The organism is Sphingobium sp. SA916 (assembly GCF_002894065.1).
Classification (GTDB): Bacteria; Pseudomonadota; Alphaproteobacteria; order Sphingomonadales; family Sphingomonadaceae; genus Sphingobium; species Sphingobium fuliginis.
On record NZ_LXYF01000059.1, the window covers coordinates 1 to 40,724 of the forward strand.

The 40,724-nt window shown below is 65.5% G+C and carries 36 protein-coding genes, 1 tRNA gene and 2 pseudogenes; 18 read left to right on the forward strand and 21 right to left on the reverse strand.

Features of this window, described 5'->3' with window-relative positions; genetic code table 11:
- Positions 1–105 (forward strand): annotated as a pseudogene (locus A8G00_RS17975) (IS5/IS1182 family transposase); the annotation flags it as partial.
- 206 nt (positions 106–311) lie between these two features.
- Here the strand turns inward: A8G00_RS17975 and A8G00_RS17980 are convergent.
- Positions 312–539 (reverse strand): hypothetical protein, encoded by a 228-nt coding sequence (locus tag A8G00_RS17980; protein WP_025548654.1) that lies wholly within the window; start codon positions 537–539, stop codon positions 312–314.
- A 214-nt stretch (positions 540–753) separates the two neighbouring features.
- Here A8G00_RS17980 and A8G00_RS17985 point away from each other — a divergent pair, with 214 nt between their 5' ends.
- From A8G00_RS17985 to metH, 4 genes are all read left to right on the forward strand, one after another.
- Entirely contained in the window at positions 754–1,725 is a 972-nt protein-coding gene (locus A8G00_RS17985) for a metalloregulator ArsR/SmtB family transcription factor (protein WP_103001323.1), read from the forward strand.
- Positions 1,722–2,657 (forward strand): methylenetetrahydrofolate reductase, encoded by a 936-nt coding sequence (metF, locus tag A8G00_RS17990; protein ID WP_061939785.1) that lies wholly within the window; start codon positions 1,722–1,724, stop codon positions 2,655–2,657. Before A8G00_RS17985 ends, metF begins: the two co-directional genes overlap by 4 nt.
- A complete protein-coding gene (locus A8G00_RS17995) occupies positions 2,654–3,700 on the forward strand; it encodes a homocysteine S-methyltransferase family protein (RefSeq protein WP_103001324.1) in 1,047 nt (348 codons plus the stop codon). Before metF ends, A8G00_RS17995 begins: the two co-directional genes overlap by 4 nt.
- Positions 3,701–3,818: 118 nt before the next feature.
- A complete protein-coding gene (metH, locus tag A8G00_RS18000) occupies positions 3,819–6,416 on the forward strand; it encodes a methionine synthase (RefSeq protein WP_103001325.1) in 2,598 nt (865 codons plus the stop codon).
- 113 nt (positions 6,417–6,529) lie between these two features.
- Here metH and A8G00_RS18005 read toward each other — a convergent pair whose 3' ends face one another.
- Positions 6,530–7,687, reverse strand: a complete 1,158-nt coding sequence (locus A8G00_RS18005; RefSeq protein WP_048577205.1) for a serine hydrolase — start codon at positions 7,685–7,687, stop codon at positions 6,530–6,532.
- Positions 7,688–7,853: 166 nt separating this feature from the next.
- Between A8G00_RS18005 and A8G00_RS18010 the strand changes: the two genes are divergently transcribed.
- On the forward strand, positions 7,854–8,690 hold the full coding sequence (locus A8G00_RS18010; protein WP_103001334.1) for an alpha/beta fold hydrolase: 837 nt from the start codon (positions 7,854–7,856) through the stop codon (positions 8,688–8,690).
- A 119-nt stretch (positions 8,691–8,809) separates the two neighbouring features.
- Here A8G00_RS18010 and nadB read toward each other — a convergent pair whose 3' ends face one another.
- The 5 genes from nadB to purM all read right to left on the reverse strand — a co-directional run bounded on the left by nadB (position 8,810) and on the right by purM (position 13,968).
- Complete coding sequence (gene nadB, locus A8G00_RS18015; protein ID WP_025548663.1) at positions 8,810–10,414, reverse strand: L-aspartate oxidase; 1,605 nt, start codon at positions 10,412–10,414, stop codon at positions 8,810–8,812.
- 9 nt (positions 10,415–10,423) lie between these two features.
- Positions 10,424–10,867, reverse strand: coding sequence for an endonuclease domain-containing protein (locus A8G00_RS18020; RefSeq protein ID WP_253258030.1), 444 nt, complete (start codon positions 10,865–10,867; stop codon positions 10,424–10,426).
- Positions 10,864–11,793, reverse strand: a complete 930-nt coding sequence (locus A8G00_RS18025) for an ABC transporter ATP-binding protein (RefSeq protein ID WP_061940625.1) — start codon at positions 11,791–11,793, stop codon at positions 10,864–10,866. Before A8G00_RS18025 ends, A8G00_RS18020 begins: the two co-directional genes overlap by 4 nt.
- Before the next feature lie 45 nt (positions 11,794–11,838).
- Entirely contained in the window at positions 11,839–12,786 is a 948-nt protein-coding gene (gene purN / locus A8G00_RS18030; RefSeq protein ID WP_103001326.1) for a phosphoribosylglycinamide formyltransferase, read from the reverse strand.
- Positions 12,787–12,873: 87 nt separating this feature from the next.
- The gene (gene purM, locus A8G00_RS18035; RefSeq protein ID WP_103001327.1) at positions 12,874–13,968 is read right to left on the reverse strand and encodes a phosphoribosylformylglycinamidine cyclo-ligase; all 1,095 of its coding nucleotides are present in this window, start codon (positions 13,966–13,968) and stop codon (positions 12,874–12,876) included.
- Between the two features lie 152 nt (positions 13,969–14,120).
- Here purM and A8G00_RS18040 point away from each other — a divergent pair, with 152 nt between their 5' ends.
- From A8G00_RS18040 to A8G00_RS18055, 4 genes are read left to right on the forward strand one after another with little or no spacing between them, the layout of a single operon-like run.
- Positions 14,121–15,404 (forward strand): hypothetical protein, encoded by a 1,284-nt coding sequence (locus tag A8G00_RS18040; RefSeq protein WP_025548668.1) that lies wholly within the window; start codon positions 14,121–14,123, stop codon positions 15,402–15,404.
- An 8-nt stretch (positions 15,405–15,412) separates the two neighbouring features.
- The gene (locus tag A8G00_RS18045) at positions 15,413–16,027 is read left to right on the forward strand and encodes a chromosomal replication initiator DnaA (RefSeq protein WP_103001328.1); all 615 of its coding nucleotides are present in this window, start codon (positions 15,413–15,415) and stop codon (positions 16,025–16,027) included.
- Positions 16,028–16,055: 28 nt separating this feature from the next.
- Positions 16,056–18,194 (forward strand): RNA degradosome polyphosphate kinase, encoded by a 2,139-nt coding sequence (locus A8G00_RS18050; RefSeq protein ID WP_025548671.1) that lies wholly within the window; start codon positions 16,056–16,058, stop codon positions 18,192–18,194.
- Positions 18,195–18,199: 5 nt separating this feature from the next.
- Positions 18,200–19,714 (forward strand): Ppx/GppA family phosphatase, encoded by a 1,515-nt coding sequence (locus A8G00_RS18055; protein WP_048577209.1) that lies wholly within the window; start codon positions 18,200–18,202, stop codon positions 19,712–19,714.
- Positions 19,715–19,910: 196 nt separating this feature from the next.
- Here A8G00_RS18055 and A8G00_RS18060 read toward each other — a convergent pair whose 3' ends face one another.
- The 4 genes from A8G00_RS18060 to coaBC are packed head-to-tail and all read right to left on the reverse strand — an operon-like array spanning position 19,911 to position 22,732.
- Entirely contained in the window at positions 19,911–20,276 is a 366-nt protein-coding gene (locus tag A8G00_RS18060; RefSeq protein ID WP_044660207.1) for a DsrE family protein, read from the reverse strand.
- Entirely contained in the window at positions 20,264–21,040 is a 777-nt protein-coding gene (locus A8G00_RS18065; RefSeq protein WP_082166207.1) for a HesA/MoeB/ThiF family protein, read from the reverse strand. The genes A8G00_RS18060 and A8G00_RS18065 overlap by 13 nt, the downstream gene beginning before the upstream one ends.
- The gene (gene dut / locus A8G00_RS18070) at positions 21,037–21,501 is read right to left on the reverse strand and encodes a dUTP diphosphatase (RefSeq protein ID WP_025548678.1); all 465 of its coding nucleotides are present in this window, start codon (positions 21,499–21,501) and stop codon (positions 21,037–21,039) included. The genes A8G00_RS18065 and dut overlap by 4 nt, the downstream gene beginning before the upstream one ends.
- On the reverse strand, positions 21,476–22,732 hold the full coding sequence (gene coaBC, locus A8G00_RS18075) for a bifunctional phosphopantothenoylcysteine decarboxylase/phosphopantothenate--cysteine ligase CoaBC (RefSeq protein ID WP_025548679.1): 1,257 nt from the start codon (positions 22,730–22,732) through the stop codon (positions 21,476–21,478). Before coaBC ends, dut begins: the two co-directional genes overlap by 26 nt.
- Positions 22,733–22,893: 161 nt before the next feature.
- On the opposite strand from coaBC, the gene egtB reads away from it, so the two are divergent.
- Together egtB and egtD are read left to right on the forward strand one after the other, a co-directional pair.
- The gene (gene egtB / locus A8G00_RS18080) at positions 22,894–24,162 is read left to right on the forward strand and encodes an ergothioneine biosynthesis protein EgtB (RefSeq protein WP_044660209.1); all 1,269 of its coding nucleotides are present in this window, start codon (positions 22,894–22,896) and stop codon (positions 24,160–24,162) included.
- 4 nt (positions 24,163–24,166) lie between these two features.
- Complete coding sequence (egtD, locus tag A8G00_RS18085; protein ID WP_103001329.1) at positions 24,167–25,123, forward strand: L-histidine N(alpha)-methyltransferase; 957 nt, start codon at positions 24,167–24,169, stop codon at positions 25,121–25,123.
- A gap of 70 nt (positions 25,124–25,193) precedes the next feature.
- On the opposite strand, the gene A8G00_RS18090 is transcribed toward egtD, so the two are convergent.
- The 5 genes from A8G00_RS18090 to A8G00_RS18110 form a co-directional block, all read right to left on the reverse strand.
- Complete coding sequence (locus A8G00_RS18090) at positions 25,194–26,249, reverse strand: DUF1176 domain-containing protein (protein WP_103001330.1); 1,056 nt, start codon at positions 26,247–26,249, stop codon at positions 25,194–25,196.
- Between the two features lie 61 nt (positions 26,250–26,310).
- Positions 26,311–27,633, reverse strand: coding sequence for a NupC/NupG family nucleoside CNT transporter (locus A8G00_RS18095; protein WP_103001331.1), 1,323 nt, complete (start codon positions 27,631–27,633; stop codon positions 26,311–26,313).
- 351 nt (positions 27,634–27,984) lie between these two features.
- A complete protein-coding gene (typA, locus tag A8G00_RS18100) occupies positions 27,985–29,805 on the reverse strand; it encodes a translational GTPase TypA (RefSeq protein WP_025551654.1) in 1,821 nt (606 codons plus the stop codon).
- A 121-nt stretch (positions 29,806–29,926) separates the two neighbouring features.
- Positions 29,927–31,633 carry a cation acetate symporter gene (locus tag A8G00_RS18105; RefSeq protein ID WP_103001332.1) on the reverse strand — a complete coding sequence of 569 codons (1,707 nt, stop codon included), beginning with the start codon at positions 31,631–31,633 and terminating at the stop codon, positions 29,927–29,929.
- Positions 31,630–31,965 carry a DUF485 domain-containing protein gene (locus tag A8G00_RS18110; RefSeq protein WP_025551652.1) on the reverse strand — a complete coding sequence of 112 codons (336 nt, stop codon included), beginning with the start codon at positions 31,963–31,965 and terminating at the stop codon, positions 31,630–31,632. The genes A8G00_RS18105 and A8G00_RS18110 overlap by 4 nt, the downstream gene beginning before the upstream one ends.
- 153 nt (positions 31,966–32,118) lie before the next feature.
- Here A8G00_RS18110 and A8G00_RS18115 point away from each other — a divergent pair, with 153 nt between their 5' ends.
- Genes A8G00_RS18115 through A8G00_RS25280 form a run of 3 tightly spaced genes read left to right on the forward strand, consistent with a single transcriptional unit; the run spans position 32,119 to position 34,231 of the window.
- Positions 32,119–33,342, forward strand: a complete 1,224-nt coding sequence (locus A8G00_RS18115; protein WP_025551650.1) for a toxic anion resistance protein — start codon at positions 32,119–32,121, stop codon at positions 33,340–33,342.
- A 4-nt stretch (positions 33,343–33,346) separates the two neighbouring features.
- Complete coding sequence (locus A8G00_RS18120; protein ID WP_025551648.1) at positions 33,347–34,060, forward strand: hypothetical protein; 714 nt, start codon at positions 33,347–33,349, stop codon at positions 34,058–34,060.
- 15 nt (positions 34,061–34,075) lie between these two features.
- The gene (locus tag A8G00_RS25280) at positions 34,076–34,231 is read left to right on the forward strand and encodes a hypothetical protein (protein ID WP_165363307.1); all 156 of its coding nucleotides are present in this window, start codon (positions 34,076–34,078) and stop codon (positions 34,229–34,231) included.
- A 12-nt stretch (positions 34,232–34,243) separates the two neighbouring features.
- On the opposite strand, the gene A8G00_RS18125 is transcribed toward A8G00_RS25280, so the two are convergent.
- From A8G00_RS18125 to A8G00_RS18140, 4 genes are all read right to left on the reverse strand, one after another.
- A complete protein-coding gene (locus tag A8G00_RS18125; protein WP_025551646.1) occupies positions 34,244–34,543 on the reverse strand; it encodes a PilZ domain-containing protein in 300 nt (99 codons plus the stop codon).
- A gap of 113 nt (positions 34,544–34,656) precedes the next feature.
- Entirely contained in the window at positions 34,657–35,391 is a 735-nt protein-coding gene (locus A8G00_RS18130) for a class I SAM-dependent methyltransferase (protein WP_025551644.1), read from the reverse strand.
- Positions 35,391–36,518: a peptide chain release factor 2 gene (gene prfB / locus A8G00_RS18135; protein ID WP_103001333.1), complete on the reverse strand. Its 1,128-nt coding sequence runs from the start codon at positions 36,516–36,518 to the stop codon at positions 35,391–35,393. The genes A8G00_RS18130 and prfB overlap by 1 nt, the downstream gene beginning before the upstream one ends.
- Before the next feature lie 182 nt (positions 36,519–36,700).
- The gene (locus A8G00_RS18140; protein ID WP_044660217.1) at positions 36,701–37,594 is read right to left on the reverse strand and encodes an N-formylglutamate amidohydrolase; all 894 of its coding nucleotides are present in this window, start codon (positions 37,592–37,594) and stop codon (positions 36,701–36,703) included.
- A 149-nt stretch (positions 37,595–37,743) separates the two neighbouring features.
- On the opposite strand from A8G00_RS18140, the gene cpdR reads away from it, so the two are divergent.
- On the forward strand, positions 37,744–38,121 hold the full coding sequence (gene cpdR, locus A8G00_RS18145) for a cell cycle two-component system response regulator CpdR (RefSeq protein WP_025551641.1): 378 nt from the start codon (positions 37,744–37,746) through the stop codon (positions 38,119–38,121).
- On the opposite strand, the gene A8G00_RS18150 is transcribed toward cpdR, so the two are convergent.
- A complete protein-coding gene (locus A8G00_RS18150; RefSeq protein ID WP_044660218.1) occupies positions 38,118–39,452 on the reverse strand; it encodes a dicarboxylate/amino acid:cation symporter in 1,335 nt (444 codons plus the stop codon). The two genes, cpdR and A8G00_RS18150, sit on opposite strands and share 4 nt — an antisense overlap.
- Positions 39,453–39,580: 128 nt before the next feature.
- Here A8G00_RS18150 and A8G00_RS18155 point away from each other — a divergent pair.
- A tRNA-Val gene (locus A8G00_RS18155) sits at positions 39,581–39,655 on the forward strand.
- Positions 39,656–40,164: 509 nt separating this feature from the next.
- Positions 40,165–40,724, forward strand: a pseudogene (locus A8G00_RS18160) (site-specific integrase); the annotation flags it as partial.

Sequence of the window (40,724 nt, forward strand, 5' to 3'; positions counted from 1 at the left end):
CGGATCAAGCAGTTCCGGGGCATAGCCACTCGATATGATAAGGATGCTGCCAACTATCTGGCGGCGATCAAGCTCATCTGCACACGCCTCTGGTGCAATGCATAATGAGTCTGCGCCCTAATCCACCGTTGAAGGATGAACGAAAAGAGGGCCGCTCCATCGGGGCGGCCCTTTTTTTGCCTTCTGACGCATCCTGTCGCTGCAACGCCAGGGCAAGCTCAGCCTGATGGAACCGACCGACCGGCGCGAGCCAAAGAAAAAGGCCGCCCCGTTTCCGGCGCGGCCCATTCCAGACAATTCCCTTTTGGGAATTACATCGCGTTCGCGGCAGCGTTGCCAGCCGTGTTCGCAGCGTTCGAAGCGGCGTTCGAAGCATTGTCGGCAGCGTTCAGCGCGGCGTTCATGGCGTTGTCGGCAGCGTTCGAAGCGTTCTCCGCGGCATTGGCCGAAGCGTTGGCGGCATTTTCCGCACCGCCCGAGCAGGCGGCCAGGCCGAGCGACGCGGCGAGAACGAGCGAAAGAGCAATCGACTTGGTCATGGGTTAACCCCTCTCTGAGAATAATAACGGTGCAGACCACTCTCGGAGAAAAGTTCACCCCCCATTGCGTCTGCGCCGCGATTCGTAATGAATCCGGCGACTCATGGCAATCCCAATCATGCGTCAAGCCCGTGATTCGGGGCTGTCAGGGGTTGAACGGCGCGGTTCCGAACGACCATTGACGCATATAAAGATTTCTTTATATGATCCATGCATGAGCGCAGCAATCGACATTTTCCGGGCATTGGGCGACCCGACGCGGCTGCGCATCATCTATCTTCTGCGCGCCATGGAACTGGCCGTGGGCGAAATCGCGCAGGTCGTGGGGCAAAGCCAGCCGCGCGTGTCCCGCCATGTCCGCATCCTGGCCGAAGCCGGTCTGGTGGAGCGGCGCAAGGAAGGCAATTGGGTTTTCCTGCGGCTGGGCAAAGAGGCGGAAATCGGACCCTTTCTGACGCTTTTCGACCAACTCGTGCCGTCGGAGGGCGAGCTGTTGTGGCAGAAGGCCGACCTCGCCCGGCTGGCGGCGGTACGGGCGGATCGCGCCCAGGCGGCGGAAAGCTATTTTGCCGAACATGCCGAGGAATGGGACGCGATCCGGTCCCTGCATGTGCCGGAGGGCGATGTGGAGGCGGCGATGACCGCCCTGCTGGGGGCGGAACCGATCGGCCATCTGCTCGACATCGGCACCGGGACCGGGCGAATGATCGAATTGTTCGGTCCGTCGGCGGAACAGGTGACGGCGCTGGACCGCAGCCCGGACATGCTGCGGCTGGCCCGCGCCAAGCTGCCCGAGGATGCGGGCGACAAATATGCGCTGGTGCTGGGCGATTTCAGCGCCCTGCCGCTGGAGCCGGGCAGCGCCGATACGGTGGTGCTGCATCAGGTGCTGCACTATGCCCAGGCGCCCGAGGCGGTGATCGAGGAAGCGGCCCGGGTGACGGCGGCGGGCGGCCGCGTCCTGATCGCCGATTTCGCGGCGCATGAACGGGAAGAACTCAGACTGCGCGACCAGCATGCGCGGCTGGGCTTTTCCGACGGGCAGATCGAAAGCTGGTTCGCGGATGCGGGCCTGGAACTGGAGCGGGTGGAGGTGCTGCCCGGCCAGGAACTGACGGTGCAATTATGGCTGGGCCGCCGCCGTGGCGCGCGCCTCCTGCCTATCGAAGGACGACTTTCCGCATGACCTTGAGCTTTCCCTCCGTCGAAGAGGCCCGGCGGGCGCTGGATGCGCCGCTTTACGCCGATCTGGCGGGCGACCTGAATGTGAGCTTCGAATTCTTCCCGCCCAAGACGGAGAAGATGGAGGAGCAGCTCTGGTCCGCGATCCAGACCCTGACGCCGCTGGCGCCGAAATTCGTGTCGGTGACTTACGGCGCGGGCGGGTCGACGCGGGAGCGGACGCATAACACCGTCGCGCGGATCGCGAAGGAAACGCCCTTGTCGGCGGCGGCGCACCTCACCTGCGTGGCGGCGAGCAAGGCGGAGATCGACGGGGTGGCCGATGCCTATTGGGAAGCGGGCGTGCGGCATATCGTGGCGCTACGCGGCGATCCGCCGGAAGCGGGCGCGAAGTTCGAGGCGCATCCGGACGGGTACAAGGGCGCGGCGGAACTGGTCGAAGGGCTGGTGAAGCGCCATCCCTTCGAGATTTCGGTGGCCGCCTATCCGGAGACGCATCCCGACGCCTTGAGCGCGCGGGGCGACATCGACAATCTGAAGCGCAAGCTGGATGCGGGCGCGACGCGGGCGATCACGCAATTCTTCTTCGAGCCGGATACCTTCTTCCGTTTCCGCGATACGGTGGCGGCGGCGGGGATCGACGCGGACATCATTCCGGGCATCATGCCGGTCAGCAATTTCGCGGCGGTCCAGCGCATGTCGGCCATGTGCAACACCGATGTGCCGGGCTGGATGGGCAAGCTGTTCGAGGGGCTGGACGACCTGCCCGCCGCACGGCAGCTGGTGTCTGCGACGCTGGCGGCGGAACTGTGCCGCAAGCTTTATGCGGGCGGGGTGCGCGACTTTCATTTCTATACGCTCAACCGGGCGGAACTGAGCTATGCGATCTGCCATCTGCTCGGGCTGCGGCCGGCGACATTGGAGAAGACGGCATGACCGCCGAGGAACGCTTCCGCGCCGTGGCAGCGGAGAAGATCATGATATTCGACGGCGGCTACGGCACGTCGATCCAGAAACATGGGCTGACGGAGGCGGATTATCGCGGGTCGCTCGATCTGGCGAAGGACCAGAAGGGCAATAACGACCTGCTCTGCCTGACCCGGCCGGACATCGTGGAGGGCATCCACACCGCCTATCTCGACGCCGGTGCGGACATGATCGAAACCAACACCTTCTCCTCTACCAAGATCGCCATGGCCGATTATGGCTGCGAACATCTGGTGCGGGAGATCAACATCGCCGCCGCCCGGATCGCCCGCAAGGCCTGCGAGGCGGCGAGCGCGAAGGATGGGCGGCCACGCTTTGTAGCGGGGTCGATCGGGCCGACGAACAAGACGCTGTCGATCTCTCCGGACGTCAACGATCCGGCCTATCGCGAGGTCGATTACGATACGCTGAAGGCCGATTATCGCGAGCAGTGCGAGGCGCTGATCGAGGGCGGCGTGGACTTCCTGCTGGTCGAGACCTGCTTCGACACGCTGAACGCCAAGGCGGCGGGCATGGCGGCGCGGGAGGCCGAGGCGGCGGCGGGGCGGCCGGTGCCGCTGATGCTGAGCTTCACCATCACGGACATGTCGGGGCGCAACCTGTCCGGGCATACGATCAACGCCTTCTGGTATTCGCTGCGGCATTTGAAGCCGCTGACCATCGGGGTGAACTGCGCCTTCGGGGCGGATCTGCTGCGGCCTTATCTGAGTGAGCTGGCCAAGAATGCGGATACCTTGATCCTGGCCTATCCCAATGCCGGGCTGCCCAATGAACTGGGGCAATATGATGAGCTGCCGGAGACTACGGCGAACCTGATCCGCCAGTGGGTGGATGAGGGGCTGGTCAATATGGTCGGCGGTTGCTGCGGCACCACGCCGGCGCATATCGGCGCCGTGGCGAAGGCGCTGGCGGGGCACAAGCCGCGTCAGGTGCCGGAGCTGCCGGTGGTGACGCGGCTTGCGGGCCTCGAACCGATGCATATTGCCGCGTAAGATATAAATCCGTCATTCCCGCGAAGGCGGGAATCCATCTCCTGCCTTCTCCCCTGGTGCTATGTTGGGAGATGGATCCCCGCCTTCGCGGGGATGACGAAGAGAAGAGAAGCAGGGAATGACCCAATCGACCGCCACTTTCGTCAATATCGGTGAGCGCACCAACGTCACCGGATCGGCCAAGTTCAAGAAGCTGATCATGGCAGGCGACTATGCCGCGGCCATCGACATCGCCCGCGATCAGGTGGAGAACGGCGCGCAGATCGTCGACGTCAACATGGACGAGGGCCTGCTCGACGCCGTAGAGGCGATGACGACCTTCCTGAAGCTGATGACGTCCGAACCGGACATTGCCCGCGTTCCGGTCATGATCGACAGTTCCAAATGGGAAGTGATCGAAGCCGGCCTGAAATGCGTGTCGGGCAAGCCCATCGTCAATTCGATCAGCATGAAGGAGGGTGAGGCAGCCTTCCTCCATCACGCCCGCCTCTGCATGGCCTATGGCGCGGCGGTGGTCGTCATGGCCTTTGACGAGACCGGTCAGGCGGACACGAAGGAGCGCAAGGTCGAGATCTGCGAGCGCGCCTACAAGCTGCTGATGACCATCGGCTTCCCGCCCGAAGACATCATCTTCGACCCCAATATCTTCGCCGTGGCGACCGGGATCGAGGAGCACAATAATTACGGCGTCGACTTCATCGAGGCCTGCCGGGAAATCAAGAAGCGCTGCCCCCATGTCCATATTTCGGGCGGCCTGTCGAACTTCTCCTTCTCCTTCCGCGGCAATGAGCCGGTGCGGCGGGCGATGCATTCGGTCTTCCTCTACCACGCCATCCCGGCGGGGCTGGACATGGCGATCGTCAATGCGGGCCAGCTCGACGTTTACGACGCCATCGACCCGGCGCTGCGCAAGGCGTGCGAGGATGTGCTGCTGAACAGCGATCCGGAGGCGGGCGAACGCCTGGTCGCGCTGGCGGAGAGTTTCAAGGGCAAGGATGCCGCATCGGAAAAGGCAGCGCAGGAATGGCGCGGCTGGCCGGTCGCCAAGCGGCTGGAACATGCGCTGGTCAAGGGCATCGACATGTATGTGGTCGAGGATACGGAGGAAGCCCGCCTCGCTGCCGCAAAGCCCATCGAGGTGATCGAAGGCCCGCTGATGGACGGCATGAATGTCGTCGGCGACCTGTTCGGCGCGGGCAAGATGTTCCTGCCGCAGGTCGTGAAATCCGCCCGCGTCATGAAGAAGGCGGTCGCCCACCTCCTCCCCTTCATCGAGGCGGCGAAGGAGCCCGGCGCCAAGGGCAAGGGCAAGGTCGTGATGGCGACGGTCAAGGGCGACGTCCACGACATCGGCAAGAACATCGTCGGCGTCGTGCTTCAGTGCAACGGCTTCGAGGTGATCGATCTGGGCGTCATGGTGCCGTGGCAGGACATCATCAAGGCGGCGAACGAAAATGACGCCGACATGATCGGTCTCAGCGGCCTCATCACCCCCTCGCTGGACGAGATGGTGACGGTCGCGGCGGAAATGCAGCGCGCGGATATGACCATGCCGCTGCTGATCGGCGGCGCGACCACCTCCAAAGTGCATACCGCGCTGCGCATCGATCCGGCCTTCACCGGGCCGGTGGTGCATGTGCTGGACGCCAGCCGGGCGGTCGGCGTCGCGACGGCGCTCGTCTCCGAAACCCAGAAGACCGATTTCGTCCAGAAGACCAAGGATGATTATGCCCATGTCCGCGCCGCCCGAGAGGGCAAGGGGCAGAGCAAGCTGCTCAGCATCGAGGAAGCGCGGGCCAATGCCTTCGAGATCGACGAGAGCCTGAAGCCCGGCAAGCCGCGCCTGCCCGGCGTCCACCGCTTCCCGGACTGGGATCTGAAGGACCTGCGCAACTATATCGACTGGACGCCCTTCTTCCGCGCATGGGAACTGGCGGGCAATTATCCGGCGATCCTGGAGGACAGGGTGGTGGGCGAAAGCGCGACCAGCCTGTTCACCGATGCGCAGAAGATGCTCGACCGCATCGTGGACGAGAAATGGCTGACGGCGCGCGGCGTGGCCGGCCTGTGGCCCTGCCGCCGCGAAGGCGACGACATCATCGTCCATGTCGAGGATGAAAAGCATGTCCGCCTGCCGATGCTGCGCCAGCAGATCGCCAAGCGGGAGGGCCGGGCCAATATGTGCCTTGCCGACTTCATCAGCCATGATGGCGACTGGATGGGCGGTTTCGCCGTGTCGATCCACGGGATCGAGCCGCATCTGGCGCGGTTCAAGAACGCTATCGACGATTATTCGGACATATTGCTCAAGGCGCTGGCGGATCGTCTGGCGGAGGCCTTTGCCGAGCGGCTGCACCATTATGTGCGCACCGCGCTATGGGGCTATGCCGAGGGCGAGCAGCTTACCAACGAGGCGCTGATCAAGGAGCAATATCGCGGCATCCGGCCCGCGCCCGGCTATCCCGCCTGTCCGGAGCATAGTCTGAAGCCGCTGCTGTTCGACATGCTGGACGCGCATCACGCGACGGGCATTTCGCTGACGGAAAGCTTCGCGATGCTGCCGACGGCGGCGGTCAGCGGCTTTTACTTCGGGCATCCGCAGGCGGAATATTTCGGCGTGGCGCGGGTGGGGCGCGACCAGCTGGAGGATTATGCCGGGCGGCGCGGGGTGGATCTGGAGACGGCCGAGCGCTGGCTGCGGCCCAATCTGGATTAGGACTTATTCCATAGTTCCCGCGCAGGTGGGCACTCATCTCCCATAAGAAGGTGCTTGATGCACGGTCAGGAGATGGATTGCCGCCTTCGCGGGAATGACGGGAAGCGAAAAACTTACCGCGCCTCGTGGTTGGCCGCCACCGCCTTCGCCACCGCCTGCATCAACTGCCAGCGCGTCGGGATCGGTTCCGTCGTGCTGCCGATCATCACCGCGACCGCATAGCTGGTGCCGTCGGGCGCGGTCATGATGCCGATGTCGTTGAACCCGGTCGAACGCGCGCCCAGTTCCTGACCCGTGCCGGTCTTGTGCAGATAATGCCATCCCGCCGGCACGCCGCCCTTGATCCGCTGCGGCCCCGTCTTCGCCTCGCCCATGATCGAAAGCAGCAGTTGCGACGATGCCGGGGAAAGCATGTCGTTCTGCTTGAGCTTCGCCAGCGCCTGCACGATGGAGGATGGCGCGGCGCCGTCCGGCGGGCTGGCCAGATAATTGTCCAGCGCCTTCTGCCGCACCGATAGGGGCAGCTTGGCGCGGGCGGCATAGAAGTTGCGGCCGATCGAATAATCCTGCCGCCATTCCAGGCCCGCCGTGGTGGATTGCAGCAGCCGCTCGCCGGGCCCGAAGCGGATATCCTTGATATAGCGCCGGGCGAGATAGCCGCGCACCGCTTCCGGCCCGCCGACGGCACGCAGCAGCGTGTCGTTGGCGGTATTGTCGCTCTGCGTCATGGCGCGGCGCATCAGGTCGGAATAGGTGGTGGTCCAGCCGGCATTGCCGACCAGGGCGGCGGTCGGCTGGTGGAAGAGGGTCAGGTCCTTCTTCGTGATGGTGGTGCTGTCGCTGAGGCGGATCTTGCCCCGGTCGACCGCGTCGAGGAAGGTCATGGACACCCAGAGCTTCGAAACGCTCTGCTGCGGGAAGAGCAGATTGCCGTTCCATGCAACGGTCCAGTCGCTGCCGATGCGGCGCACGGCGATGCCGACCTTGCCGTTGAAGCTCTGGCCCAGGTTGCGGATCACGCTGACCAAAGCGGGCGGCGGCGTTTCCCTTTGGTCGACCTTCAGCGCTTCGAAGGGCTTGGGCGGATTGGCGACCGGCTTGATCGGGAAGGTCGCGGTGGAAGGCTGCGGCCTCTGTTGGACCGCCGCATAGGGTTGCTGCGGCGCGCTGACGCAGGCCGAAAGCGCCGCCATCAACAGGACGAGCCGGGCCGAGCCGCTATTGCCGCCGCCATTTGGGCGCTTGCCGCGCCCTCCCTTGAAATTGGTCATCGAAATCCCCGCACTCTCCTTTCGCATTAGGGTTCAGACCCGCGCCGGGTGACAAGAATCATGCGATGAACGATTCCACAAATGCGATGTAAGGAGGCTGAACGAGGCGCGCCTTAACTCAGTTGAGGTTCATGCGAAGGCCTGCAAGGAAGCGCCGATGAACCACATGATGAACAGACGGACGATGATGCGGGGGGCGACTGCGCTGCTGGCGGGCGGCATGTTGCCGGCACGGGCGTGGGCGGCGCCCTTCGCTTCGCGCCGCATTGCCGTGACGACTCGCGGCGCCGGTCGAGATGTCGTGCTGATCGCGGGGCTGGCGAGCGGGCCGGGGCTGTGGAACGGGGTGGTCGGCGCGCTTTCCGGTTATCGCTGGCATCTGGTCCACGTGCGGGGTTTTGCCGGCCTGGCGGCGGACGCCAATGCCAGCGGGCCGCTGGTCCAGCCTTTGGCGGACGAGATCGCCCGCTATATCGCGGCGGCGGGGCTGGAGCGGCCCGCCATCGTCGGCCACAGCATGGGCGGCACGCTGGCGATGATGCTGGGTTTGAAGGGGCTGGCGGGGCGGCTGATGGTGGTCGACATGCTGCCCGAGGGGGCGGCGATGGTCGGCGGCACGGCACAGGGCATGGGCTTCCTGGCCGATCAACTGGGGCAATATTTCACCGGAACCAGGGCGGGCCGCGCCTATCTGGCGCGGATGCTGGCGGAAATGCCGGGCGCCCGGGGAAGCGATCCGGATGTCATCGCCAATGCGCTGCGCGATCTCGCCAATGTCGACCTGGGGCCGCAACTGGAGCGGCTGACCGCGCCGATGGAGGTGGTCTATGCCGTCGGCAGCGATGCGGCGCAGGCGGGCGAGATCGGCCGAACCTTCCGCGCCGCCTATGCCGCCAAGCGCGGCGTGCGGCTGGTGCCCATCGGCCCCAGCGGCCATGTCGTCATGGCGGATCAGCCGGCCCGCTTCAACGCGGTCCTCGGCAATTTTCTGAAGACGGTTTGACGCCGATCAAAGGCGCGGCGGGACAGCAGGGGTAAAAGCAATCCGACGCCTTCCTCCGCGTCACTCCTCGACTCATGGCGCAGCGCGATGGACGCTGCGCCACCTTTTTTCAGCTTCTTTCAGGGCGCCAGCACCGTATCGACCGCCTGCGGCAGCATCGCCGGATAATCGAGCGTATAGTGCAGCCCCCTGCTCTCCTTGCGATGCAGGGCGGAGCGGACGACCAGACGCGCGACCTCCAGCAGGTTGCGCAGTTCGATGAGATCCGGCGTCACGCGGAAATGGCCGTAATATTCGTCCACTTCCTTCGCCAGCAGATCGATGCGGTGCTTGGCGCGCTCCAGCCGCTTGGTGGTGCGGACGATGCCGACATAGTCCCACATGAAGCGGCGGATTTCCTTCCAATTATGCTGGACGATGACCTCTTCGTCCGAATTGGTGACGCGGCTTTCGTCCCAGGGGCGGATCGGCGGCGGCGCGGGCAGTTCATCCCAATGGGCGCGGATGTGCCGGGCGGCGGCTTCCCCGAAGACGAAGCATTCCAGCAGCGAATTGGAGGCGAGGCGGTTGGCGCCGTGCAGGCCGCTTTCGGTGACTTCGCCCGCCGCATAGAGCCCCGGCAGGTCGGTGCGGCCGTCAAGGTCGATGACCACGCCGCCGCAGGTATAATGCTGCGCCGGGACGACCGGGATCGGTTCCTTCGTGATGTCGATGTCAAGATCCAGCAGGCGCGCATAGATGGTCGGGAAATGGGTGCGCACGAATTCCGGCGGCTTGTGGCTGATGTCGAGATGGACATAGTCGAGGCCGAGCCGCTTGATCTCATGGTCGATGGCGCGGGCCACCACGTCGCGGGGGGCGAGTTCGCCGCGCGGGTCGAACCGGGGCATGAAGCGTTCCCCGCCCCCGGGGACGCCCGGGGGCAGCTTCAAATGACCGCCCTCCCCCCGAACCGCCTCCGTGATGAGGAAATTCTTGACCTCCAGATTGTAGAGGCAGGTAGGGTGGAACTGGTTCATCTCCATGTTGGAGACGCGGCAGCCCGCGCGCCAGGCCATGGCGATGCCGTCCCCGGTCGCGCCCCGGGGAGCCGTGGAGAAGAGATAGGTGCGGCCCGCGCCGCCGGTGCAGAGGATCGTCGCCTTGCCCAGGATCGCGTCGACATGGTCCGTCAGCCTGTTGAAGGCATAGACGCCCCATACATGCCCGTCGCCCGAATAGCGCTCGCCATGGCGGCTGGTGATGAGGTCGATGGCGACCCTGTCCTCCAGCAGCGTGATGTTGGGATTGGCGCGGGCGGCCTTCAGCAGCGCGACCTGCACGGCATGGCCGGTGGCGTCGTCGACATGGACGATGCGGCGGTGGCTGTGACCGCCTTCGCGGGTCAGGTGCCAGCGTTCGCCGAATTCCTCCCCTCCATTGAAGGGAACGCCAAGCTCCGCGAGCCGCTCTATCGCCGCAGGAGCCTCGGAGACGACGAATTCGACCGTGCTGCGGTCGTTCAGGCCCGCGCCTGCGACCATCGTGTCTTCGATATGCGCCTCGAAACTGTCACCTGCGTCCAGTACGGCGGCGATGCCGCCCTGCGCCCAGTTGGTGGACCCGCCGTCCAGCGCTCCCTTGGCCAGCACCACGACCTTGCGGTCCTGCGCCAGGTTGATGGCGGCGGTCAGCCCCGCCGCGCCGGAGCCGATGATGACGACGTCATAGGTGGTGGTGGGCATATAGTCTTCTTACTCCCCTCCCGCAGGCGGGAGGGGTTGGGGGTGGGCTTGCGCGAGGGCTGCCATGATATGCGACAGCACGCCTTCGATATTCCCTATCACGTCGGCATTCTGAAAGCGCAAGACGGTAAAGCCCAGTTCGCGACAGTAGGCGTCGCGGCGGGCGTCATATTCCGCACTGTCGTCGTGGGTGGAGCCATCCAGTTCGATGATGAGCTTCGCCTCGCGACAGAGGAAGTCCGCGAAATAAGGGCCGATAGGGATTTGGCGGCTGAACTTGCGGCCGTCGAGTTGGCGGTTACGCAGGCGCTGCCAAAGGAACCGCTCAGGCGGAGATGCCTCGTTTCTTAGCGACTTTGCGCGGGACGTATTCCTGCTTCTGAAAGGTCGCGCCAGCCCACCCCCCGGCCCCCTCCCGCCTGCGGGAGGGGGAGAAGTGTCCGCTTCCCTCACGCCGCCGCGGTCAGGTTCAGGAACACATCCTCCAGATCAGGGTCGCGCGTCACCACGTCGACGATCGAAAGCCCGCTGGCCTGCACGGCGCTCAGCACCTGGCCCGCATTGGCGCGGTTCTTCATATAGGTGATCGTCAGCGTGCGTTCGTCCGACAGTTCGATCTTCTCGAAGCTGGGGTCGGCGGGGGGCGTCACCACATCGCGGTCGACCGTCACCTGCACCACCTTCTCCTGCGCCATGGCGATCAGTTCGCGGGTCGGCTTGTCGGTGATGACCTTGCCATGGTTGATGATGCCGATCCGGTCGCACAATTCCTCGGCCTCTTCCAGATAGTGCGTGGTGAGAACGATGGTCACGCCCTGGCGGTTCAACTCCCGCACATAGGCCCAGAGTTGCTGGCGAAGCTGCACGTCGACGCCGGCGGTCGGTTCGTCCAGCACCAGGATCGGCGGGCTGTGCACCATCGCCTTGGCCACCAGCAGGCGGCGTTTCATGCCGCCCGACAGGGTCCGGGCATAGGCGTCGGCCTTGTCCTCCAGATGCACGGCGCGCAGCAATTCCATCGAGCGGCGGCGGTCCCGGGGCACGCCATAATAGCCCGCCTGGTTCTCCAGCGTCTCGAACGGGGTGAAGAAGGGATCGAAGACGATCTCCTGCGGGACGATGCCGATGCTGTTCTTGGCGTTGCGGGGGTTCTGGTCGATGTCGAAGCCCCAGATTTTCGCCGTGCCGCTGGTTTTGTTCACCAGCCCGGCGAGGATGTTGATGGTGGTCGACTTGCCCGCGCCATTCGGTCCCAGCAGGCCGTAAATCTGCCCGCGCGGGATGGAGAGGTTGATATTGTCGAGCGCCTGCTTGCCGCCCTTGTAAACCTTGGTGAGGTTGGCGATCTCTATGGCGGGAGTGGGGGAGGTGTCGGTCATGGCTGCCTATAGTGGGGTTGGGCCATTGGAAAGGAAAGAGCGGGGTTAAAATTCGTCGGCGGCGTCCATCAGGGCGGTGAGTTTGCGGGGCGCGACCTCCCGCCAGCTCCGCTCCAGCCGTTCGTTGATCTGGCCCCAGTCCGTGTCCCCCAGATCGAGCCGGATGCCGACCCAGCCATCCCCGAAATAGGCGGGGCGGTAATAGCGGGCGGGGTCGCTTTCGATCAGCATCGCCTGTTCTTCCGGCGCGGTCGTCTTGACGAGGATGGCGATAACGCCGTCGCCATGACGATCCTGCGTGAAATAGGCGAATTTCTTGCCCTTTTCGATGCCGAAGCAGGGCATGCCGTGGGACGTGACCTCATCCGCCTGCGGCAGGGCCAGGGCGCGCTCACGGACTTTGTTCAGCAGCCATTCGGGCTGGCGCTCGCGGGTGACGAAATCCGCCAGCGTGCGCGGATAGAGCTGATGTTCCGCCATCAATATGCGCGCGGCAAGGCTGTCGGCGGTGTCGCCGGGCAGGATCGCGACTTCGATCTGGCCAAGGACCGGCCCGTCGTCCAGTTCCGCCGTGACGATGTGGACCGAGCAGCCGGCATGGGTATCGCCTGCGTCCAAAGCCTTCCGATGGGTGTCGAGACCCTTATATTTGGGCAGCAGGCTGGGGTGGATGTTCAGCATCCGGCCTTCCCAGCCGGCGACGAATTCGGGCGAGAGGAGGCGCATATAGCCGGCCAGCGCAACATATTCCGCGCCCGCCCCGCGCAACGCCTTGTCGATAATGGCGTCGAATTCGGCGCGCTTCAGGCCCTTGTGGCTCTGCGCGAAGGTGGCGATGCCCTCGGCGGCGGCGAGGGTCAGGCCGGGGGCTTCGGGATCGTTGGCGGCGACCAGCACCAGCTCATAGGGGCAGGACGGATGCCTGGCGGCATAGAGCAACGCCGCCATGTTCGAGCCACGTCCGGAAATCAGAACGCCGACCTTTGCCTTCACTTGCAGTCCCCGTCCGGTTCGCGCGAAGTCGAGAACCCTTGTGACTTCGTTTCTCGACTTCGCTCGAAACGAACGGGTTTCAGTGACTTACCCCAGATGCGTGGCGGTCCAGTCGGCCCTGGCGCTCCATGTTTCCTGTGAGCCCTTGACCGTGCAGCCCTTTTCGCCCGCCTCCACGATGCCGACGCGGACCACGGTTTCGCCCGCTGCTTCCAGATCCGCCGTCACGGCGTCCACCGCATCCGCATCCACCGCCAGCACCATGCCGACGCCGCAGTTGAAGGTGCGGGCCATTTCCTCCGGCTCGATATTGCCCTGCGCCTGGAGGAAAGCCATCAGTCGCGGCTGTTCCCAACCGTCGGCGTCGACAACCGCATGACAGCCTTCGGGCAGCACGCGCGGGATATTCTCCAGCAGGCCGCCGCCGGTGATGTGGGCCAGCGCATTGATCCGGCCTGCCCGGACCAGCGGCAGCAGCGACTTCACATAGATGCGCGTCGGCGCCATCAGCGCGTCGATCAACAGCACCTCATTATCGAAGATCGCCGGACGGTCGAGCTTCCAGCCCTTGTCGGCGGCAAGACGGCGCACCAGCGAGAAGCCGTTGCTGTGCACGCCCGAGGAAGTGAGGCCCAGCAGCACGTCGCCCGCCTTGACCCGGTTGCCGGTCAGCGCTCTGGACCGCTCCACCGCGCCGACGCAGAAACCGGCAAGGTCATAGTCGCCCGGCCCGTACATGCCGGGCATTTCCGCCGTCTCTCCGCCGATAAGGGCGCAGCCGGCCTGTTTGCAGCCCTCCGCAATGCCCGCGATCACGCGCTCGGCGACGCCGCTCTCCAGCTTGCCGGTGGCATAATAGTCCAGGAAGAAGAGCGGTTCGGCGCCCTGCACGATCAGGTCGTTGGCGCACATGGCGACCAGGTCGATGCCGACGCCGTCATGGGCATTATGGTCGATGGCGAGCTTCAGCTTGGTGCCGACGCCGTCATTGGCCGCGACCAGCAGCGGATCGTCGTAACCGGCCGCCTTCAGGTCGAAGAAACCGCCGAAGCCGCCCAGTTCCGCGTCGGCGCCGGGGCGACGGGTGGCCTTGGCAAGCGGGGCGATGGCGCGAACCAGCGCATTGCCCGCGGCGATGTCGACGCCAGCCTTGGCGTAGCTGTAGGATTCGGTGTCGCTCATGGCTGTGGCCCCTAAGCATTTTCAAGTCAGATGGAAACATCTGACGGCTTAAGAAAATGCGGCAAGCCAAATAACGCACATTGTGCGCGAAAACGGAACGGGAAATGGGTTGCCGCTTGGCAGCGCAGGCAAATCTCGCCAAAAGGACGCGCGTGAACGTGCCTTCTGTCCTTCGTGGCCTGTCCCTCCGGCCTTTGAACCTGTTCCGCGCAGCGTCGCGCCCGATCCAGATACTGGGCGCGATCATGCTTGGCCTCGCCGCTGCGGCGCTGGTCGCGCAGATGGAGGGGGAGCGCGGCGTGCCCCCCATCGCCAGCGGCGGCGATTTCCAGGTGAGCCATGTGAAGGTCGACGTCTTCGCCAAGGATGCCGACAGCGCGCGCAAGGCCGGCTGGCGGCTGGCGCAGCGGCGGGCATGGCAGATGCTGTGGACCCGGACCCATGGCGGCAGCGGCGCGCCGGCCCTGTCCGATTCGCAGCTTGAAGGCATGATTTCGGGCATCGAGATCGAATATGAGCAGGCGGGCCCCACCCGCTATGTCGCCACGCTGGGCGTCATGTTCGACCGGGCGCGGACGGGCCAGTTGCTGGGCGTGACCGGCAATGTCATGCGGTCCCCGCCCTTGCTGGTGATCCCGGTGCTGTGGGACGGCGGGTCGGCCGTGTCCTATGAGCGGATCAACGAATGGCAGCGGGCCTGGGCGCGTTTCCGCACCGGCGACAGCGCGATCGACTATGTCCGCGTGGCCGGGTCGATCGCTGATCCGATCCTGCTGAATGCGGGGCAGACCGGGCGGCGCGGGCGGCTGTGGTGGCGCGTGCTGCTCGACCAATATGGCGCGGCGGACGTGGTGATCCCGATCGCTCGGCTCGACCGTCAATATCCGGGCGGTCCGGTGACCGGCACCTTCACGGCGCGCTACGGCCCCGACAATTTCCTGATCGGCAGCTTTTCCCTGCGCGCCTCCAACGACAGCGCGATCCCGCAGATGCTGGACCAGGCGACGCAGCGGATCGACCAGCTTTATACCCAGGCGCTGAATGACGGCCGCCTGCGTCCCGATCCGTCGCTGATCATCGAGGAGCCGGTCGATCCCAATGCGCTGGAGATCGAAAATGCCGCCGATCTGCCGGTGGAAACGCTCGACATGCCGACGCCCGCCGCCACCACGGGCAGCTACGCGATCCAGTTCGACACCCCGGACGTCGGATCGGTGGCGCAGGGCGAGGCCGCCGTGCGTTCCATCGCGGGCGTGCGTTCGGCGGCGACCAGCAGCCTGGCGCTGGGCGGCACGTCGGTCATGCAGGTGAGCTTCGACGGCACGGTCGACATGTTGCGTGCAGCGCTGGCGGCGAAGGGCTATAACGTCGCCGTGTCCGGCAATACGCTGCGCATCCGCAGGGGTGGGACACCGGGAGCCGGCTCTGCGCAATGAAAGGCGCCATGAGACAGATCAGCCTGCCGTTCGACCGGCCTGATCGGGCAAGCGGCGAGGATTTCCTGGTCAGCGACGCCAACCGCATCGCCGTCCGCCATCTGGAGAACTGGCGGGGATGGCCGCTGGCGATCAGCGTGCTGAGCGGGCCGCCCCTGTCGGGCCGCTCGACGCTGGGCCGCCATTTCGTCGCGCAGAGCGGCGGGACCATGATCGACGATGCGCAACGGCAGGACGAGCAGGCGCTGTTCAACGCCTGGAACGATGCGCAGACGGCGCAGCGCCCGCTGCTGCTGATCGCGGACGCGCCGCCCGCGCTATGGCAGGTGGCCCTTCCCGACCTGCGGTCCCGGCTGGCGGCGGCGCCCCATGTCGCGCTGGAGCAGCCGGACGAGGCGCTGGCCCGCGCCCTGATCGAGCGGTTCCTGGCATCGGCCGGCGCAAGCTATGCGGCGGATCTGCCCGAATGGCTGCTGCGGCGGATCGAGCGCAGCTATGCCGCCATCGCCGCCGTGACGCGCATGCTGGACGAGGCGGCTTTGTCATCGGGACGTAAGATTTCTACCGCTATGGCGAAAGATGTCCTGCAAGACGCGGGATTTTTGCCTATAGTCCCGGACTGATCCTCCGGTTCCGAACGATGAGAGAGATGTGGCCGAAGCCGACCCCTCCGCCAGCCTGACCCTGCCCAGCGACCGCTATTTCAACCGGGAACTGTCCTGGCTGGCCTTTAACCAGCGCGTGCTGGAGGAGGCGATGAACCGGGCGCATCCCCTGCTGGAGCGGTTGCGTTTCCTGTCGATTTCCGGCGCCAATCTGGACGAGTTCTTCTCCGTGCGCGTGGCGGGCCTGAAGGGGCAGCAGCTGCAGGATGTCGACATGCGCTCCGCCGACGGGCTGACCCCGGCGCAGCAACTGGCCGCCATCAGCGAGGAAACCGCCCGGCTGATGGGCGCGCAGCAGAAGGTGTGGGGGGCGCTGCACGGCGAACTGGCGCAGGTGGGGATAGAGGTGATCGGCCCGTCCACCGCGCTCGACCCCTCCTGCGAGAACTGGCTGCGCGATCATTTCCTGACGCAGGTCTTCCCGATCCTGACGCCGCAGGCGCTGGACCCGGCGCACCCCTTCCCCTTCATCCCCAATCAGGGGCTGTCGATCGTCTTCGACCTGGAGCGGCTGTCGGACAAGGAACCGATTCGCGAGCTGGTGATGATACCGTCCTCGCTCGCCCGCTTCGTGCGGATGCCGGGCGAAACGGCGCGCTATATGGCGCTGGAGGCGGTGATCCGGCGCTTTTCCGCCGACCTCTTTCCCGGATACCGGGTGCGCAACAGCGGCGTTTTCCGCATCATCCGCGACAGCGACATAGAGATAGAGGAAGAGGCGGAGGATCTGGTCCGCTATTTCCGCAGCGCCATCAAGCGCCGCCGCCGGGGCCGCGTGATCCGCATGGAGATAGAGGAACGCATTCCCGAGCCGGTCGAGGAGATGTTGCAGGACATGCTCCAGGGCCATGAGGCGATCATCGCGGAGGTGGAAGGGTTCGTCGGCATCGGCGACCTGTCCGGCGTCGTCGAGGAGGATCGGCCGGACCTGAAGTTCGAGCCCTATGCCCCCCGCTTCCCGGAACGCATCCGCGAATATGGCGGGGATTGCTTTGCCGCGATCCGGGCGAAGGACATCGTCGTCCACCATCCCTATGAAGCCTTCGACGTGGTGGTGTCCTTCCTGAAGCAGGCAGCGTCCGACCCCGATGTCGTGGCGATCAAGCAGACGCTGTACCGCGCGGGCAAGCAGTCCGCGATCATCCGCGCGCTGATCGACGCGGCGGAGGCGGGCAAGTCCGTGACCGCGGTGGTGGAGCTGAAAGCCCGTTTCGACGAGGAGCAGAACCTGATGTGGGCCGATGCGCTGGAGCGCGCGGGCGTGCAGGTGGTCTATGGCTTCATCGACTGGAAGACCCATGCGAAAGTGTCGATGGTCGTCCGGCGGGAGGGGGAGGCGTTCCGCACCTACTGCCATTTCGGCACCGGCAACTATCATCCGGTGACGGCGCGCATCTACACCGACCTCAGCTTCTTCACCGCCGATCCGGCCTATGGGCGCGATGCGGCGGCGCTGTTCAATTACATCACCGGCTATGTCGAGCCGCAGCGGCTGGAAAAGCTGGTGATGTCGCCCCGCGACCTGCGCAACCGCCTGTGCGACCTGATCGATGCGGAGATAGAGCATGTCCGCGCCGGGCGGCCGGGAACCATCTGGGCGAAGATGAATTCGCTGGTGGACCCGGCGATCATGGAAAAGCTCTATGCGGCGAGCAATGCAGGCGTGCAGATCGAACTCATCGTGCGGGGCATCTGCTGCCTCCGGCCGGGCGTGCCGGGCATGTCGGAAAATATCCGGGTGAAGTCGGTGGTCGGCCGCTTTCTTGAACATAGCCGGATCACCGTCTTCGGCAATGGCAAGGCGCTGCCCAATAATGGCGCGAAGGTGTTCATCAGTTCGGCCGACTGGATGCCGCGCAATTTCGACCGGCGCGTGGAGTTCCTGGCGCCGGTCGAAAATCCGACCGTGCACGACCAGATTCTGGACCAGGTGATGGTCGCCAACCTGATCGACACCGAACAGAGCTGGGTGCTGGACAGCGACGGCCATTACAGCCGCGTCGAGGCGGGCGACCGGCCGTTCAACCTGCACCGCTATTTCATGACCAACCCGTCCCTTTCGGGCCGTGGCGCCGCGCTGGATAGCGAAGCGGTGCCGACCCTGCGCCTGCGCGGGCGGGCCTGAACGGCATGAATTCCATGTTGAGCCAGGTCCGGGCGCTCGCCCCCGGCATGGCGACGTCCCCGCATCAGGCGAAGGCGCGCACGGCGATCATCGACATCGGTTCCAACAGCGTGCGGCTGGTCGTCTATGACGGGCCCCGCCGCATCCCCTTCATCCTCTTCAACGAAAAGGTGATGGCGGGATTGGGCGCGTCCCTGGGGAAGACGGGCCGGATCGAGGCGGAAGCCATGGACAGGGGGCTGCGCGCGATCGGCCGCTTCGCCCATCTCTGCCGCGAGATGGAGGTGCAGGAGGTGCGCTGCGTCGCCACCGCCGCGGTGCGGGACGCGGAAAATGGCGACGAGTTCATCCGGCGCGCCCGCGACATGGGGCTGGAGGTCGAGCTGCTGTCCGGCGGGCAGGAGGCGGTCGCCGCGGCCTATGGCGTGTTGTCGGGCATTCCGGGCGCGGACGGCATCGTCGGCGACCTGGGCGGCGGCAGCCTTGAGCTGGCCCGAATCCGCGACGGCGCCGTGCATGAAACGGTGTCCTTGCCGCTGGGCGTGCTGCGCCTGCCGCAAATCCGCGCCAAGGGGCCGGCCGTGCTGGAACGGATGGTCAGGAAGATGCTGGCCAAGGCGGGCTGGGACGCGCCTGCCGGCCTGCCCTTCTATCTGGTCGGCGGGTCGTGGCGCGCGCTGGCCCGGTTCGACATGGAATTGACCCAGTTCCCGCTTCCCGTCGTGCACCAATATGAAATGCCTGCCGCGCGGGCCGAACAATTGACGCGCATCGTGTCCCATGTCGGCAAGGCGCGGTTCAAGGATATTCCCCAGATCACCGGATCGCGCGTGCCGACCCTGCCGGATGCGGCGGCGCTGCTGTCGGTGATCGTGCGCCAGTTGAGGTCGAGCAGGCTGGTCGTGTCGGCCTATGGCCTGCGCGAGGGGCTGCTGTTCAGCGATCTGCCCCCGGATATTCAGGCACATGATCCGCTGCTGATCGCGGCGGAGGCCGAAGGCGAAGCGCAGGCGCGCTTTACCGGCCATGGCGACATGATCGAGCGCTGGATCGCGCCGCTGTTCCTGGAGGACGGCAGCGCGTGGCGGCGGATTCGCCGGGCGGCCTGCCTGTTGGCCGATGTCGGGTGGCGCGCCAATCCCGATTTCCGGTCGGACCGGGGCGTCGAGATCGCGCTGCACAGCAATTGGGTCGGCATCAACGCGGCCGAGCGAGCCATGCTGGCCCAGGCGCTGCACAGCAATTTTGGCGGCGGCCTGTCGACGCCGCCCGGCATCGAGCGGCTGGCCCCGCCCGAAGCGCTTCAGCGAGCGACCTTATGGGGTCTGGCGATCAGATTGGGGCAGCGGTTGTCCGGCGGCGTGGAGGGGCCTTTGCTCGCCTCCCGCCTGGAGATGGAGGGCAATGTGCTCGAACTGCGGCTGCGCAGCGTGGACACCGATCTGTTCGGAGAAGCGGTCGAGCGGCGGCAGCGGCAACTGGCTCAGGCCATGGGCGTGAAGTACCGGCTGGCCTGGTAGGGGCTGACTGAATGCGGTCAGGGAGCGGAGCTTCTGCTTTCCCTGAAGGAAGCCTGCTCCTGCGCAGGCAGGCCTGGTCCTCCCTTCCGTGCATCATCGCCGCCCGATCCGGGCGCCTGCTTTCGCATGAGCATGCTGTGCCTTCAGGAAAGCGTCGCAATCGTCCGCTTCCGACCAGCCGAGCCAGCCGACCGGCTCAGGCAAAGATCAGCCGGGCCTCTTCGCCGGTCTGCTGCAAGAACCCCATCGGGCCGCCGACCTCAACGCCCTGCGGCAAATCATCGGCAGTCATTCCGCACAGCGCAAGTCCGCTCTGACAGGCAAGCAGGATCACGCCCAAGCCCAATGCCTCTTCGATCACCATCGCCAGCGAAGGCAGCCCCGATGCCCGATGCGCTTCGTCGCAGGGCGCTTCCGGAGGCGCTCGCAGCAAGCTCACCGCGTCCAGTTGCAGGAACAGCGCCGCGCCGCCGCCCAGCGCCGCCTGAGCCGCCGCGATCACCAAGGCTCCGCGCAGCCGTTCCGCATCCGCCGTCGCGACGATGATCCTCAGCTCGCGCATAGTTCCACGGCGCAACCCTGGCAGGCGGGATCCTTCGGCACCGCCACGGTCCGAAACCGCATCGACAACAGATCGGCCAGCAGCAAGCGCCCCGCCATGTCATCGCCGAAGGGCACAAGCGCGCGGATCACCTCCAGCGCCGCCAGACTGCCGATCACCCCTGTCAGCGCCCCGATCACGCCGGTTTCGGAACAGTTCCGCTCCGGCGCGTCCTGCGGCGACCCGACCAGACAGCGATAGCAGGGCTTGCCCGCCTCCCAACCGCGATATGTGGCCAATTGCCCCTCGAACGGCCCGACCGCCGCCGACACCAGCGGAATCCGCAGCTTCTGCGTGCAGTCCGCCACCGCCAGCCGCGTCGCGAAACTGTCGCAGCCATCCAGCACCACATCGGCATCCCGCAGCATCAGCGCGGCATTGCCCGCGTCGATGCGGGCGTTGATGGGGATCAGCTTCACGTCCGGATTGAGCCGCGCGACCGCCGCCATCGCGCTTTCGGCCTTGGGCGCTCCGATCTCGTCAGTGCCGAACAGCACCTGCCGCTGCAGATTGGAGAGGGCGACCGCATCGTCATCGATCACCCGAATCGTGCCCACGCCCGCCGCGGCGAGATAGAGGATGGCCGGGCTGCCGATCCCGCCCGCCCCCACGACGGCCACATCCGCCGACAACAGCCGCGCCTGCCCCGCGCCGCCGATCTCCTTCAGCACGATATGGCGGGCATAGCGCTCAAGCTGATCGTCCGTGAGGGCCAAGGGCGTCATTGGGATCGAACCCCCGTCGATCCGAATCCCCCTGCGCCCCTGATCGTCTCGTCCAGTTCCTCGACTTCGGCAAAGCGCGCCATCTGCACCGGCGCGGCGACCAGTTGCGCGATCCGGTCGCCCCGCGCGATCACAAAGGGTTCTTCGCCCAGATTGATCAATATGACCTTCAGCTCGCCGCGATAATCGGCGTCAATCGTCCCCGGCGTATTGGGCAGGCTGATCCCATGTTTCAGCGCCAGGCCGGAACGCGGCCGCACCTGCACTTCATAGCCTTCGGGAATCGCCATGGCAAAGCCGGTCGCCACCGCATGCCGGCCGCCGGGCACAAGGATGATGTCCTCCGCCGACACGACGTCCATCCCCGCCGCATGCGCCGTGGCATAGGCCGGCGCCGGCAGGCCGGCGCCATGGGGCAGGCGCTTCAGGCGAATTTCAATGGGCGGGAGAGGAGAGGACATGGGCGACCTTTTCTATCAGGCGGGTGGCGACGGCGTCCTTGGGCAGATGGTCCCAGCTCTCGACGCCATCCTTCGAAACGATGTGCACGCTGTTGGAATCGCCGCCCATCACGCTTGAGCCGGGCGGCCCCGACACGTCATTCGCGACGATCCAGTCGGCGCCCTTGCGCGCCAGCTTCGCCTGCGCATGTTCAGCGATCTTCTGCGTCTCGGCGGCAAAGCCGACCAGCAGGGCGGGACGCTGCGCATGTTTGCCCAGCGTGGCGAGAATGTCCGGATTCTCGACCAGGGCCAAGGGCGCCGGCTTGCCCGATCCATCCTTCTTGAGCTTCTGATCGGCAGCGTCCGCCGTGCGCCAGTCGGCCACCGCCGCGACCATGATCGCCGCGTCGGCGGGCAGGGCCGCCTCCACCGCGGCCAGCATCTCCCGCGCGGTTTCCACATCGACGCGGGTCACGCCGGCCGGCGTCGGCAGGTATACCGGCCCCGCCACCAATGTCACCCGCGCGCCGGCCCGCGCCGCCGCCGCCGCTATGGCGAAGCCCTGCTTGCCGGAGGACCGGTTGGCGATGTAACGGACCGGGTCGATCGGCTCATGCGTCGGGCCGGCCGTCACCAGCACATGCCGTCCGGCGAGCGGCGCGTCGGCCGTTTCGAAGTCCGGCTGCCCGGCCAGCGGATCGGCGGCTAGCGGCCGGGCGAGCAGCCGCGCCACCTCCGCCGCGATCGCTTCCGGATCGGGCAGGCGGCCCTTGCCGAATTCCCCGCAGGCCATTTCACCACTGTCCGGCTCCATCACATGCACGCCATCGGCCTTGAGCTGTGCGACATTCCGCCGGGTCGCGGCATGGTGCCACATCCGAACGTTCATGGCGGGAACGGCGAGCACCGGCTTGTCGGTCGCCAACAGCAGCGTCGTCGCCAGATCGTCGGCAATGCCGCCCGCCATCTTGGCCAGGATGTTCGCCGTCGCCGGCGCGACCACGACCAGATCGGCCTGCCGCGAAAGCTGGATATGGCCGATCTCGCGCTCTTCCTTGAGGTCGAACATGTCGCCATAGACATGATCCTCGGTCAGCACGCCCAGCGACAGCGGCGTCACGAATTTCTCCGCGCTTTCCGTCAGCACCGCCCGCACCGCGATGCCGCGCCTGCGCAGCAGCCGCACCAGTTCCAGCGACTTATAGGCGGCGATGCCGCCCGAAACGATGAGAAGGATGCGCTTGGTCATGACAGGCCCATCATTTGGGCAAGCGGCGGGCCCTTGTCCAGCCATTCCCATCGTCCCCATGCGCAATCATCGAAGGGCGACGAAACGGCCCGGCCGGAACCGATCCGCCCCTTCATGCGATTATTCCAGGAGAGCGGCGCAACCGTATCGAAGGGGAATGCATGGCAAGAAGCCGGACCGTACCGAGCCAGATCGACCTCATCACCCGCTATCGCGAGGTCAGGGCGCTGAGCGAAGCGCTTGCCGCGCCGCTGTCCGATGCGGACGCGACGGTCCAGTCCATGCCCGACGCGTCCCCCGCCAAATGGCATCTGGCGCATGTAAGCTGGTTCTTCGAAACTTTCGTCCTGCGCGATCATGTGGCGGGCTATGTACCCTTCGATCCGCATTACGCCTATCTTTTCAACAGCTATTATGAGGCCGAAGGTCCACGGCATGCGCGGCCGATGCGGGGCATGCTGACACGGCCGACGCTGGAGGAAATCCGCGCCTATCGCGCCCAAGTCGACGAGGCGCTGACCACCGCCCTGCCGATGCTGATGCCCGATGTGCAGGCGCTGGTGCTGCTGGGCCTCCACCATGAGCAGCAGCATCAGGAACTGCTGCTGACCGACGTGCAGCATCTTCTGTCGCTCAATCCGCTGGAACCGGCGCTGTACGACGCGCCCAATGCGCTGCCTGCGCCCGTCCCCGGCCCTCTCCACTGGATCGAAGGCCGGCAGGGGCTGGTGGAGATCGGCGATGACGGCAAAAGCGATTTTGCCTTCGATTGCGAGACCCCCCGCCACAAGACGGTGCTCCACCCGCATGCCCTGGCGCACAGGCCGATAACCAATGGCGAATGGATCGCCTTCATCGAGGATGGGGGCTATGCCGACGCCGCCCACTGGCTGTCCGACGGCTGGGCATGGGTGCAGGCCGAGCGGGTCGAGGCGCCGCTATACTGGCGGCGGGGCGAGCAAGGCTGGACGCGCTTCGGTCTGGACGGGCGCAAGCCGGTCAATACCGCCGCGCCCGTCAGTCATATCAGTCTTTATGAAGCGGATGCCTATGCCCGATGGGCGGGGGCGCGCCTTCCCACCGAGGCCGAATGGGAAAGCGCCGCCCTCAATGTCGCGCCGACCAGCGGAAACCAGTTGGACGGTCCGGCCTGTCCCCGCCCCCGCGCGGCGGATGGCGGCTCCACGCTGACGCAGATGTTCGGCGATGTCTGGGAGTGGACGGGCAGCGCCTATCGCCCGCATCCCGGCTTCCGCGCGGCGGACGGCGCGGTGGGCGAATATAATGGCAAGTTCATGTCGGGGCAGTTCGTGCTGAAGGGCGGCAGTTGCGCCACGCCGCGCGGCCATATGCGGGCAAGCTACCGCAATTTCTTCTACCCCCATCAACGCTGGCAGTTCACCGGACTGCGGCTGGCAAAGGATCTTTGACGCGATGCTGCTGACCGAAGATGCCCCGCTGTCCCTACGCGCGCCTGACCCGGCCTTCCGGCGGGACATTATCGAGGGCCTGTCCCGCGAGCCCAAGGCGACCCCGCCCATCTGGTTCTACGACCGGCGCGGGTCGGAACTGTTCGAAGCGATCACGGACCTGCCGGAATATTATCCGACGCGCACGGAAACCGCCCTGCTGGAACGGCATGGCGCGGATTTCGCCGCCGCCATCGGCGCGGGGCAGGCGGTGGTGGAGTTCGGTGCAGGCAGTTCGCGCAAGACCCCGCATCTGCTGCGCGCCATCGATCCAGCCGCCTATGTGCCGATCGACATCAGCGGCGACTTTCTTCGCGCTTCGAGCGCTGAATTGGCGTCGGCCTTTCCGGGGCTGCCGGTCTTGCCGGTGGTGGGCGACTTCAACGGCGAACTGGCCTTGCCGGCGGCGATAGAGGGGCTGCCACGCCTCGGCTTTTTCCCCGGGTCGACCATCGGCAATATGGAACCCGATTCGGCGGTGGACCTGTTGCGGGCAATGCGGCGCCTGCTGGGTAAGGATGCGATGCTGCTGATCGGCATGGACCGGATCAAGGACCGTGACCGGCTGGTCGCCGCCTATGACGATGCCGCGGGGGTGACGGCTGCGTTCAACCTCAACCTGATTGCGCGCATCAATCGGGAACTGGAGGGCGACCTGCCGCTGGACGGCTTCCGCCATCGCGCCATCTGGAACGACGACAAGGCGCGGATCGAAATGCATCTGGAGGCGGTGCGGCCGCTTCACTTCCACGTCGCGGGCCAATGCTTCCGCATGGCCGCGGGCGAGACGATCCATACCGAAAGCAGCCACAAATATGGCGCACGCGACGAAAGGCTGCTGCTGCGCGCCGGGGGATGGGAGCCGGTGCGCGAATGGAGCGATGCGGACGAGCTGTTCTCGCTGATATTGGCAGAAGCCTAAGGGCGATTGCCAGGCGCGAAAAAAAGAAGCCAGGGCGGCGGCACGGCGAATCGACAGGAAATTCCGGCCTTCAGTCCGTCACTTTGGCCGACCATGTGGTGATCCAGTGCCAGGCGCCGCGGCATTCCCCCATCGCACTCGCCTCTACCAGGCGGAAGCGCGAACCGTCCCAGATATAGGTTTCACTACCCCCGCAATCGCCCAGGCCCCGGCCCTTGGCATAGCTTTGCAAGGTGGAGGTCTCCGGCGCCCAGCCTGCATTGACCAGCAGGGGATGGCCGGCCTCCTCGCTCCAGCCCGGCTGATAGTCGAAGCCGGCGAAGCGGAAGGTTCGGCGGCCGGGAATGCCGGTGGCGATCGCGGGGACGAATGTGAAATTATAGGCCCCGGCGCCGCAGGGCACCAGAACCAGCGTCTCGGTCTTCGACAGCCGGTGCAACTCGGGAGGAGAGGATGCGCCCCTCATCTCGTCGGCGCAACCCGTGAAGGTGCCGAGTGCCGTCAGTTCCTCCCGCCAGAGCGCGGGCGGCTGCGCGCCGCCGGGTACGGCAACGCGCCGGATCGTGGGGATGGCAGGCGCGGGACGCACGGCGCTGCGTGCAAGCGGTCCCGTCGCGACGAGGGCCGCCATGGTGCCCGCCCTGCCCTGCTTCGCATCCATATAGCGGAGCGCAGCGGTCAAGCCGGCGAGCGACGGACGGTCGATCGCCCTCGCGCCGGCGCGGATCTCCATGCGTCCGCCCTTCGCCATGGCAATGGCCAGTGCGGACGCCTGCGGCCCTTCCAGACTGGCTTCGCCGTCCACGCTCGCCACGCTGGCAAGCTTTCGCCCGTCGATCAGGAAGTCCAGCGCCTCCCGGCCCTTTGCGTCCCGGCTGACCCGGATTTCGGGATCGGCGTCGGCCCCCGCCCCTCGCGCGATCCCCAGCATGACCGGCGCATCGGGCCAGTCGCCGCCTTCTGGCAGCAGGGATACGGCCTCGCACCGGTTGCCGTTGTCGCAACCGATGGTCCAGTCCTTATAGCTTTCCAGCCTGCCCGGCTTCGGCGCTTGCGCCCTAGCCGGCGCCGCTGCCATCACCACCGACAGCATGGCCGTCAGTCCGAATATGCGTTTCGCCCCCATGCGTTAACCATAGCCGATCCTGCCAGCGACGGGTAGAACTTTCGTTATAGAATCGGAACGATCATCGCAGGCTGAGCATCAGGCCCGCCAGCGCCGCGCTCATCAGATTGGCGAGGCTGCCCGCCACCAGCGCCTTCAGCCCCAGCCGGGCGATCACCGGCCGCTGGTTGGGCGCGAGATTGCCGGTGACGGCCATCTGGATCGCGATCGAACTGAAATTGGCGAAGCCGCAGAGCGCGAAGGTGACGATGGCGACGGTCGCCGGCGACAGCGCGCCCTGCGCCTGGCCGAGATTGATATAGGCGACGAACTCGTTGAGCACGACCTTGGTGCCGAACAGCCCGCCCGCGATCTGCGCCTCATTCCAGGGAATGTTGAGCAGATACATGACCGGAGAGAAGAGATAGCCGAGCAGTTGCTGGAAGCTGAGGTCGGGATAGCCGAACCAGCCGCCGACGCCGCCGAGGATGCCGTTCGCCAGCGCCACCAGCGCCACGAAGGCCAGCACCATGGCGCCGACCGCGACGGCCAGCTTCACGCCGGTCTGCGCGCCCTGGGCTGCGGCCATGATGAGGTTGGCGGGCTTTTCCTCGTCATGGGTGGCGGGCGGCATCGGTTCGCCCGGCGTTCCCCCCGGCAGCAGCGCGGCGGGGCCGGTGTCGCCGATCCGGCTTTCGGGCAGGACGACTTCGGGATGATCGCCCAGGGGGAGTTCGGGCTCGCGCTCCGGCTCGTCGGGCATCATGATCTTCGCCATCAGCAGGCCGCCGGGCGCGGACATGAAGCTGGCCGCCAGCAGATAGTCGATCTTGATCCCCATCGAGGCGTAGGCGGCCAGGATCGTGCCCGCGACGCCCGCCATGCCGCTGGTCATGACGGCGAAAAGCTGCGGCGGGGTCAGGCCCGCCAGATAGGGGCGGATGACGAGCGGGCTCTCGCTCTGCCCCACGAAGATGTTGGCGGCGGCGCAGAGGCTTTCGACCTTGGACACGCCGGTCACCTTCTCGATCGCGCCGCCGACCCAGCGCACGATCTGCTGCATGATGCCCAGATGATAGAGGATCGACACCAGGCTGGCGAAGAAGATGATGACCGGCAGCGCGGCGATGGCGAAGCTCGCGCCGCCGATCTCCGGCCTAGCGAGCGGGCCGAAGATGAAGTCCGTTCCCGCCTGCGCATAGCCGAGCAAATTGGCGACGCCGTGCGACATGCCGGCGATCACGGCGCGCCCGGCGGGGACATAGAGCACCAGCAGCGCAATGCCCGCCTGCAACAGGAAAGCCGCGCCCACGACGCGCGGCCTGATGGCGCGGCGGTCGGAGGAAAGGGCGAAGGCAATGGCAAGGATCAGCGCGATACCGGCTAGGCCAATGAGAAGATGCATGAAAAGCTTTCGCGGGAAGAACGAACGGCGCGACCATAGAGACGCCGCAGCGGCGAGGCCAGTAGCTTTACGCCAGTAACTTTACGATGGTGCAAATGCGTTTGGGCGAGATGTTCGGGTGGAATCAGGACATTCCCCCTCCCGCAGGCGGGAGGGGGCTAGGGGGTGGGCTGGCGCGACATCAGCGCTGTTTTGCAACGGCTAAGTCAGAAGCTCGCTACGCTCGCGCCCACCCCTAACCCCTCCCGTTTACGGGAGGGGAATGTCCTGAATTGGCCATCGTCAGACTCCCGAAGCAAAAAGGGCCGGCGTCTCGCGACGCCGGCCCTTTTCTCATCCATCGAAATCCGGTCAGGCGGCAGCCTTGGCCCGCGACATGCGCTTGCGCTCGTTCGGGTCGAGATAGCGCTTGCGCAGGCGGATATTTTTGGGCGTCACCTCGACCATTTCATCATCGTCGATATAGGCGATGGCCTGTTCCAGCGTCATCTTCCAGGGCGGGGTCAGGCGGATGCTGTCGTCCTTGCCCGAAGCGCGGAAGTTGGTCAGCGCCTTCGACTTCATCGGGTTGACTTCCAGGTCTTCCGGCTTGGCGTTCTGGCCGATGATCATGCCTTCGTAGAGCGCCTCGCCCACCCCGACCATCAATATGCCGCGTTCTTCCAGCGGGCCAAGGGCATAGGCCACCGCCTCGCCCGCGCCGTTGGAGATCAGCACGCCATTCTTGCGGCCTTCGATATTGCCCTTGTGCGGGCCATATTTTTCGAACAGCCGGTTCATGATGCCGGTGCCGCGCGTGTCGGACAGGAACTCGCCATGATAGCCGATCAGGCCGCGCGAGGGCGCCGAGAAGGTGATGCGGGTCTTGCCGCCGCCCGAGGGGCGCATGTCGGTCATTTCCGCCTTGCGCTGGTTCATCTTGTCGACGACCGTGCTGGAGAATTCATCGTCCACGTCGATGACGACGGTTTCATAGGGCTCGGTCTTGTTGCCGTTCTCATCCTCGCCGAACAGCACGCGGGGGCGGGAGATGCCGAGTTCGAAGCCTTCGCGGCGCATCGTCTCGATCAGCACGCCAAGCTGGAGTTCACCGCGACCGGCAACTTCGAAGCTGTCCTTGTCGGCCGATTCGGTCACCTTGATCGCGACGTTGGATTCGGCTTCGCGCATCAGGCGGTCGCGGATCATGCGGCTCGTCACCTTGCTGCCTTCGCGGCCCGCCATGGGCGAATCGTTCACCGCAAAGCGCATCGACAGGGTCGGCGGATCGATCGGCTGGGCCTTGATCGCGGTGTTGATCGACGGATCGGCGATGGTGTTCGCCACGGTGGCGACGGTCAGGCCCGCAAGGCTGATGATGTCGCCCGCCTTCGCCTCTTCCACCGGCACGCGGTCCAGTCCACGGAAGGACAGGATCTTCGAGGCGCGGCCGGTTTCCAGCACATTGCCGTCGGCGTCGATGGCGTGGATCGGCTGGTTGACCTTCAGCGTGCCGGAATTGACGCGGCCGGTCAGGATGCGGCCCAGGAAGTTGTCGCGGTCGAGCAGCGTCACCAGGAAGCTGAACGGCGCATCTTCGTCCAGCGCCGGAGGCGGCACATGGTCGACGATCTTCTGGAACAGCGGCTCCAGCGTGCCCGAACGCAGCGAAGGGTCTTCATTGGCATAGCCGTTGCGGCCGGAGGCATAGAGAACCGGGAAGTCGAGCTGCTCGTCGGTGGCGTCCAGCGTCACGAACAGGTCGAACACCTCGTCCAGCACTTCCTGGATACGTTCGTCCGGGCGGTCGATCTTGTTGACGACGACGATGGGGCGAAGACCCAGAGCAAGGGCCTTGCCGGTCACGAACTTGGTCTGCGGCATCGCGCCTTCCGACGAATCGACCAGTAGGATCACGCCGTCGACCATGGACAGGATGCGCTCCACCTCGCCGCCGAAGTCGGCGTGGCCCGGCGTGTCGACGATGTTGATGCGGGTGCCGTTCCATTCGACCGAGGTGGGCTTCGCCAGGATGGTGATGCCGCGTTCCTTTTCCAGGTCGTTCGAATCCATCGCCCGTTCCTCGACGCGCTGGTTGTCGCGGAAGGTGCCGGACTGGCGGAAAAGCTGGTCGACGAGCGTGGTCTTGCCATGGTCGACGTGCGCGATGATCGCGATGTTACGCAGGGACATGCAACTGCCTTCGGGATTTAAGGTTTCCCGGCCGGCACCGCGCCTGCTCAGGACTATCGGGCGCGCCCCTACAGGAAATGACGCGCTGCGGCAAGGGCGGCGCGACGGCCAGCGGAAGCGTTCAGTGGTCCGACGCGGCGAAGGCGCCGATCCCCGTTTCCGCCCGCACCCGCTGCGCCGCATAGCCCGCCTTGTCCACCGCCGCGCGGGGCGAGCGGTCGAGCAACGAGATCAGCCAGATCGAGAGGAAGCCCGCCGGGACGGAGAAGATCGCCGCGGAACTGTAGGGGAAGGGCGCGGGGCCGAGGTTGAAGGTGGTCGTCCACACGGCGGGCGACAGCAGCGTCAGCACGAAGGCGGTCAGCAGGCCGATGGTCCCGCCCCATGCCGCGCCGCGGGTGGTGCACCCGCTCCAGAGCAGCGAGAGGATCAGCACCGGGAAATTGCCCGACGCCGCCAGCGCGAAGGCAAGGCTGACCATGAACGCCACATTCTGCTTCTCGAACACCAGCCCCAGCAGCACCGCCAGCGCGCCCAGCGCCAGCGTGGTCAACCGCGACACGCGCAGTTCGTCCGCCGAACCCGCCCGGCCATGTTTGAACACCGTGGCGTAGAGATCATGGCTGACCGCCGACGCCGCCGAGAGCGTCAGCCCCGCCACCACGGCGAGGATGGTCGCGAAGGCCACCGCCGAAATGAAGCCCAGAAAGGCATTGCCGCCGATCGCATGCGCCAGATGGATCGCCGCCATATTGCCGCCGCCGCGCAGCGCGCCCTCCCCGTCCAGATAGCCGGGCTCCGTTCCCACCAGCACGATCGCACCGAAGCCGATGATGAAGGTCAGGATGTAGAAATAGCCGATCCACCCGGTCGCCCAGAGCACCGACTTGCGCGCTTCCTTCGCATCCGGAACGGTGAAGAAGCGCATCAATATGTGCGGCAGGCCCGCCGTCCCCAGCATCAGCGCCAGGCCGAAGGAAATGGCCGAGACGGGGTCCTTGATGAAATTGCCCGGCGCCATGATGGACCGCCCCCGTTCCGCCGCTTCGGCCATGGTCGCCCCGCCGGACAGGGCGGCCTGGCGCTTCACCTCCACCGCGCGGGCGAACAGCGCTTCAAGGCTGAAGCCCATCTGCGCCAGCACCATCAGCGCCATGAAGCTGGCGCCGCCCAGCAGCAGCACCGCCTTGATGATCTGCACCCAGGTCGTCGCGCGCATGCCGCCGAACAGGACGTAGAGCATCATCAGCGCGCCGACGATCACCACCGCCACGGCATAGGGCAGGCCGAACAATAATTTGATGAGCTGCCCCGCCCCCACCATCTGCGCGATCAGGTAGAAGCTGACGACCAGCAGCGTGCTGACCGCCGCGAAGCTGCGCACCGGCGGCTGGGCGAAGCGGTAGGAGGCGACATCGGCAAAGGTGAAGCGCCCAAGATTGCGAAGCCGTTCCGCCATCAGGAACAGCAGGATCGGCCAGCCGACCAGAAATCCGGTGGAATAGATCAGACCGTCATAGCCGTCGTTGAAGATCTGCGCCGAAATGCCAAGGAAGGAGGCCGCCGACATATAGTCGCCTGCCATGGCGAGACCGTTCTGGAAACCGCTGATCCCGCCCCCCGCCGTATAGAAATCGGAAGCGGTACGGGTGCGCGCCGCCGCCGCCTTGGTGATCCAGAGCGTCAGCCCGACAAAGGCGACGAACATGAGGATCGCGACCCAGTTGACGGGCTGGCGCTGCGCCTCCCCCTCCAGCGCCGCCGCGAGCGCGGGGAGCGGGAGAAGCATGATGGAGGCGGTGGCAAGCGCGGCAAGCCAAGCCTTCATGCGACGCGATCCTGGAAGCCGTGGTCGATCAGGAGGGCCGCCATCCGGGCGTCATGGTGGCGGTTGGCATAGGCGACATAAACGCCGGTCAGCGCAATCGCGAGCAGGATGAGGCCAAGCCCGACCGGAATGCCGATCGACGTCACGCCCGGGCCGACGGGCATGCCCAGCAGCGCCTTGTCGAAGGCGATCAGCAACAGATAACCGACGAAAGCGAAGAAGATGATGGCGGACAACAGCCAGCCGATCTTCGCCCGACGCGCCACCAGCCGGGCATAGCGCGGATCGGCCGCCACGGCTGCGATCCTCTGTTCGTCCGGTCCGTCGCTCATGCGCCCTCCTTCGTCCTTTCGGCCATGCTAGCCGCGCGCCGGGCGATTGCAATGGCAAGGGCGGAGGCTTTATAGCTCGCATCATGGACTTGCGGGCCAACTGTTCTATGCACATATAACAGTTCGAACCGCCCCTGGCCCCTGGGAGATGACATGGCTTCGACCGCGCCGACCGCCACCGCCACGACCTCTGGCGACACGCTGAACCTGACGCCGCCCGATCCGGTGCCGCCGGTCGCGCCCGAAAAGGCCGCCGGGCTGGTGCCGCTGGATGACGAGAAACGGTCGAAGCTGGACGAGAAGGTCGATGCCTTCATCGACGATCTGGTCGCGCAGGACGCCAATTCGCCCGAATTCGGCCAGCGGGTCGACCAGCTCACCAATATGGGGCGAAAGGAAATCGCGGAGGCGGCCGGGCACAGCAACCGATTCCTCGACCGGCCGGTACGGGCGATGGACAGCGACAACAAGGTCGGCGTCGACCTGGCGGAGCTGCGCCGGACCATCGAGGATCTCGACCCCGGCAAGCGCGGCAGCCTGACCGCGCCGAAGAAGCTGTTCGGCCTCATCCCCTTCGGCAACCGGATGCGCGACTATTTCGACAGCTACAAAAGCGCGCAGAGCCATATCAATTCGATCCTGGGCTCCCTCGCCAGCGGCAAGGACGTGCTGATCAAGGACAATGCCGCGATCGATGTCGAGCGGCAGAATATGTGGCAGACGATGGGCCGTCTGGAGCAGATGATCCACATCAGCAAGACGCTCGACGCCCGGCTGGAAGCCAAGGCGCTGGAACTGGATTCGACCGACCCCGCGAAAGCCAAGGCGATCCGGGAGAGCGCGCTCTTCTACATCCGCCAGCGCACGCAGGACCTGCTGACGCAGATGGCGGTGACGGTGCAGGGCTATCTGGCGCTGGACCTCGTCAAGAAGAACAATGTCGAGCTGGTGAAGGGCGTCGACCGCGCCAGCACCACGACCGTCGCCGCGCTGCGCACCGCCGTCACCGTGGCGCAGGCGCTGGTCGGGCAGAAGCTGGTGCTGGAACAGATCACCGCGCTCAACACGACGACCGCGAACATGATCGATTCGACCGGCGAGATGCTGAAGAACCAGACGGCGCAGATTCACGAGCAGGCCGCATCCAGCACCATTCCCATCGAGACGCTGCAACGCGCCTTCCAGAATATCTACGACACGATGGACAATATCGACACGTTCAAGCTGAAGGCGCTGGAGAATATGAAGACGACGGTGAACACGCTGTCGAACGAGGTCGAGAAGTCCAAGGGCTATATCGCCCGCGCCGAAGGGCAGGCGCAGGCGGCAAGCCAGGCCCGTGCCGACAATCCGTTGCTGAGTTCCATCGAGGCGTGAGGGGATGAGCCGTTCCGACCGCGTGCTGGCCGATGCTGAGGCGGTTCTGCGCCGCCATAGCGAGCGCGGGCAAAGCCTGTCGGCGCGCGCCCGGCAGCGGCGCAACGCGGCGCTGATGCGGAAGGTCAAATATGCCTTCTGGGCGGTGACTGCGGTCCTGATCGGCAGCGCAGTGGCGGGTTTCGTGACCCCGCTGGGCACGACCGGGGTGATGATCGCGCTGGGGGCGATGCTGGCGGCCCTGCTGCTGGTCGCCATGCTTCCCGGCGAAAAAAGGGTGCGGACAGAGGCGCTGGCGGATACGGCGCTCACCGCCCTGCCCCTGCAAACCGAAATCTGGCTGGAGAATCAGCGCAAGGCCCTGCCCGCACCGGCCGTCACGCTGGTCGACAGCATCGGCGTCAAGCTGGAAACCTTGGCGCCGCAACTCGAACGGCTGGGCGATCAGGACCCGGCGGCGCAGGAAATCCGCAAATTGCTGGCCGATCACCTGCCCGAACTCGTCACCGGCTACCAATCCATTCCCGAGCCGCTTCGGCGGGAGGAGCGCAATGGGCGCGTTCCCGAACGGCAATTGATCGACGGACTGGGCGTGATCGACGCGGAAATCGCGCGGATGAGCGAAAATCTGGCGAGCGGCGACCTGGACAAGCTGGCGGTGCAGAACCGCTTCCTGGAACTCAAATATCAGGAAGCGAAGGAACTTGGGCAGGACTGACGTCTTCCTACAGTGATGATCCATTTGACGCTGATCATCGTCGATTTCCTCACCGGACTGCTGGCGGCCGGCGCCTGGGCGCTGGCGAGCGCGGGCGGAGCCATTGCGGCGCTTGTCGGCGGCGGACTGCTGGGCGCGTCGCTGTTCCGGAAATGGCGGCAAAAGGGCTGAAGGCAAGGGGTGTCAGACGCCTTCGATCAGCACATCCATGGCATGGCGGGTCAAAGGTTCGCTGAAACGTATGCCGAAGCGCTTGCCCTCGGCCCACATGACGCGACCGCTCGCCTGCACGCCCAATGCCTCGACCATGAGGTAGGTGCCGGTCGTCGGCGGCGTTTCGCAATGGGCCAGCGCGCCCGAGCTGGAAAGGTCCAGAAAATGGGCCCGCGCCGCCGTGCCGCCGAAACGCAGCGCAACCGGCCCGAACATCTTGTGGCGCGGGTCGAGCCGCCGCTGCCCCGCGGCACCAGTCAGGTCTGTCATATCCTGCCCTCTCCCCAAGGCATCAGGTCGTCCAATGGTCAACGCATCATAGAATCGCTGGCAGCGCATTAACCATAATCCGCGCCAAGAAAAGCCTCCCGGCGACAGGAAGGTCAGGACCGAAGGGCGCAGGGAACGATGGAGGAAGGTTCGGGCCGGGCTGCGATGCGCTTGAACCGGGCGAAATAGCCCCCGGCCGTCGGCTTCGGGATGAGTTCCTCCAGCCGGAACCCCATGGCGGCCAGTTCGCAGGCGAGCAGGCGCGGCGGCGTTCCATGCTGGTCGGTCGGGCGGTTGGCGTCGACCACGATCAGTTCGCCATCCGGCTTGAGCGCGGGACTCAAATGCCAGAGAAAGGCGTAGGGCTCCGCGATCTCATGGTACATATGCACCATGAGGATGCGGTCGAAGCTGTTTTCCGGCAGCTTCGGGTCCTCCGGCGCGCCCAGGCGGACGCTGACATTGCGCCAGTCTTCCCGGGTGATGCGCCGGGACAGGGCCTCGATCACTTCGGGCATGATGTCCTCCGCCAGGACCCGGCCGCTGTCGCCCACCCTCCTGGCGAGGCGTACCGTATAATAGCCTTCGCCCGCGCCGATGTCCGCGACCGTCATGCCGGTGCGGATGCCGGCCCGGTTCATGATGTCCTCCGCCTCGTTCACCCGGTCGCGCGCCTCCTCGCTGGACCAGCGGGTGGACACGATCGGCGCGACCGGGCGGTCGGCGCGCGGAAAGGCGCGAGCGCCTGCCGGGCGGTCGCCATTGCTGTCCGACGAAAACGGGCCGCAGCCCGCCAGCAGGAACAGGCATGCTGTCAGTGTTCCGGCCGCCAGCGCCGGAGCTTTCATCAGTCGACGTCCTCCACATCGACCTTCTCACCCGTCACCTTCTGGCTGAGCGCGGCGGCCATGAAGGGATCGAGCGCGCCGTCCAGCACATCGTCGGGCGAGGTGGAGGTGACGCCGGTGCGCAGATCCTTCACGAGCTGATAGGGCTGGAGCACATAGGAGCGGATCTGGTGGCCCCAGCCGATCTCCGTCTTGGCCTGATATTCGCCCGAGGCGGCTTCTTCGCGACGGCGCAGTTCCGCTTCGTAAAGGCGCGCCTTCAGCATGTTCATGGCCGTGGCGCGGTTCTTGTGCTGCGACCGGTCGTTCTGGCTGGCGACGATGATGCCTGAGGGAACGTGGGTGATGCGGACGGCGGAGTCGGTGGTGTTGACGTGCTGCCCGCCCGCTCCGGAGGCGCGATAAGTGTCGATCTTGAGGTCGCTTTCATTCACCTCGATCTCGATATTGTCGTCGATCACCGGATAGACCCAGACCGACGAGAAGCTGGTGTGGCGGCGCGCCGAACTGTCATAGGGGCTGATGCGCACCAGCCGATGCACGCCGCTTTCGGTCTTGGCATAGCCATAGGCATTCTCGCCCTTGAACAGGAAGGTGGCGGATTTGATGCCGGCCTGATCGCCCGCCTGATAGTCGACCAGTTCGACCTTGTAGCCGCGCCGTTCGGCCCAGCGGCGGTACATGCGGCTGAGCATTTCGGCCCAGTCCTGGCTTTCCGTGCCGCCCGCGCCCGCGTGGATTTCCAGATAGGTGTCGCTGACGTCGGCCTCGCCCGCCAGCAGCGCCTTGATCTTGTCCTCGTCCGCGCGGTCGGCCAGCGCCTTCAGCGACGCAATGGCTTCGGTCACCATATCCTCATCGCCTTCGGCATCGGCCATTTCGATGAGTTCGGCGGTGTCGGTCTTCTCGCTCTCGATCGCGCGGGTGGCGCCGATGGCGGCGTCGAGCCGGGTGCGTTCGCGCATCACTTCCTGGGCAAGCTTCTGATTGTCCCAGAGGGTCGGGTCCTCGACGCGGGCGTTCAGTTCGTCGAGGCGACGCAGGGCGCGGTCCCAGTCGAGGAAGCGGCGCAGCAGGTCCAGCGCGGCGTCGATGCGGTCGATATATTGCTGCGCTTCGGCGCGCATGGGAACTCTCCAGAATGTCGGGGCGCTTGGCCGTAGGATCGGCAAACGCATCAAGTGCCTGCCCCTATCCGAGGGCGGCGGATTTGGGAAGATTCAATCCTTGCCGGCGAATGCGCAAGGATCGGATGGAATCAGGCCGAATCCGCCGCTGTCGCAGCCCCGCCTGAAATCATCCCCGCCCATCACTCCGCCGCCATCGCATAGTTCGAGCGCGGCAGTTCATGCGCCAATGCATTCACCATGGCAGCCACCACCTGCTGCAAACGGGCAAGCCCCGGTCCCGGCTGGTCCAGCGAGACGTCCAGATAGAGGCTCCGGTCGCATTCCACCTGGATCGCATAACAGCCATGCGTCGGCCTGCCGTGGCGTTCGACCATATGGTCGCCCGCATAAGGATGATTTTGCGCGACGGCGATGCCGTGGGCGGCGGCGACATCCGCTGCCAGCGTCATCAGCCGAGCCGAGGCGCTGCGGCCGAATCGGTCCCCCAGCACGAGTCCGGGAGCAACCTGCCCCGCGGTGGGCGGGGGAAGCGGCGGCATGGAATGCAGGTCGATCAGGATCGCATGGCCATGGGCATCCCGCGCCGTCCGCATCAATCGTGCGAGCGTCGCATGATAGGGCCTGTGGAACAATTCGATCCGGCGTTCGACCTCCGCCCAGCCCAGCGAACGCTGCCATAGCTCATGCGCGCCCGGCAAGCGGCGCGGGATCAGGCCCAGCCCGCCCCGCAATTTGGCGCTGCTCTGCAGGGGGACGTCGCGCGGAATGCCGCTGACCATGCCTGCGTCGATCTCCCGCTCATGCCGGTTGAGGTCGATCGTCGCTCGCGGCACCCGCGCCACCAGCACCGGAACGCCCCGTTCGATCAGCGGATAGGCCAGCATGTCCGCCCAGCGATCCTCCAGCCTTTGCAGCACATCCCGCCGCACCCGCGCCTGTGCCAGCAATCCCTCGTCATAATCCCGCCCCGCATGCGGCACGGAAACGACCACCGGCCCGGCGGGGACGTCGGGTTCGTAAAGATCGTAGGCGGGCGTGGTTTCGGTCGGAACCGGCGGCGCGCTATGTCCCAAGCAAGATCCTTTCACAGGCCGCCGCCCAAAAATGGTTACTCGGCTGGATAATATTTACACCTTGTCGCATATATAGTCGCTTCACGCCATCCGCGAAGGGGGCGATCAGGGGTCGGCCGTCACAGGCCTGGGACGAGACGTACGGGGCAATGGTTCGAATTCTGCTGGCGGAAGATGATGAAAGCATGCGCGCCTATCTGGCCCGCGCGCTGGAACGTTCAGGATATGAAGTCGTCTCCGTCTCCACCGGAGCGCAGGCGGTGCCGCATATCGACAGCGACCGGTTCGACCTGCTGCTGACCGACATCGTCATGCCGGAAATGGACGGGATCGAACTGGCCCAGCATGCCGCCGCCGTGGCGCCCGACATGCGAATCATGTTCATCACCGGCTTTGCCGCCGTCACGCTGAAAGCGGGCAAGGCCGTGCCGCAGGCGAAGGTCCTGTCAAAGCCGTTTCACCTGCGCGACCTGGTGCTGGAGGTCGAGCGCATGTTCGGCACCGAAAGCCTGACCGGCCTCAGCTAGGCCGAGACAACCTCTTCCATATCGGGCGTCGGCGGCAGAGGCTGCCCGGCCATGGCGGCCGCGAACCGTTCCCGGTCCAGCCCCTTTTCCCAAACCGACACCACCACCGTCGCGACCGCATTGCCGATGAAATTGGTGAGGCTGCGGCATTCGCTCATGAAGCGGTCGACGCCCAGGATCAGCGTCATGCCCGCCACCGGCACCGAGGGCACGATGGAAAGCGTCGCTGCGAGCGTGATGAACCCCGCCCCCGTGACGCCCGCGGCCCCCTTGCTGGAAAGCATGGCGACCAGCAGCAGCAATATCTGCTCCTCCAGGCTCAGATGCACATTGGTCGCCTGCGCGATGAACAGCGCCGCCAGCGTCATGTAGATATTCGTGCCGTCCAGGTTGAAGCTGTAGCCGGTCGGCACCACCAGCCCGACCACCGACTTGCGGCACCCGGCGCGCTCCATCTTCTCGATCAGGCTCGGCAGCGCCGCTTCGGAGGAGGAGGTGCCGAGCACCAGCAGCAGTTCCGCCTTCAGGTAGCGGATCAGATGCAGGATGTTGAACCCGGCGAGCCGCGCCACCACGCCCAGCACCACCAGCACGAACAATATCGATGTCAGATAGAAGGTCGCCACCAGCCCGGCCAGATTGGCGAGCGCCCCCACCCCATATTTTCCGATGGTGAAGGCCATCGCGCCGAAAGCGCCCAGCGGCGCCGCCTTCATCAGGAAGGACACCAGCTTGAAGATCGCATGGCTGGCCGATTCGAGCACCGTCATCAGCGGATCGGCCCTTTCCCCGATCATGGTGAGCGCGATGCCGAACAGGATGGCGACGAACAACACCTGCAGGATATTATGTCCATCCGCCACGGCGGAGACCAGCGTGCCGGGTATGATGTCCAGCAGGAACCCCGTGAGGGTCCGGTCATGCGCCTGCTGCTGATATTGCGCGACCTTCCCGGCATCCAGCGTCGCCGGGTCGATATTGAGGCCTGCCCCGGGATGGACGACATTGGCGACGATCAACCCGACGATCAGCGCCAGGGTGGAAAAGGTCAGGAAATAGGCGAAGGCCTTGGCCGCGACACGGCCGATCGCGCCGAGCTCCTTCATCCCCGCCACGCCGGTCACGATGGTGAGGAAGATGACGGGCGCGATGATCATCTTGACCAGCTTGATGAAGGCTTCCCCCAGGGGTTGTAGCGCGACGCCGGTTTCGGGAAAGAAATGCCCGATCCCAACGCCAAGGGCGATGGCGATCAGCACCTGAACATAAAGCTGGCGGTAGAATGGCAGGCGGGCGATGGGCTGATCAGACGGCGTGGGCGATGGCAGCATGGCGTTTGGCGTCCCCTTTTCGCACCGCAACATATGACCTGCCGGGCTGCTGTCCAGAAGAATAGCGGCAAGGCTCAATTTCCCGCTTGCGCTCCCTTACACCCCCGGCTATTGGCCCACTCCACCGTGGGCGTGTAGCTCAGTGGTAGAGCACTGTGTTGACATCGCAGGGGTCGCAAGTTCAATCCTTGCCACGCCCACCATCGAAAACCCCGCCAAATCAACGGTTTGGCGGGGTTTTTGTTTGCCTGCCGCAAGCCGTAGAGCCTGGCCTTGCCCATCAATTTTTGGGCAAATTCTGGGCAAATCCGGGTCTCTTTGGGCAAATTCTGAGCATGCAAATGCCGGGCGATGGGAGCGAAATCCCGAGTCGCGCACACCGCCGAAATTATCTTGGACTGCAAGCGATTCGCTTAGCTCGGGCTCCAAAAGGGTCGATCCCGCAGCCGCGCAGGAAGCGTATAAACGCTGCTCGCCCATCACGGCCGTTGCCTGCCGACGCATCCGTGCACTGCCACGAAGCCGGGCACCTCCATGGAATGGATGATCACCTTGCTGTCGCTTGGCATGCTGTACCAGTTCAGCATGCGCTCGTACCAATCAGGACGACAGCATGCCCCAGACCTTCATAAAAGCTAACGCGCCTCACGCTGAAGCATTTGGAGCGAAACTCCCGGCGCAAGCGCGCGATCAGATGCAACAGGAAGATAAGATGCTCTCCATTCGAACCCGTGGGAAGAACGGCATTTATTATATCCGAGGTACCGTCACGCTTGGCGACAAGCACATCGACGTCAAGGAGTTCAGTTCAGGAACGAGTGACCGCGATGCTGCATCGCACCTGATGGCAGAACATGAGACGAAGCTGCGGCACCGGCTGATGTTCGGTCCGGCCGCGATCGTGGCGCAAGGCAAAATAGCCGACGCTTTTGAAAGCTACCTGACGAAAGCAAAGCCCCCCTGCCCGTCCGACATCCTGCGCATCGGCAAGCTCAATGGCCTGATCGGAGACTTCAGCCTGCGCGAGCCCAAGCAGGCCTGGGAGCATTTTCGCCGCGCTTATCTGACCGGCCATGACCCGGCGGGCCAGGATCGCTATCGCGCCGTGTTCCAGGCCGCGATCAACGTCCATCACGACCTGCACGACCTTCCGCCCCTGCGCATCAAGGCGATCCCGTTCGACAATGAACGGGTGCGCTTTCTCAGCAAGGAAGACCGCGACCGGCTGATCGAGGCCTACTCACCGCACATACAGCCGATCATCACCCTGCT

Bases quoted from the DNA above. Each gene is read 5' to 3' on its own strand.
- purM (WP_103001327.1), bottom strand. From the start codon at position 13,968: ATGAGCGACACCGAATCCTACAGCTACGCCAAGGCTGGCGTCGACATC.
- egtD (WP_103001329.1), top strand. From the start codon at position 24,167: ATGCTGCTGACCGAAGATGCCCCGCTGTCCCTACGCGCGCCTGACCCG.
- typA (WP_025551654.1), bottom strand. From the start codon at position 29,805: ATGTCCCTGCGTAACATCGCGATCATCGCGCACGTCGACCATGGCAAG.
- A8G00_RS18010 (WP_103001334.1), top strand. From the start codon at position 7,854: ATGATGAACAGACGGACGATGATGCGGGGGGCGACTGCGCTGCTGGCG.
- A8G00_RS17980 (WP_025548654.1), bottom strand. From the start codon at position 539: ATGACCAAGTCGATTGCTCTTTCGCTCGTTCTCGCCGCGTCGCTCGGC.
- metH (WP_103001325.1), top strand. From the start codon at position 3,819: ATGACCCAATCGACCGCCACTTTCGTCAATATCGGTGAGCGCACCAAC.
- A8G00_RS18055 (WP_048577209.1), top strand. From the start codon at position 18,200: ATGAATTCCATGTTGAGCCAGGTCCGGGCGCTCGCCCCCGGCATGGCG.
- A8G00_RS18090 (WP_103001330.1), bottom strand. From the start codon at position 26,249: ATGGGGGCGAAACGCATATTCGGACTGACGGCCATGCTGTCGGTGGTG.
- A8G00_RS18125 (WP_025551646.1), bottom strand. From the start codon at position 34,543: ATGACAGACCTGACTGGTGCCGCGGGGCAGCGGCGGCTCGACCCGCGC.
- A8G00_RS17995 (WP_103001324.1), top strand. From the start codon at position 2,654: ATGACCGCCGAGGAACGCTTCCGCGCCGTGGCAGCGGAGAAGATCATG.
- A8G00_RS25280 (WP_165363307.1), top strand. From the start codon at position 34,076: ATGATCCATTTGACGCTGATCATCGTCGATTTCCTCACCGGACTGCTG.
- A8G00_RS18065 (WP_082166207.1), bottom strand. From the start codon at position 21,040: ATGACGCCCTTGGCCCTCACGGACGATCAGCTTGAGCGCTATGCCCGC.
- dut (WP_025548678.1), bottom strand. From the start codon at position 21,501: ATGTCCTCTCCTCTCCCGCCCATTGAAATTCGCCTGAAGCGCCTGCCC.
- A8G00_RS18095 (WP_103001331.1), bottom strand. From the start codon at position 27,633: ATGCATCTTCTCATTGGCCTAGCCGGTATCGCGCTGATCCTTGCCATT.
- A8G00_RS18115 (WP_025551650.1), top strand. From the start codon at position 32,119: ATGGCTTCGACCGCGCCGACCGCCACCGCCACGACCTCTGGCGACACG.
- A8G00_RS18060 (WP_044660207.1), bottom strand. From the start codon at position 20,276: ATGCGCGAGCTGAGGATCATCGTCGCGACGGCGGATGCGGAACGGCTG.
- coaBC (WP_025548679.1), bottom strand. From the start codon at position 22,732: ATGACCAAGCGCATCCTTCTCATCGTTTCGGGCGGCATCGCCGCCTAT.
- A8G00_RS17985 (WP_103001323.1), top strand. From the start codon at position 754: ATGAGCGCAGCAATCGACATTTTCCGGGCATTGGGCGACCCGACGCGG.
- A8G00_RS18005 (WP_048577205.1), bottom strand. From the start codon at position 7,687: ATGACCAATTTCAAGGGAGGGCGCGGCAAGCGCCCAAATGGCGGCGGC.
- A8G00_RS18150 (WP_044660218.1), bottom strand. From the start codon at position 39,452: ATGCTGCCATCGCCCACGCCGTCTGATCAGCCCATCGCCCGCCTGCCA.
- nadB (WP_025548663.1), bottom strand. From the start codon at position 10,414: ATGCCCACCACCACCTATGACGTCGTCATCATCGGCTCCGGCGCGGCG.
- A8G00_RS18110 (WP_025551652.1), bottom strand. From the start codon at position 31,965: ATGAGCGACGGACCGGACGAACAGAGGATCGCAGCCGTGGCGGCCGAT.
- A8G00_RS18105 (WP_103001332.1), bottom strand. From the start codon at position 31,633: ATGAAGGCTTGGCTTGCCGCGCTTGCCACCGCCTCCATCATGCTTCTC.
- cpdR (WP_025551641.1), top strand. From the start codon at position 37,744: ATGGTTCGAATTCTGCTGGCGGAAGATGATGAAAGCATGCGCGCCTAT.
- A8G00_RS18120 (WP_025551648.1), top strand. From the start codon at position 33,347: ATGAGCCGTTCCGACCGCGTGCTGGCCGATGCTGAGGCGGTTCTGCGC.
- A8G00_RS18045 (WP_103001328.1), top strand. From the start codon at position 15,413: ATGAGACAGATCAGCCTGCCGTTCGACCGGCCTGATCGGGCAAGCGGC.
- prfB (WP_103001333.1), bottom strand. From the start codon at position 36,518: ATGCGCGCCGAAGCGCAGCAATATATCGACCGCATCGACGCCGCGCTG.
- metF (WP_061939785.1), top strand. From the start codon at position 1,722: ATGACCTTGAGCTTTCCCTCCGTCGAAGAGGCCCGGCGGGCGCTGGAT.
- A8G00_RS18130 (WP_025551644.1), bottom strand. From the start codon at position 35,391: ATGAAAGCTCCGGCGCTGGCGGCCGGAACACTGACAGCATGCCTGTTC.
- A8G00_RS18025 (WP_061940625.1), bottom strand. From the start codon at position 11,793: ATGACCGACACCTCCCCCACTCCCGCCATAGAGATCGCCAACCTCACC.
- egtB (WP_044660209.1), top strand. From the start codon at position 22,894: ATGGCAAGAAGCCGGACCGTACCGAGCCAGATCGACCTCATCACCCGC.